Annotated in this window: 50 protein-coding genes and 2 pseudogenes (2 of these 52 cut by a window edge); 18 read left to right on the top strand and 34 right to left on the bottom strand. The window is 68.3% G+C overall.

Annotated elements, in window-relative coordinates; genetic code table 11:
• Positions 1-1869 carry the 3' portion of a ferrous iron transport protein B gene (feoB, locus tag J2X45_RS16765; protein WP_310217009.1) on the top strand. It extends 39 nt beyond the left edge of the window, so 1869 of the gene's 1908 nt are visible here — the last part of the coding sequence; its start codon lies beyond the left edge, outside the window; it ends in the stop codon at positions 1867-1869.
• Between the two features lie 28 nt (positions 1870-1897).
• Here feoB and J2X45_RS16760 read toward each other — a convergent pair whose 3' ends face one another.
• From J2X45_RS16760 to J2X45_RS16745, 4 genes are all read right to left on the bottom strand, one after another.
• A complete protein-coding gene (locus J2X45_RS16760) occupies positions 1898-2926 on the bottom strand; it encodes a helix-turn-helix domain-containing protein (protein ID WP_310217007.1) in 1029 nt (342 codons plus the stop codon).
• Between the two features lie 337 nt (positions 2927-3263).
• Positions 3264-4505 carry a DUF418 domain-containing protein gene (locus tag J2X45_RS16755; RefSeq protein WP_310217005.1) on the bottom strand — a complete coding sequence of 414 codons (1242 nt, stop codon included), beginning with the start codon at positions 4503-4505 and terminating at the stop codon, positions 3264-3266.
• Between the two features lie 33 nt (positions 4506-4538).
• Positions 4539-5417, bottom strand: coding sequence for a 3-hydroxybutyryl-CoA dehydrogenase (locus J2X45_RS16750; protein ID WP_310217002.1), 879 nt, complete (start codon positions 5415-5417; stop codon positions 4539-4541).
• A 138-nt stretch (positions 5418-5555) separates the two neighbouring features.
• A complete protein-coding gene (locus J2X45_RS16745) occupies positions 5556-6593 on the bottom strand; it encodes a lysine-2,3-aminomutase-like protein (RefSeq protein WP_310216999.1) in 1038 nt (345 codons plus the stop codon).
• 142 nt (positions 6594-6735) lie between these two features.
• Between J2X45_RS16745 and J2X45_RS16740 the strand changes: the two genes are divergently transcribed.
• A complete protein-coding gene (locus J2X45_RS16740; RefSeq protein ID WP_310216994.1) occupies positions 6736-7224 on the top strand; it encodes a hypothetical protein in 489 nt (162 codons plus the stop codon).
• On the opposite strand, the gene J2X45_RS16735 is transcribed toward J2X45_RS16740, so the two are convergent.
• From J2X45_RS16735 to epmA, 4 genes are all read right to left on the bottom strand, one after another.
• Entirely contained in the window at positions 7221-7922 is a 702-nt protein-coding gene (locus J2X45_RS16735; RefSeq protein WP_310216991.1) for a VIT family protein, read from the bottom strand. The genes J2X45_RS16740 and J2X45_RS16735 overlap by 4 nt on opposite strands.
• A 77-nt stretch (positions 7923-7999) precedes the next feature.
• A complete protein-coding gene (locus tag J2X45_RS16730) occupies positions 8000-8440 on the bottom strand; it encodes a TerB family tellurite resistance protein (RefSeq protein ID WP_310216989.1) in 441 nt (146 codons plus the stop codon).
• Positions 8398-8676 carry a hypothetical protein gene (locus tag J2X45_RS16725; RefSeq protein WP_310216987.1) on the bottom strand — a complete coding sequence of 93 codons (279 nt, stop codon included), beginning with the start codon at positions 8674-8676 and terminating at the stop codon, positions 8398-8400. The genes J2X45_RS16730 and J2X45_RS16725 overlap by 43 nt, the downstream gene beginning before the upstream one ends.
• A 129-nt stretch (positions 8677-8805) precedes the next feature.
• Positions 8806-9852 (bottom strand): EF-P lysine aminoacylase EpmA, encoded by a 1047-nt coding sequence (gene epmA / locus J2X45_RS16720; protein WP_310216984.1) that lies wholly within the window; start codon positions 9850-9852, stop codon positions 8806-8808.
• Positions 9853-9972: 120 nt separating this feature from the next.
• Between epmA and efp the strand changes: the two genes are divergently transcribed.
• Positions 9973-10539, top strand: a complete 567-nt coding sequence (efp, locus tag J2X45_RS16715) for an elongation factor P (RefSeq protein WP_062094234.1) — start codon at positions 9973-9975, stop codon at positions 10537-10539.
• A gap of 292 nt (positions 10540-10831) precedes the next feature.
• On the opposite strand, the gene J2X45_RS16710 is transcribed toward efp, so the two are convergent.
• Together J2X45_RS16710 and J2X45_RS16705 are read right to left on the bottom strand one after the other, a co-directional pair.
• Complete coding sequence (locus J2X45_RS16710) at positions 10832-11773, bottom strand: electron transfer flavoprotein subunit alpha/FixB family protein (RefSeq protein ID WP_310216980.1); 942 nt, start codon at positions 11771-11773, stop codon at positions 10832-10834.
• On the bottom strand, positions 11773-12519 hold the full coding sequence (locus J2X45_RS16705) for an electron transfer flavoprotein subunit beta/FixA family protein (RefSeq protein WP_310216978.1): 747 nt from the start codon (positions 12517-12519) through the stop codon (positions 11773-11775). Before J2X45_RS16705 ends, J2X45_RS16710 begins: the two co-directional genes overlap by 1 nt.
• A gap of 207 nt (positions 12520-12726) precedes the next feature.
• On the opposite strand from J2X45_RS16705, the gene J2X45_RS16700 reads away from it, so the two are divergent.
• Positions 12727-13035: a hypothetical protein gene (locus J2X45_RS16700; protein WP_310216975.1), complete on the top strand. Its 309-nt coding sequence runs from the start codon at positions 12727-12729 to the stop codon at positions 13033-13035.
• A 164-nt stretch (positions 13036-13199) separates the two neighbouring features.
• On the opposite strand, the gene J2X45_RS16695 is transcribed toward J2X45_RS16700, so the two are convergent.
• Together J2X45_RS16695 and J2X45_RS16690 are read right to left on the bottom strand one after the other, a co-directional pair.
• A complete protein-coding gene (locus J2X45_RS16695; protein ID WP_310216973.1) occupies positions 13200-13778 on the bottom strand; it encodes a cob(I)yrinic acid a,c-diamide adenosyltransferase in 579 nt (192 codons plus the stop codon).
• Between the two features lie 37 nt (positions 13779-13815).
• Positions 13816-14019: a twin transmembrane helix small protein gene (locus J2X45_RS16690; protein ID WP_096053706.1), complete on the bottom strand. Its 204-nt coding sequence runs from the start codon at positions 14017-14019 to the stop codon at positions 13816-13818.
• A gap of 284 nt (positions 14020-14303) precedes the next feature.
• Here J2X45_RS16690 and J2X45_RS16685 point away from each other — a divergent pair.
• The 5 genes and pseudogenes from J2X45_RS16685 (at position 14304) to J2X45_RS16665 (ending at position 16238) form a co-directional block, all read left to right on the top strand.
• Positions 14304-14440 (top strand): annotated as a pseudogene (locus J2X45_RS16685) (hypothetical protein).
• Entirely contained in the window at positions 14376-14600 is a 225-nt protein-coding gene (locus tag J2X45_RS16680) for a hypothetical protein (RefSeq protein WP_010918617.1), read from the top strand. Before J2X45_RS16685 ends, J2X45_RS16680 begins: the two are co-directional and overlap by 65 nt.
• On the top strand, positions 14597-15244 hold the full coding sequence (locus J2X45_RS16675; RefSeq protein WP_310216968.1) for a TetR/AcrR family transcriptional regulator: 648 nt from the start codon (positions 14597-14599) through the stop codon (positions 15242-15244). Before J2X45_RS16680 ends, J2X45_RS16675 begins: the two co-directional genes overlap by 4 nt.
• A gap of 81 nt (positions 15245-15325) precedes the next feature.
• Positions 15326-15934, top strand: a complete 609-nt coding sequence (locus tag J2X45_RS16670) for a TetR/AcrR family transcriptional regulator (protein ID WP_310216965.1) — start codon at positions 15326-15328, stop codon at positions 15932-15934.
• A gap of 76 nt (positions 15935-16010) precedes the next feature.
• Positions 16011-16238, top strand: coding sequence for a CsbD family protein (locus J2X45_RS16665; protein ID WP_310216963.1), 228 nt, complete (start codon positions 16011-16013; stop codon positions 16236-16238).
• 281 nt (positions 16239-16519) lie between these two features.
• Here the strand turns inward: J2X45_RS16665 and J2X45_RS16660 are convergent.
• Positions 16520-16735, bottom strand: a pseudogene (locus J2X45_RS16660) (hypothetical protein); the annotation flags it as partial.
• A 218-nt stretch (positions 16736-16953) separates the two neighbouring features.
• On the opposite strand from J2X45_RS16660, the gene J2X45_RS16655 reads away from it, so the two are divergent.
• From J2X45_RS16655 to J2X45_RS16640, 4 genes are all read left to right on the top strand, one after another.
• A complete protein-coding gene (locus J2X45_RS16655; RefSeq protein WP_310216959.1) occupies positions 16954-18432 on the top strand; it encodes a M20 family peptidase in 1479 nt (492 codons plus the stop codon).
• Positions 18433-18522: 90 nt separating this feature from the next.
• A complete protein-coding gene (locus J2X45_RS16650) occupies positions 18523-19629 on the top strand; it encodes an aromatic ring-hydroxylating dioxygenase subunit alpha (RefSeq protein ID WP_310216956.1) in 1107 nt (368 codons plus the stop codon).
• A 72-nt stretch (positions 19630-19701) separates the two neighbouring features.
• Positions 19702-20118 carry a hypothetical protein gene (locus J2X45_RS16645; protein ID WP_310216954.1) on the top strand — a complete coding sequence of 139 codons (417 nt, stop codon included), beginning with the start codon at positions 19702-19704 and terminating at the stop codon, positions 20116-20118.
• Positions 20115-20660, top strand: coding sequence for a type II CAAX prenyl endopeptidase Rce1 family protein (locus tag J2X45_RS16640; protein ID WP_310217318.1), 546 nt, complete (start codon positions 20115-20117; stop codon positions 20658-20660). The genes J2X45_RS16645 and J2X45_RS16640 overlap by 4 nt, the downstream gene beginning before the upstream one ends.
• A gap of 99 nt (positions 20661-20759) precedes the next feature.
• On the opposite strand, the gene J2X45_RS16635 is transcribed toward J2X45_RS16640, so the two are convergent.
• Both J2X45_RS16635 and secA read right to left on the bottom strand, forming a co-directional pair.
• A complete protein-coding gene (locus tag J2X45_RS16635) occupies positions 20760-21329 on the bottom strand; it encodes an SH3 domain-containing protein (protein ID WP_310216952.1) in 570 nt (189 codons plus the stop codon).
• A 305-nt stretch (positions 21330-21634) separates the two neighbouring features.
• Positions 21635-24406 carry a preprotein translocase subunit SecA gene (secA, locus tag J2X45_RS16630; RefSeq protein WP_310216950.1) on the bottom strand — a complete coding sequence of 924 codons (2772 nt, stop codon included), beginning with the start codon at positions 24404-24406 and terminating at the stop codon, positions 21635-21637.
• Between the two features lie 297 nt (positions 24407-24703).
• Here secA and J2X45_RS16625 point away from each other — a divergent pair, with 297 nt between their 5' ends.
• Both J2X45_RS16625 and argJ read left to right on the top strand, forming a co-directional pair.
• Positions 24704-25669 carry a peptidyl-prolyl cis-trans isomerase gene (locus J2X45_RS16625; protein ID WP_310216948.1) on the top strand — a complete coding sequence of 322 codons (966 nt, stop codon included), beginning with the start codon at positions 24704-24706 and terminating at the stop codon, positions 25667-25669.
• Positions 25670-25684: 15 nt separating this feature from the next.
• On the top strand, positions 25685-27130 hold the full coding sequence (gene argJ, locus J2X45_RS16620) for a bifunctional glutamate N-acetyltransferase/amino-acid acetyltransferase ArgJ (protein ID WP_310216947.1): 1446 nt from the start codon (positions 25685-25687) through the stop codon (positions 27128-27130).
• A 39-nt stretch (positions 27131-27169) separates the two neighbouring features.
• Here the strand turns inward: argJ and J2X45_RS16615 are convergent, their stop codons facing one another.
• A complete protein-coding gene (locus tag J2X45_RS16615; protein ID WP_310216945.1) occupies positions 27170-28225 on the bottom strand; it encodes a LacI family DNA-binding transcriptional regulator in 1056 nt (351 codons plus the stop codon).
• A gap of 88 nt (positions 28226-28313) precedes the next feature.
• Here J2X45_RS16615 and J2X45_RS16610 point away from each other — a divergent pair, with 88 nt between their 5' ends.
• The gene (locus J2X45_RS16610) at positions 28314-28826 is read left to right on the top strand and encodes an NTP transferase domain-containing protein (RefSeq protein ID WP_310216942.1); all 513 of its coding nucleotides are present in this window, start codon (positions 28314-28316) and stop codon (positions 28824-28826) included.
• Between the two features lie 5 nt (positions 28827-28831).
• Here the strand turns inward: J2X45_RS16610 and J2X45_RS16605 are convergent, their stop codons facing one another.
• The 14 genes from J2X45_RS16605 to J2X45_RS16540 form a co-directional block, all read right to left on the bottom strand.
• On the bottom strand, positions 28832-30346 hold the full coding sequence (locus J2X45_RS16605; protein WP_310216939.1) for a sulfite reductase flavoprotein subunit alpha: 1515 nt from the start codon (positions 30344-30346) through the stop codon (positions 28832-28834).
• Positions 30346-31299: an FAD:protein FMN transferase gene (locus J2X45_RS16600; RefSeq protein WP_310217315.1), complete on the bottom strand. Its 954-nt coding sequence runs from the start codon at positions 31297-31299 to the stop codon at positions 30346-30348. Before J2X45_RS16600 ends, J2X45_RS16605 begins: the two co-directional genes overlap by 1 nt.
• Positions 31300-31466: 167 nt before the next feature.
• Entirely contained in the window at positions 31467-32345 is an 879-nt protein-coding gene (locus J2X45_RS16595; protein WP_310216937.1) for a DUF4198 domain-containing protein, read from the bottom strand.
• The gene (locus J2X45_RS16590; protein ID WP_310216935.1) at positions 32342-32869 is read right to left on the bottom strand and encodes a DUF2271 domain-containing protein; all 528 of its coding nucleotides are present in this window, start codon (positions 32867-32869) and stop codon (positions 32342-32344) included. The genes J2X45_RS16595 and J2X45_RS16590 overlap by 4 nt, the downstream gene beginning before the upstream one ends.
• Positions 32870-32879: 10 nt before the next feature.
• Positions 32880-33509 (bottom strand): PepSY-associated TM helix domain-containing protein, encoded by a 630-nt coding sequence (locus J2X45_RS16585; RefSeq protein ID WP_310216932.1) that lies wholly within the window; start codon positions 33507-33509, stop codon positions 32880-32882.
• A gap of 138 nt (positions 33510-33647) precedes the next feature.
• Positions 33648-35129: an HWE histidine kinase domain-containing protein gene (locus J2X45_RS16580; RefSeq protein WP_310216929.1), complete on the bottom strand. Its 1482-nt coding sequence runs from the start codon at positions 35127-35129 to the stop codon at positions 33648-33650.
• Between the two features lie 32 nt (positions 35130-35161).
• Positions 35162-35872, bottom strand: a complete 711-nt coding sequence (locus J2X45_RS16575) for a 2OG-Fe dioxygenase family protein (RefSeq protein WP_310216927.1) — start codon at positions 35870-35872, stop codon at positions 35162-35164.
• Complete coding sequence (locus J2X45_RS16570) at positions 35869-36282, bottom strand: group III truncated hemoglobin (RefSeq protein ID WP_310216924.1); 414 nt, start codon at positions 36280-36282, stop codon at positions 35869-35871. Before J2X45_RS16570 ends, J2X45_RS16575 begins: the two co-directional genes overlap by 4 nt.
• A gap of 89 nt (positions 36283-36371) precedes the next feature.
• Positions 36372-38282: a sialate O-acetylesterase gene (locus J2X45_RS16565; RefSeq protein WP_310216921.1), complete on the bottom strand. Its 1911-nt coding sequence runs from the start codon at positions 38280-38282 to the stop codon at positions 36372-36374.
• Between the two features lie 200 nt (positions 38283-38482).
• Complete coding sequence (locus tag J2X45_RS16560) at positions 38483-40903, bottom strand: glycoside hydrolase family 3 N-terminal domain-containing protein (RefSeq protein ID WP_310216919.1); 2421 nt, start codon at positions 40901-40903, stop codon at positions 38483-38485.
• Between the two features lie 290 nt (positions 40904-41193).
• Entirely contained in the window at positions 41194-42987 is a 1794-nt protein-coding gene (locus J2X45_RS16555; RefSeq protein ID WP_310216916.1) for a DUF885 family protein, read from the bottom strand.
• Between the two features lie 100 nt (positions 42988-43087).
• The gene (locus J2X45_RS16550; RefSeq protein ID WP_310216914.1) at positions 43088-43591 is read right to left on the bottom strand and encodes a hypothetical protein; all 504 of its coding nucleotides are present in this window, start codon (positions 43589-43591) and stop codon (positions 43088-43090) included.
• 209 nt (positions 43592-43800) lie between these two features.
• A complete protein-coding gene (locus tag J2X45_RS16545; RefSeq protein WP_310217312.1) occupies positions 43801-45762 on the bottom strand; it encodes a peptidase M61 in 1962 nt (653 codons plus the stop codon).
• A 1208-nt stretch (positions 45763-46970) separates the two neighbouring features.
• On the bottom strand, positions 46971-47324 hold the full coding sequence (locus tag J2X45_RS16540; protein ID WP_310216911.1) for a hypothetical protein: 354 nt from the start codon (positions 47322-47324) through the stop codon (positions 46971-46973).
• 376 nt (positions 47325-47700) lie between these two features.
• Between J2X45_RS16540 and dnaG the strand changes: the two genes are divergently transcribed.
• Together dnaG and rpoD are read left to right on the top strand one after the other, a co-directional pair.
• The gene (gene dnaG / locus J2X45_RS16535; protein ID WP_310216909.1) at positions 47701-49632 is read left to right on the top strand and encodes a DNA primase; all 1932 of its coding nucleotides are present in this window, start codon (positions 47701-47703) and stop codon (positions 49630-49632) included.
• Positions 49633-50210: 578 nt separating this feature from the next.
• Complete coding sequence (rpoD, locus tag J2X45_RS16530; RefSeq protein WP_310216905.1) at positions 50211-52169, top strand: RNA polymerase sigma factor RpoD; 1959 nt, start codon at positions 50211-50213, stop codon at positions 52167-52169.
• Positions 52170-52375: 206 nt separating this feature from the next.
• Here rpoD and J2X45_RS16525 read toward each other — a convergent pair whose 3' ends face one another.
• The 4 genes from J2X45_RS16525 to J2X45_RS16510 all read right to left on the bottom strand — a co-directional run.
• Positions 52376-53974: a M56 family metallopeptidase gene (locus tag J2X45_RS16525; RefSeq protein ID WP_310216902.1), complete on the bottom strand. Its 1599-nt coding sequence runs from the start codon at positions 53972-53974 to the stop codon at positions 52376-52378.
• Entirely contained in the window at positions 53971-54354 is a 384-nt protein-coding gene (locus J2X45_RS16520) for a BlaI/MecI/CopY family transcriptional regulator (RefSeq protein ID WP_310216899.1), read from the bottom strand. The genes J2X45_RS16525 and J2X45_RS16520 overlap by 4 nt, the downstream gene beginning before the upstream one ends.
• A gap of 119 nt (positions 54355-54473) precedes the next feature.
• Entirely contained in the window at positions 54474-54989 is a 516-nt protein-coding gene (locus tag J2X45_RS16515; RefSeq protein WP_310216896.1) for a glycine cleavage system protein R, read from the bottom strand.
• 52 nt (positions 54990-55041) lie between these two features.
• Positions 55042-55587, bottom strand: the 3' portion of a protein-coding gene (locus tag J2X45_RS16510) for a LysR substrate-binding domain-containing protein (RefSeq protein WP_310216894.1). 345 nt of this gene lie beyond the right edge of the window; 546 of the gene's 891 nt are visible here — the last part of the coding sequence; its start codon lies beyond the right edge, outside the window; its stop codon occupies positions 55042-55044.

The raw sequence follows: 55587 nt of genomic DNA, 5'->3' as shown, positions 1-55587 counted from the left end.
TCCTCGACCGCCGACACCGCCCGGATCGCCCTGGTCGGCAATCCCAATTCCGGCAAGACCGCCCTGTTCAACGCCCTGACCGGCAGCCGCCAGAAGGTGGCCAACTACGCCGGCGTCACGGTCGAGCGGAAGGAGGGCGTGCTGACCGCGCCCAGCGGCCGCCAGATCCGCGTGCTGGACCTGCCGGGCACCTACTCCCTGCGCGCCCGCAGCCCCGACGAGGCGGTGACCCGCGACGCGGTGCTGGGCAAGCTGGCCGGCGAGGACGCGCCCCAGGCCCTGGTCTGCGTGGCCGACGCCACCAACCTGCGCCTCGTGCTGCGCCTGGCGCTTGAGCTCAAGCAGGTGGGCCGCCCGTTCGTGCTGGCGCTCAACATGTTCGACATCGCCCAGCGCCAGGGCCTGCGGATCGACCTTGAGCGCCTGCAGGCCGAGATCGGCGCGCCGATCGTCACCACGGTGGCCACTCGCAAGCGCGGCCTGCCCGAGCTGCTGGACAAGGTCGAGGCGCTGGTCGACCGCCAGGCCCTGACCGCCGCGAACGTCTGGCATGAGCCCAGCCCCGCCGAGATCCGCGCCGCCCACGCCGAGGCCCAGCGCATCTTCAAGGCCTGCGTAAAGCCGCCCGAGCGGCCCGACACCGTCACCGGCAAGATCGACGACGTGCTGCTGCATCCGGTGGCGGGTCTCGTGATCCTGTTGGGCCTCTTGTTCGTCATGTTCCAGGCGGTGTTCACCTGGGCCACGCCCGCCATGGACGGCATCGACGCGGGTTTCGCGGCCCTGATCGAGCTGACCAACGCCAGCCTGCCCCAGGGGCTTCTGACCAGTTTCATCGCCGATGGCCTGATCGCCGGCGTCGGCAGCGTGCTGGTGTTCCTGCCGCAGATCCTGATCCTGTTCTTCTTCATCCTGCTCTTGGAAGACAGCGGCTACATGGCCCGCGCGGCCTTCCTGATGGACAAGATTATGGGCGGCGCTGGCCTTCACGGCCGCGCCTTCATTCCGCTGCTCAGCAGCTTCGCCTGCGCCATTCCCGGCATCATGTCGACGCGGGTGATCGACAACCGGCAGGACCGCCTGACCACGATCCTGGTCGCGCCGCTGATGACCTGCTCGGCGCGGATCCCCGTCTACACCCTGATCATCGGCGCCTTCATCCCGCAGCAGACGGTCTGGGGCGTGCTGTCGCTGCAGGGGCTTGTGATGTTCGGCCTCTACGCCAGCGGCATCGTCAGCGCGCTCCTGGTCTCGTTCGTGATCCGGCGCGTGTTCTGGCGCGGCGCGGTCGAGCCCTTCATGATGGAGCTGCCGACCTATCGCTGGCCCGAGCCGCGCAACGTGCTGATGAACCTGTGGACGCGCGCCCGCATCTTCATGAGCCGCGCGGGTCGGATCATCCTGCCGCTGATGGTGCTGGTCTGGGTGCTGTCGACCTTCCCGTATCCGCCGGACGGCGCGACGGGGCCGGCCATCGACTACTCCATCGCCGGACGCCTGGGCCAGTTCCTGGCGCCCCTGATGGCCCCGATCGGCTTCAACTGGCAGATGACCGTGGCCCTGATCCCGGGCATGGCCGCCCGTGAGGTCGCCGTGGCGGTGCTGGGCACCGTCTACGCCGTCGGCGGCGAGGACGGCGAGACGGGCGCCTTGTCGACCCTGCTGAAGAATCAGTGGTCGCTGGCCAGCGCCCTGTCGTTCCTGGCCTGGTACGTCTTCGCGCCGCAGTGCCTGCCCACCCTGGGCGTGGTCAAGCGCGAGACCAACAGCTGGGTCTGGCCGACCATCATGTTCGTCTACATGGTCGCCCTGGCCTATATCGCGGCCTTCGTGACCTACCATGTCGCCGTGGCGCTGGGGGCGGGATGAATCCCTCTCTCGGGAGAGAGGGATTTACTTAAAGCAAGCTCCCCAGCCAGACGAACACGTCGTCCGGCCGCTCCAGGGCCGACAGGCCCTCCTGCCGCGCCGCGCCGCCCAGGCGGCGCAGGCGGCCGGGGGTGACGCCGAAGCGGGCGCGGAACACGCGGCTGAAGTGGGCGTCCGAGCGGAAGCCCAGGCCATAGCCGATCTCGGCCAGGGTCTTGCGCTCGCTCTGGTCGCGGATGAGCTCATCGAAGGCCTGGTCGAGCCGTCTCGCCTGGATGAAGGCGCTGACCCCGCCGGCCGGCTCGAACACCTTGTAGAGCAGGCTGCGTGAGATCCCCAGGTGCTCACGCACCGCCTCGGGCGACAGGTCCGGGTCGGCCAGACGGCTAACGACGAAGTCACGAGCCGAGGCCAGCAGCATCTTCTCCACCGGCCGGGCGTCGCCGCCGCCGACCTCGCCGTGGGCCAGGATCGCGGCGCTGAACAGGGTCGCCGCCGCCTTGGCCGCCAGCGACGCCTCGGCGGTGGTGATCGTCTGGATGCTGTCCCAGACCGCCCGCATGTGGGCGCCGAGCATCCGGCCCGAGGGCGTGTCTTCGGACACCACGCGGCCGTGGAAGTCTATCTGATCGACCTGCTCGTCCAGCATGGCGCGCGGGATGGCCAGGTTCAGGGTCTCGAAGGCGGCGGTGGTCATGTCGAAGGGGCGCGACATGTCGACAAGACGGATCGAGCCCATCCCGCCGTCGGCCGGGCGGCCGTCATAGATCCCGCTCCAGCCGCCCGAGCTCAGCTCCAGCACCGCCAGCACGGAGTCGGCGGAGTCGGCGATGATGTGGGCGTAGCGGCGATCAAACCGCTGGGGCACGCCCTTGCATCGCGCCAGGACGACGCCGCCCAGATTGTAGCCGTCCATGCGATTGTGGAATTCGGCGTCGGGACCCAGCAGCGTGACCTCGAACAACTGGGCGCAGGCCTGCCGGTATCGCTCGGCGGCGTCCGCCTGCTCCCGAGCGTCCAGAATCCACAAGTCTCTCGGCGGCGTCTCAGCGTGCATGGGTCCTCAGCGATCGAGGAGCCTCTCGCCGATTCCGGACAGCTAGACAATAGAACGTGGACGCCCGGGCAATGACACAGCGGCGCCGCAGCGCGACAAGGAGCGCGCTTTCTCGAGCGCGCCGGTGGGGTAGTTGGCGCGTTCGGGAAAGTGGTCGCTGACTCCTCCGCCGGGGTTCGGCGGTCTAGCCGACGCGATTCCCCTGTCGCGTCGGCCTCGGGGACGAGTTTCCAGACCTTGATCGGGGGATCATCGCGTCTGGATCGGGGGGAAGCGAAGGGCGCGCGCGTGAGGGTGCGCGCGCCTGGATCTCCGGGAAATTCAGGTTCTTAGGGTCTCAGGCGTCACGGGCCAGACCCTTGCCATAGGACAGGCGTCGCCAGATCCATTCCATCGGGCCCATCGAGACGCGCGACAGCCACAGCGGCGACCAGATCAGCTGCAGCGCCCAGATGGCGATCACGCAGCCCCACAGCTCGACCCGGTTGAGCTCGCCAAACAGGCCAAGGCCGCGACCGCTCCAGAACAGCGTCGTCATCAGGATCGACTGGGTCAGGTAGTTGGTGAAGGCCATCTGGCCCAGCCGCGCCACGGGGCTCAGCAGGGCGGCGAACAGACGCGAGCGGATCAGCAGGATGGCCAGGGAGGCATAACCCAGCGTGATCGGCAGGCTGGCGAACTCATAGGCCAGGTTGTAGCGGCCCATGGCCTGCGGCTTGGCGAAGTCGGTGGCCAGCTTCATGCCGTTCTCCCAGCCGGTCCAGGCCAGGCCCGCGCCGCCCAGCGCGACCAGCAGCAGGTAAACCCAGGTCTTGGCCTTGCCGGTCAGGAAGCCGGTCTTGAACAGCGCCATGCCCAGCAGCATCAGGGCGCCGGTGCGCCAGATGAACACGATCAGGCTGGCGGGCTGCAGGACCATCCAGCTCTTGAAGTTCTCGCCCAGGGCCGAAACCAGGCCGCCGCGCATCGCCGCCGTGGCGGCCGCCACGTTCACGCCGGACCCGGGCTGGCTCATCTGGGCGATGATCTTTTGCTGCAGCTCGGCCGGGGCGCTTTCCAGCAGGATCAGCGGCGCGACCGCCAGGGCCGAGCCCAGCAGCAGGATCGTCAGGCTGACGGTGAACAGCCGCCGGGGCGTCCACGACCGCGCCAGCAGGGCGACAAAGCCCGTGCAGGCGTAGAGCAGCAGGATGTCCCCGTACCAGATCAGCAGGCCATGCAGCAGGCCGATCACCAGCAGCCAGCCCAGCCGTCGGCGCAGCAGGGCGCCGCGCGCCTTGTCCGAGCGCTCGCCGCCGACCAGCAGGATCGACACCCCGAACAGGATCGAGAACAGGGTGACGAACTTGTAGTGGAAGAAGGTCTGGACCACCCACCAGGCCATGCCTTCGCTTCCGGCCATCCCGAAGGGCGACAGCTCGGGCGACATGTAGACCGACATCGGCAGGCCGAAGGCCACGGCGTTGACCGCCAGGATGCCCATGACGCCCAGGCCCCGCAGGACGTCCAGGCTGAGGTGGCGGTCAGCCTTGGCGACGGGGCGCAGGGCCTCCGTCGTGGGCGCGGTGGTGTCGGTCATGGCGTCCCCTTTTCGGAGACGCCGCCCGCTCATCTAGCGCGTGGGAACCGGCGTCTCGCCCCGGTAGTCATAGAAGCCGCGTCCGGTCTTTTTGCCAAGCCAGCCGGCCTCGACATATTTCACCAGCAGCGGGCAGGGGCGGTACTTGCTGTCGGCCAGACCTTCGTGGAGCACGTTCATGATGCTCAGCACCGTGTCCAGGCCGATGAAGTCGCCCAGCTCCAGCGGACCCATCGGGTGGTTGGCGCCCAGCTTCATCGCCGTATCGATGGCGTCGACCGTGCCGACCCCTTCGTACAGCGTGTAGATCGCCTCGTTGATCATCGGCACCAGCACGCGGTTGACGATGAAGGCGGGGAAGTCTTCGGCGTTGCTGGTGATCTTGCCCAGCGACTGGGCGAAGTTGACCGCCGTCTCGTAGGTCGGGACGTCCGTGGCGATGCCGCGGATGATCTCGACCAGCTTCATCAGCGGCACGGGGTTCATGAAGTGCAGGCCGATGAAGCGCTCGGGGCGGTCCGTGGCCGAGGCCAGGCGCGTGATCGAGATCGACGAGGTGTTCGAGGCCAGCAGCGTCTCGGGCTTGAGGTGCGGCTGCAGGCTGCGGAAGATCGACTTCTTGACCTCCTCGTTCTCGGTCGCCGCCTCGATGGCGAGGTCCGTGGCGCCGACGGCTTCCAGACCCTCGGCGGGCTGGATGCGGGCGAGAGCCGCCTTCATCGCCGCGTCGTCGATGATCCCACGGCCAACCTGGCGGGCCATGTTCTTCTCGATGACGGCGATACCGGCCTCGATCCGCTCGCGCGAGATGTCGTGAAGCCGTACGTCATAGCCGCCCAGGGCGACGACATGCGCGATGCCTGACCCCATCTGGCCGGCGCCGATCACGCCGACCGTCTTGATTTCACTCATAAAAGCCAAGCCTTCGCTTGAATTTGCGCCGGACGCAGCAGCCCGGGCCATCTGTTGTGACGACTTTTCTAGCACGAGAAGCCCCGCGCCCGCCAAGGCTTTGCTGCGTCGCAACGCGGGCCTTCTCTCAGGCGGCCTTCAGGCCGTGGGCGGATAGGGGCGCACGGCGCCGTCCGGGTCCTCGACGCCGCCGTCCTCGAGGTAGGTCGGGCCGACCGGAACCTTGCCGTGGCCGCCCGGGATGTCGAGCACGTAGGTGGGCTGTGCCAGGCCCGACAGAGTCCCGCGCAGGGCCCGCATGATCGCCTGACCCTCGGCCACCGTGGTCCGCAGGTGCGCCGTGCCGGGCGCCAGATCGCCGTGGTGCAGATAGTAGGGCTTGATCCGCGTCTCGACGAAGGCGCGCATCAGCGCGGCCAGGCTCGCAGGGTCGTCATTGACGCCTCGCAACAGCACCGTCTGGCTGACCATCGGGATCCCTGCGTCGATGATCCGCGCGCAGGCGGCGCGGGCGGCGGGCGTCAGTTCGCGGGCGTGGTTGGCGTGCAGCGCGACATAGACGGCCTTCGACGAGCGTTTCAGCGCCGCCGCCAGTTCATCCGTCACCGCCTCGGGATCGACCGCCGGGACGCGGGTGTGGAAGCGCACGATCTTGACGTGCGCGATCGCCTCGAGCCGGTCCATCAGGTCGCGGAGGCGCCGGGGCGACAGCACCAGCGGATCGCCGCCGGTGACGATCACCTCCCAGATCTGCGGGCGCTGCGCGATATAGGCGAAGGCCGCGTCCAGCTGGTCCGGCGTCAGGTTGGACAGCCCCTCGGGCCCGACCATCTCGCGCCGGAAGCAGAACCGGCAATAGACCGCGCAGGTGTGGGTCGGCTTCAACAGCACCCGGTCGGGATAGCGGTGGACGATCCCCTCGACCGGGCTGTGGGCGGCGTCGCCGATCGGGTCGCCGTCTTCGCCCGGACTGGCGACCAGCTCCTCGGGCGAGGGGACGAACTGCCGTGCGATCGGGTCGTACTCGTCGCTGATCTCGATCAGCTCAGCCATGGCCGGCGTGATCGCCACCGCATAGCGCGCCGCAACCGCCTCCAGCGCCGGCAGGCGCTCGGACGGGACCAGACCGGCCTCGGCCAGGGACCGGGCGTCGCGAAGGGTCTTGGCGGGGGACATGAGGCGCGGGGATATGCGGGATTTTCCGCCGCGAGGCAAATTCGCCGGCGTTACAGGCCACAACCCTCTCCGGCCTGACAACAGCAAGGCGGGTTGACGGTCCCTGCCGCCCCGTTTCCTCTTCGAGAAAATGGGGGCTGGAATGACCATTCAAAATCTTGGCGGGCTGGGGGACTTCGTCGGCGGCGTGGGTGTGCTCGTCACCTTGGTCTACGCCTTTTTTGAGTACCGTCGAAACCGCACTGAACGCGAGATGCAGGCTGCGTTCGAGGGCGAGATCGCATGGTCCGACTTCAACCTGGCTGTGGCGGAGGACGCCGGCCTGGCGGAGCTGTCGGTGCGCAGCTTTGCGCCGGACGCCAAACCTGAGGACTTCACGCCCGCCGAGCAGGCCCAGCTGAACTTCATCTCGCGGGCGTTCCTGCACCGGTTAGAGGCGCAGTGGTTCGTGTCGCACCGACGTGGCCTGCCGCCTGACATCTGGCGCAAACGACGCCAGTGGGGGCGCGCCTATATCGAAAGCGGCATGGGGCGCCTGGCCTGGGAGCGGGAAAAGGCCAGCGGCAACCTGACGCCCGCCTTCGTCAAGGAGATCGAAAGCGCGCCGTTGATCACGACGCTGCCGGCCTAAACCACGGCCCCGAACAGCTTGCCGATCATGGCGGTGACTCCCAGCGCCAGGGCGCCCCAGAAGGTCACGCGCAGCATGGGCTTCCAGGGGCTGGCGCCGCCCGCCCACGCGCCCAGCCAGCCCAGCACCGCAAGGAACACGAGGGTGGCGACCGAGATGGTCGGGATGATCACCGGCAGCGGCGCCAGCATCGACACCAGCAGCGGCATGGCCGCGCCGACCGCGAAGGTGGCAGCCGAGGTCAGGGCCGCCTGCACCGGACGCGCCGTGACGTGTTCCGAAATGCCCAGCTCGTCGCGGGCGTGGGCGGCCAGGGCGTCGCCGGCGTTCAGCTGTTCGGCGACCTGCCGCGCCAGGTCGGGGGTGAGACCGCGCGAGACATAGATCGCGGTCATTTCCGCCAGCTCTTCCTCGGGCTGGGTCTCCAGCTCCTTGCGTTCGCGGGCCAGGTCGGCGGCCTCGCTGTCGGCCTGGGAGGCGACGGAGACATATTCCCCGGCCGCCATCGACATGGCGCCGGCCACCAGGCCTGCGCTCGCCGCCAGCAGGATCGGGCCACGCGTCGCTTCGGCGGCCGCCACGCCGACCACCAGCGAGGCGGTCGAGACGATGCCGTCATTGGCGCCCAGCACCGCTGCGCGGAGCCAGCCGATCCGCGACACCGCGTGGCGTTCGACATGGGCTTTCAAGCGGGTCATCGGCGGCTCCTGGTTCCCCGGCACTGTGGGTTACAGCAGGACGCGCAGCCTTGATCCGCGTCAAGCGCGCGGGGCGGTCAAGGCAGAACCCGCACGGGGCTGACGTCGAGCCAGGCGCAGATGTCGAGCACCGCCGAGCGCTCTTCGGCTTCCAGCCCGCCGTCGATCGACACCGCCACGGCGGCGGCGGCGACGCCCTCCGCCTCCGCGCGGCCCTTCAGGCGGCGGATCATCAACTCGGCCTCGACCCAGGCCTCTTCGGGGCGGGTGTCGAACCGCGCGTCCAGCGTCTCGAAGGTCTGCAAGGCGGCCTCGAGATCGGCGCCCTCGAGGCCAACATGCCGCTTCAGGCCCTCGACCATGCGCCCGCGCTCGTCGGGCGTCACGGCGCCGTCGACCTGGGCGATCAGCACGCAGGCGGCGACCAGGGCGTTCAGCGGTTCACGGTGGGGATCCTCGAGCGCGTCCGGCGCGATCACCGCCACCGCGCGGCCGTGGCGTTCATCTCCTGGGACCAAAGCTGCTCTTTCAGCCGCTCGCGGCGCAGGTCCCAAAGCCTCATCAGGCCCCGGTCGGGGTTGGGCTTGCGGGCTTCCTCATGCAGGGCGGTCGTCAGCCGCGCGATCTCGGCGCGCAGTTGTCGGGCGTTCAACAGGGTCAATAGGCGCTCCTCTGGTATCGAGGGGCGCGCCCGACGCCGGGCGAGGGGTTTGGCGAGAGGGGGTAAACCGCCAGGACCCAACATCGAGCGCACCCGATGCGGTCCGACATCACGTTCGACCTGAGGGGATCGACTACGTCAGAGGGGCCCGGCCCGCAGACTTCATCTTGTGCGAACGCGTAGAATTCTCAAGAGGGGTATGGAAAAATTTTCAGCCGGCGCTCACCCCGCCACCGGCGTCCAGACCACGTCCTCGATCCGACGCGCGCCGATGGCCAGCAGCACCAGGCGGTCAAAGCCCAGCGCCGAGCCCGAGGCTGGCGGCATGTGCGCCAGGGCCTCCAGGAAGTCCTCGTCGATCGGATAGCGCTCGCCGTAGATCCGCGCCTTCTCGTCCATCTCGATCAGGAACCGGCGGCGCTGCTCGACCGGGTCGGTGAGTTCGCCAAACGCATTGGCCAGCTCCACCCCGCAGGCATAGAGCTCGAAGCGCTCGGCCACGCGCGGGTCAGCGTCCTTGGGACGGGCCAGGGCCGCCTCGCTGATCGGGTATTCGCAGAGGATGGTGGCCCGGCCTTCGCCCAGGCGCGGCTCGACCTTCTCGACGATGATGCGGCTGAAGATGTCGGCCCAGCCGTCGTCCTCGGCCACCCGGATCCCGGCGGCGCGGGCCTGCGCGGCCAGGGCCTCGCGGTCGGTCGATCCGTCCGCCGCCACGCTGGCCAGGAGGTCGACGCCCGCATGGCGCGCGAAGGCCTCGGCCACCGACAGGCGCTCGGGCGCGGCGAAGGGATCACAGGTCATACCCCGGAAGTCGAAGCGCTGGGTCCCCGCCGTTTCCGCGGCCAGGGCCAGCAGGGTCGCGCAGTCGTCCATCAGGGTCTGGTAGGGCGCGGCGGTCCGGTACCATTCCAGCATGGTGAACTCCGGATGATGCAGCGGCCCGCGCTCGCGATTGCGCCACACCTTGGAGAGGCTGAAGATCTTCTCCTCGCCGGCGGCCAAGAGCTTCTTGCAGGCGAACTCGGGCGAGGTGTGCAGATAGAGCGGGCTGGCCTCGCCCGCGATGGTCAGGGCCTGCGTGGCGAAGGCGTGCAGGTGGGCCTCGTTGCCGGGCGAGACCTGCAGGGCCGCCGCCTCGACCTCCTCGAAGCCCTGACCCTCGAACCAGGCGCGGAAGGCCTTGGTGATCCGGTTGCGCGCCAGCAGGAACGGCCGGCGGTCGGCGTGGACGCCGGCGCGCCACCAGGTCGAGGAAGCTAGGGACAAGGCTGTAAAACCGAAGAGGCTGGAGATTTCGCCCCTTTCGCTATACGAGGGCGCTCACGGATCAATAGCACGAACGCGCCCGCGGCCTCGCGCGCGCTTTCATCCAAGGAACGTAACTACGTGAAGGTCGCAGCCAGCTCGCTCCGCAAAGGCTCTGTCGTCGACATGGACGGCAAGCTCTATGTCGTCCTGAGCGCCGAAAACATCCACCCCGGCAAGGGCACCCCGGTGACCCAGCTGAACATGCGCCGCATCTCGGACGGCGTGAAGGTGTCGGAGCGCTACCGCACGACCGAGCAGGTCGAGCGCGCCTTCGTGGACGATCGCAACCACACCTTCCTGTACAGCGACGGTGACGGCTATCACTTCATGAACCCGGAAACCTACGACCAGCTCGTGGCCACCGAGGAAGTGATCGGCGACGCCGCCCCCTATCTGCAGGAAGGCATGACCGTCATCCTGTCGACCCACAACGACGTGCCGATCGCCATTGACCTGCCGCGCACCGTGGTGCTCGAGATCGTCGACACCGAACCGTCGGTGAAGGGCCAGACCGCCAGCTCGTCCTACAAGCCGGCCGTGCTCAGCAATGGCGTGAAGACCACCGTGCCGCCGTATATCACCGCGGGCACCAAGGTCGTCATCCTGACCGAAGACGGCTCGTACGTGGAACGCGCCAAGGACTAAGGTTTCGACCTTTCCGAACAGACAAAGGCCCGGCGGATCGCTCCGCCGGGCTTTTTCTATTGGGCGTCAGCTTTCCCACCCCCGCCCCCAAAGCCCCGACCTTCCCGGCGAGCGCCGGGGTCCAGATTCATCAGCAAAGTTTGGAGTGCTCGCGCCCACGACCTGCGCCAACCCAGCCAAGCCAACGGGTTCGATCTGGGCCCCGGCGTTCGCCGGGGAGGTCGGGAGGGGGCAGCAAAAAGGCCCGGAGTCGCCTCCGGGCCTTTCGCATTTTGATCTGTCGTCCGGCGGCTTACTTGCCGGCGGCGGCCAGGGCGTCCATCAGCTCCGGCACGGCCGACTTGTAGTCGGCGACCAGGCCGAAGTCGGCGACCTGGAAGATCGGCGCGTCGGCGTCCTTGTTGATCGCGACGATCACCTTGGAGTCCTTCATGCCGGCCAGGTGCTGGATCGCGCCCGAGATGCCGATGGCGACGTAGAGTTGCGGCGCCACGACCTTGCCCGTCTGGCCGACCTGGTAGTCGTTCGGGGCGTAGCCGGCGTCGACGGCCGCGCGCGAGGCGCCGACGGCGGCGCCCAGCTTGTCGGCCAGCGGCTCGATGACGCGCTGGAACTCTTCGGCCGAACCCATGGCGCGACCGCCCGAGACGACGATCTTGGCCGCGGCCAGTTCCGGACGGTCGGACTTGACCATCTCTTCGCTGACGAAGCGGGTCTTGCCAGCGTCGGCGCCGCCGACGGTCTCGACCGAGGCCGAGCCGCCTTCAGCGGCGGCGGCGAAGGCGGTCGGACGCACGGTGATCACCTTCTTGGAGTCGCTCGACTGAACGGTCTCCAGGGCGTTGCCGGCGTAGATCGGACGCGTGAAGGTGTCGGCGGCGACCACTTCGACGATGTCCGAGATCGGGGCGACGTCCAGCTTGGCGGCGACGCGCGGGGCGAAGTTCTTGCCGCCCGAGGTGGCCGGAACCAGGATCGCGTCGTAATTGCCGGCCAGGGCCAGCACGGCGTCGGCCTGAGCCTCGGCCACGCCGTGGCCCAGGGCGTCGGACTCGGCCAGCAGCACCTTGCGGACGCCGGCGATCTTGGCGGCGGCGTCGGCCACGGCCTTGGCGCCCTTGCCCAGCACCAGCACGTCCACGTCGCCCGAGATCTTCAGGGCGGCGGTGACGGTCTTGTGGGTGGCGTCGCGCAGCAGCGCGTTGTCGTTATCAGCGACGACGAGAACAGCCATTACAGCACCCCCGCAGTGTTCAGCTTGGAAACCAGGTCAGCGGCCGTCTCGACCTTGATGCCGGCCGAGCGCTTGGCGGGCTCGGTGACCTTCAGGACCTTCAGGCGCGGCGCGATGTCGACGCCGTAGTCGGCGACCGTCTTGGAGACGATCTCCTTCTTCTTGGCCTTCATGATGTTAGGCAAGCTGGCATAGCGCGGCTCGTTCAGGCGCAGGTCGGCGGTGACCACGGCCGGCAGATCGACGTCGATCGTCTGCAGGCCGCCGTCGACTTCGCGGGTGACCTTGGCGCTGGCGGCCGACACGTCGAGCGCCGAGGCGTAGGTGGCCTGCGGCCAGCCCAGCAGGGCCGACAGCATCTGGCCCACGGCGTTGTTGTCGCCGTCGATCGCCTGCTTGCCCATCAGGACGAGGTTGGGGTTCTCCTCAGCCACCACGGCGGCCAGCAGCTTGGCCACGGCCAGCGGCTCGGGATCGGCGTCGGTGGTGATCAGCACCCCACGGTCGCCGCCCATGGCCAGCGCCGTCCGGATGGTTTCCTGGGCCTGGGCCGGGCCGATGCTGACGATGACGACCTCGTTCGCCACGCCCTTTTCCTTGAGACGAACGGCTTCTTCGACCGCGATCTCGCAGAAAGGATTCATCGACATCTTGACGTTCGCCAGGTCGACACCCGTCTGGTCCGCTTTCACGCGGGCCTTCACGTTATAATCGATCACCCGTTTAACCGGGACTAGGACCTTCATCGGTTTCCACCGCCTCCAGGCTTGCGTTTCTCCTGCTCGGGCACCGACTTAGCGCTTGTGCGCCGCAATGCAAGTTTCCCTTGGCGTAAGCGTAAGGCAGAAAGCGCGCTCAGGTTCAAACAGTTGTACGATTTCCGCGATCGCTTGTCGCGGTCGGGGTCCCCCACGACAATTCCCTAAGGGGCCGAAAAGCGATAAGGGGCGGCCATGAACAAGACCATCAACCGTCTGAAGTACATCTTCATCGGCATCTTCCTGTTGGCCAGCGCCAGCGTGCTGGCCTACCACGCCATGTGGGTGTGGCCGAAGGATCGCTGCGAAAAGAGCGGCGGCGCCTGGGCCGGCAAGTGGATGAAGTGCGCCACGGTCTATCCGATCGAGACCTGGACTCGCCGTCCGCGCGGCACCCCGCCGCTCAACGGCCAGAGCGCCGATGCGCCCACCGCCGACGCGCCGACCAAGGCCGCTCCGGCGGCTGCGGCGGCGGCGGCTCCGGCTGCGACCGAGAAGAAGTAAGGCCACCAATCTTCGTCATCCCGCGCTTCATGCGCGGGACCCATCCGTCAGCCGCAGGTGCGGGGCGAGGTGGAACGCTCACGTGCAAGCTGAACCATGGGTCCCGTGCCTAAAGCACGGGATGACGGTTGGAGTTGAGCGCTGATCCGGGCGAGGACGGCCGTCTACCGCGTCGCGCCCGGCTTCCACAGCACGTCGGCCTTGCCCTTGTCGTTGGCCCAGCGGGCGGCGACGAACAGAAGGTCTGACAGGCGGTTCAGGTACTTGATCGCCGGCGTCCCGACGATCTCGCCGTCCATGTCCGACAGGGCCACGACGCCCCGCTCGGCGCGACGGCACACCGTGCGCGCCACGTGCAGGGCGGCGGCGGCCGGCGAGCCGGCGGGCAATACGAACGAGGTCAGGGCCGACATCTCGCCGTTCAGCTGGTCGATCTCCCGCTCCAGCCGCTCGACCTGGCTTTCCAGGACGCGCAGCGGCTCCCATTCGGGCTTGCCGTGCTGCTCAGGGGTGGCGAGGTCGGCGCCCAGGTCGAAGAGGTCGTTCTGGATCCGCTCCAGGATCGCGTCCAGCACCGGATCGCCGGCCGTGTGCTGCCGGGCCTGGCCGATGGCGGCGTTGGTCTCGTCGACTCCGCCATAGGCGTCGACGCGCGGGGAGGCCTTGCTGACCGGCTCGCCGGTGGCCAGGCGGGTCGAGCCGCCGTCGCCGGTGCGCGTATAGATGCGGTTGAGCGTGACCATCGGTCGCGGACTCCGGTTCGGCGAACAAGGCTAAGGATTATGCGCCCTTCCGCCACCAGAAGGCGGCGGCGACCAGGACGATGACGGCGATGAACTGCAAAAGCACGCGCAGCCGCATCAGCTTGTTCGACCAGGATCGGCCAAAGTCGCCCCCGCGGAACAGGGCGTAGAGGCCGGCCCCCAGGGCGATCAGAACCGCCAGAAGCGCGGCCGGGACGAGAAAGTCGAACAGCTGTGACATGCCCGGAAGAATAGGGCGTGGTCGGCGCTGGCGCCATAGACACCCTAGCCGTAAGGGCTCGGTCCTGTGGCGGCCCCGGATGGTTTATCGGCGACCCTTGTCCGTTGAGCAAATTCGCCGAACCTGTTCGGTGAGGGCTTTTGTCGCAGTGACAGCGTGACAGCGGTGGCATAGCTACACCACACGTCGTCGTTCGGCGATTTCTGTTCCATTTCGCGGTTGCGCTGGCGCCCCCTTGGCGCTAGAGCCCCCGCTCCCTATTTTCCAGTGCGCGTTCGTTGAACATGATCAATCTCCCCCACCGTGATCTGTTCAGCGCTTTTTTCTCACCCAAACGGGGGACAGGAGACCCCCGCATGAGCGCTCGCCTAGCGACCGCCGCCGCGCTCTCCGCGTCCGATCGCGAAGAAGCCATGGCTGAAGTTCGTCAACTGATCACCGACCTGCGCGACGCCGCGCAGGATGGTCGCCAGTTGGCCCGCCGTTACGCCGACGTCCTTCAGAACGTCGTCGATGAGTACTGTGTTGAGTTTGAAAAGCGCGCCGAAGCCGCGCTCGCCCGTCTGGAGGCCGCCGCATGAGCTTTGTGTCCGTCAATATCGAACAGGGCGCCGAGACTCCGGTGAAGCTGACCCGTCGCGCGCTGGCCAAGCAGCGCACCCGCGAACGCGTGCTGGCCGCCGCCCGCCGCCTGTTCAGCGAGCGCGGCTACGAGGGCGCCACGATCCGTGACATCGCCCAGGCCGCTGGCATGTCGACCGGCGCGGTGTTCGCCAGCTTCGCCGACAAGTCGGAGCTGTTCGAGGAAATCCTCACCGCCGACTACGAAGTCATCTACGCCCAGATGACCCAGGCCGCCCGCGCCGCCAAGACGGTGGACGAGGCGCTGCTGGGCCTGTTCGGCGTGGCCTACAGCTTCCACCTGGAGCAACTGCCGCTGCTGCGCGCCAGCATCGCGGAGTCGTGGACCCGTTCGGAAGCCGCCGAGCGCCGCGCCCGCAACGACCTGAAGCACATCTTCAAGCTCATCGGCGCCGCCCTGCAGCGCGCGATCGATGAGGGCCAGCTCAAGAAAGATATCGACGCCAAGCTCTTGGCCGAAATCACTTGGGACGTGTATGTCGCCAACTACCGCCGCGCCGTCTACGACGGCTGGTCGGTCGAGGCGCTGCTGGCGCGCCTTTCGGATCAGCTGAAGGTTATCTTCGCGGGCGCCCGCGCTTAAAACCATCAGGGCGCTTCCTTCGGGGGAGGGAAGCGCCTTCGATTTCAAGATTGACGCTGGCGTGTTCGGGAGGGGGCGGGCTTGGGCGTAAGGGACGAGCAGAAGGCGGCGACGCGCGAGAAGGTTCTCGAGGCCGCCCGGGACCTGTTCAACGATGTCGGCTATGAAGAGACGACCATCCGCGCCATCGCGGAGCGGGCGGGGGTCTCGGTCGGCAGCGTCTTCACCACCTTCGCCTCCAAGGCGGAGGTGCTTAGCCATGTCATGACCCATCGCCTGGACGAGCTCTACGCCGAGTTCGACCGGGTGATCCCGATCCTGCGGGGCAGCACCGTGGATCGGCTGTGCTCGATCTTCGCGATCCACTATGCGTTCGAGACCCGGCGGGTGAAGCTGTTCCTCGCCCACATCGCGGCCTCCTACAATCCCAGCAACGAAGCCGGCGTCACGCCGTACGGCCGCAATCCGCGGCTGAGCCAGATGCTGATTGACGTCCTGGCGGACGGCGTGCGCAAGGGCGAGGTGCGGGCGGATCTCGACCTCAACCTGGTGGTCGAAACCCTGAAGGCCGCCTACGCCTGGAACTACCGCATGGCCGCCGCCGCCGGCGGAAACCTGGCCGCGACGGACATGTCGGCCGCCATGGACCGCCAGATCGCCATGATCGCCGAGGGCTGGAAGCCGCGGTAACGGCGCTGTTTCACCGCCCTCTCGGATCGCTTACGGCCACGTTTGCGTTCAAGCCGGACAATCCATGGAGAGTCCGATGAAACGCACCCTGTCCCTGTCCCTCGCCGCCCTGTTCGTGACCGCCGGCCTCGCCGCCTGCGACAAGGAGGCTGGCCGCAAGCAGGAGACGATCGGCAAGGTCGAGTCCGGCGTCGGCGAGATCGTCGGCGACAAGGACCTGAAGAAGGAAGGCCAGAAGGACCAGGTGGCCGGCAACCTCAAGCAGGGCGAGCTCAAGGACGCCATCAAAGAGGCCAAGAAGTAGGGGTCTGGTTCTTGGCTGAGCTTCGAGGGGGTGTCTCCCTTGAGGGCGGGCTTGGAAGCGCGGAATCCCTCTCTCCATGAGAGAGGGATTTTGGTCGGCGTCCGCAAAGGGTCGAGACCCAACTCAAACCTCCCGCCACAAACCCAGCCTTCGCCGTGGCCCGTGCCCTACAATCGCCCGCGTCCGCCCCCCTTCAGGCGGTCCAGCCTCCGTTCCGGCGGCGAATCCGACGCGGGCGTAGCCGTCGCGACAGCGGCGAGCGCGGCGTCCAGCGCCGATCCGCCCGCCGCGCGTGGCGCGGGCCGCCTCTGGCCCGCCATCGCTGCGATCTTGCGAACGTTTGAGGCCATCTCCCCGCACGCCTTCACGCGGTCGCGGGCCTTGCGGAGCACGGCGGGGTCGTCGCTGGCCTCGATCATGGCCCAGGCGGCGTCAATCGCCGCCATCAGCTTGGCCTGCATCCGGGCGCACCAGGTTTCGGAGGTCGTCTGGGTCATGGCTCCAGCATGAGGCCATGTCGAAGGGCGGGGATAAGAAACCTGCGTTTTCCTGTAAGGCCTTGAATTTCCTGAGCCTGGATCGGAAAAGTACGGGGATTGAGCCGATTTTGCCTGCGCCCCTGTGGATAACTTTCGCCGCTTCACCGCCCCAAGGGCAGGATTGCCAGGGCCGCTCGCCGGTCGCACAGTCGCCTCAAAGCTAAGGGGAGAGCGTCATGGGTGTCGGGGGTAAGGTCGCGCTGACGGCCGTGGGTCTGGTGCTGGCCGTATCGGCCGTGGTTGCGGTGCGGACCGCGACGTTCGAGGCGCCGGCCCAGGCCGATGCGGCCGCCGCCAGGCTGGCGCCCGCCCGGCCGGTCGATGTGGCCAAGGCCGCCGATCACCTGGCCCAGGCCATCCGCTTCCAGACCATCAGCCACCAGGACCGCGCCGAAGACCAGCCGGCCGAGTGGGACAAGCTTCACGCCTGGCTGCAGACCACCTATCCGCTGGCCCACCAGGCCATGACCCGCGAGGTCGTGGCCGGCCATGGCCTCGTCTACACCTGGACGGGCTCGAACCCGGCCCTGCCGCCGATCGTGCTGATGGCCCACCAGGACGTGGTGCCGGTCACGCCGGGCAGCGAGGGCCAGTGGACCCATCCGCCGTTCGCCGGCGTGGTCGCTGACGGCAAGGTCTGGGGCCGGGGGGCGATCGATGACAAGGGCTCGCTGGTCACCATCTTCGAGGCGCTGGAGAGCGTGGCGGCCAGCGGCTTCAAGCCGGTGCGCACCGTGATCATCGTCAGCGGCCATGACGAGGAGGTGCGCGGCGAGGGCGCCAAGGCCGCCGCCGCCCTTCTGAAGTCGCGCAACGTCAAGGCGCAGTTCGTGCTGGACGAGGGCATGGCGGTGGTCGCCGACCATCCGGTCACCAGCAAGCCCGCCGCCATCATCGGCGTGGCCGAAAAGGGCTATGCGACCCTGAAGGTCACCGCGCCCGCCGTCGGCGGCCACTCCTCGGCCCCGCCCAAGGACGGCGGCGGCGTGGTCACGCTGTCCAAGGCCGTGCAGGCCATCCACGACAACCCCTTCCCGATGAAGTTCCAGGGGCCGGGCGCGGACATGCTGAAGGCGATCTCGCCCCACGCCTCGCCGGTGGTGAAGATCTTCGCGGCCAACACCTGGCTGTTCTCGTCGCTCTTGGTAAAGGTCACGGCCAAGAGCCCGGCCGGGGCGGCCATGCTGCACACGACGATCGCGCCGACCATGCTGAAGGGCTCGCCGAAGGAAAACGTTCTGCCGCAGGACGCTACGGCCTGGATCAACTATCGCATCGCGCCGGGCGACAGCTCCGACAAGGTGATGGCCAAGGCCAAGGACGCCGTCGGCGACCTGCCCGTGGAGCTGGCCTTCCAGGGGAATCGGAACGAGCCCTCGGCGGTGTCGTCCACCGAGTCGGAGGCCTGGAAGACCCTGGCGGGGCTGGCCGCCGACGAGAGCAAGGCCCCGGTCGTGCCGGGCCTGGTCACCGCGGGCACCGACAGCCGCTACATGGGCGGGGTGTCGAGCGACGTCTACCGCTTCCAGCCGCTGGTGCTCACCGTCGACGGCACCAAGGTGATCCACGGCACTGACGAGCACATCAGCCTCGACAATGTCGAGCGCATGGTCCGCTTCTATCAGCGTCTGGTGGAGACGGCGGGGTCGCGGTGACGTCTAAGGCTTGAGCTTGACAGTCGCCGACGACCGGTGACGCTGCGTTTCGCATGACGATGTTCACAAAACTGCACTAGAAGCCGTTTCATGCCGCCCGCCGACGACGCTTCGCACCCCGCCAGACCCGCCGCCGACAAGTTCGGCGAGGGTTTCGTCTGGGACGCCTGGTACGTGGCGGCCCTGTCGCCGGACCTGAAGCCGGGCACGAAGTCCAAGCGCGAGTATCTGGGCGAGCCGGTGCTGCTGGGCCGCACGCGCGGCGGCGAGGTCTATGCGATCCGTGACATCTGTCCGCACCGCGCCGCTGCTCTGTCGGCCGGCCGGCTGGTTCGCGAGGCCGACGGGACCGACAGCGTCGAGTGCCCTTATCACGGCTGGCGTTTCGGGCCCGACGGCGCCTGCACCGCCATCCCGTCCCTGACCGCCGACAGCGACTTCGACATCTCCAAGGTGCGGGTGCGCCGCTATCCGACGGTCGAGAGCCAGGGCCTGGTGTGGATCTGGATGTCGTCCGACCCGCGCTTTGACGGCGCGCCGCCCGAGCCGCCGCCGGTGATCCCGGGCGTGGTGGGCGGCAAGCCCAAGCTCGTCGACCATCTGGACTACGACATCCATATCGACCACGCCGTGCTGGGCCTGATCGACCCGGCCCACGGGCCTTACGTCCACCAACAATGGTGGTGGCGCACCAAGACCAGCCAGCACGAGAAGAAGAAGTGCTTCGCCCCCAGCGAGGCCGGCTTCACCATGGTGCGGCACGAGCCGTCCAAGAACTCCAAGGCCTACGCCATCCTGGGCGGCGAGCCCCTGACCGAGATCACCTTCCGCCTGCCGGGCCTGCGCTGGGAGCATGTGACGGTGGGAACAAAGCAGGTGCTGGCCCTGTCGGCCATGACCCCGATCAACGCCCACAAGACCCGGATGAACCAGATCATGTGGTCGGATCACTGGGCGTTCACGGCGCTCTATCCGCTCATCCGCATCGCCGCCCGCGCCTTCCTGCGCCAGGACGGCAAGATCGTCGAGAACCAGACCCCGGGCCTCAAGTGTAACCCGCCCCTGATGTGGGTGGGCGACGCCGACCAGCAGGCCCGCTGGTACCACCAGTGCAAGCGCGAATGGAACGCGAGCCGCCGCGAGGGCCGGCCGTTCGTCAATCCGGTCAAGGACCAGACGCTGCGTTGGCGGACGTGAGGGCGGGTGCTTGCGGCGAGGTCGACGCAGGCTATTTTCCTTGGTCGAAGCGTAACCGCGACTGGCGAGGCGATGACCGACGAACTCCCGACTCTGAAGAACACCGCGCCGCTCGCTGAGGCAGGGGATAAATCATCGCGTACCGGATTGGCGGAGCCGGCGCTTGCCTATGACTACTTCAAGAGCATGACGTCGCTTAGCGTCGCGGCCCTGGGCGGCATGCTGACGCTCGGGGGAACCGTATTCGGCGCGCGGCTGGCTTCCTGGCAAATGGGGGCTGCGGCGCTGGCCCTGGCGGTTTCTGGCATGCTCGCCCTGCAGGCGCAGACTGACATCGTGCAGCAATCCCAGGGCGTCAAGCCGCCGCTGAACAGTTCGCGCGCGGCGCTTCGACTGGTTCCGGCGTTTTTTGGCGTGGGGCTTGGACTGTTCCTGACGTTCCTGCTGCTCTCCTACGTCGCGCCGAACCTCGCCTCGAAGCTGCGCTGAGGACGCTCTCTCGGCGAGAGAGGGCCCATAGGAGGCTCCCGATCTACCGCCACCGCCTCCTGTCCAGCCTGAGCACCCTGCCGACCGCGCGGCAGTGGGTGTTCTGTCTCGCCGTCTCCGTCGTCACCCTGGCGACCATGGCGGTGATCGGCTTTGCGACCGGCCTCTATCACCTGACCCCGACCCAGCCGGGTCTGGCGCTGCGGATGCTGACGGTGATCCTGATCCCGGCGCTGGGCGAAGAGATCCCGTTCCGCGCCATCCTGACGCCCGGCCCCGGCGAGGGGCGGCGGCCGGGGGTCGAGATCGGGGTGGCCACCGGCCTCTATGTGCTGTGGCACGTGATCGAGGCCCTGACCTTCCTGCCGAACGCCGCGCCGGTGTTCCTGCGACCTGACTTCCTGCTGTGCTGCGCGGTGCTGGGGCTGGGCTGCGCGGTGACCAAGCGCGTGACGGGCTCGGTCTGGCCGGCGGTGCTGTTGCACTGGGCGCTGGTGGTGGTCTGGCAGACCTGGCTGGGCGGGGTCAGCGCGCTGGGGTGACGCCCACGAAAAAGCCCGCCCGGTCATGGGGGGACCGGACGGGCTCTCTTCAAAGGCGCGGCCTGAGGGACGGAGCGGACGCGCCCCGAAACTCAAACCTTAGGCGCGGTAGACGTAGGCGCTGGAGACGAAGCCGACGCCGACGCCGTCCTGGCCGACCAGGATCCACTTGCCGTCATGGGTGCGGCCCAGGGCCTGGAAGGTCGTGCCCGAGTCCACCGCGCCCAGACGTTCGCCCCGGGTGGAGGCGGCGGCCCGCAGGTTGACGGTCGAGCGGGTGACCATCTTCTTCTCGATCTTCACCAGCGGCGCGGCCTGGACGGTCTGGGCGTAGCGGTAGCCGCCCGACTTGTAGACCCCGCCAACGGCTTGCGCCGCGTCGGTCTTCTGCATCTTGCAGCCGACCAGCGAGCCGGCGCCCGCGCCGACCACGGCGCCGATGGCCGTGCCCGTGCCGCGATCGTTCTTGGCCAGGTTCGAACCGGCGACCGCGCCCAGCAGGCCGCCGATCACAGCGCCGACTTCCTGCTTCGAGCCCGAGGCCTTGCAGCCGACGACGCCGCCCAGCTTCTGGTCCATGGCGTAGGCGCCCGGAGCGGCGGCCAGCGACAGCGCGGTGGCGGCGGCGCCCAGGGTCAGGGTGATGGTCTTGGTCTTCTTGCCGAACATGAGAGAACTCCTTCGTCCCTTTTGAAAGTCTCCGGGGTCATCAACCCCGTGAGACAGACCATGACAGGGTGAAGCTGAACGGCGTCGGCGACCGCTCTGGCAGATTTCGTTCATGTTCGATTTTTTTTGGGCGGGGCGGTTCAAAGAAACCGACCTCCCCGGCGAACGCCGGGGCCCAGATGCATCCGCAGCGTCAGCCGTGAACGCGAAAGGGCGCCGAGCGAAGCCGCCCAGCGCCCTTTGGTTCGATCTGGACCCCGGCGTTCGCGGGGGAGGTCGGGATCGTCAGTTACGACGCGCTCAGCTCACTTCACCAGCGAGCCGTGGCACTGCTTGAACTTCTTGCCCGAGCCGCAGGGGCAGGGGGCGTTGCGGTTGGTGCGCTCCCACTCTTCCGGCAGGGCCGCGACCGGCAGGGCCTCGCGCTGCTGGGGGGACAGGCCGTCCGGGATCGCGCCGGCGACGGCGACGTTCTCGCCGGTCAGCGGATCCAGGTGGACTTCCTGCAGGCCTTCCAGCGACTGGTACGGGACTTCCGGCTCGGCGTAGGCGATCTCCACCGTCATCAGCCAGCGGGTGGTGTTGGTGCGCAGGTCGCCCAGGAGCTTCTCGAACAGCGAGAAGGCTTCGGTCTTGTACTCGTTCAGCGGATCGCGCTGGCCATAGCCGCGCAGGCCGATGACGTTGCGCAGGTGATCCAGGTGCATCAGGTGCTCGCGCCACTGCAGATCGATCATCTGCAGCAGGAAGTTCTTCTCGACCGAGCGCATCTGCTCGGGCGTGATGATCTCCTCGCGCTGAGCCGCATAGGCGTCGGCCGCCTTGGTGATGCGCTCCTTCATCTCCTCGTCGGCGATGCCTTCCTCGGCGGCCCACTCGGCGATCGGGAGGTCCAGACCCAGGATCGACTTGACGCGCTCGGTCAGGCCCTCGACGTCCCACTGCTCGGCATAGGCCTTGGGCGGCAGGTGGCGGGCGACCAGATCGTCGATCGTGTCGTGGCGCATCTCGGTGATGATTTCCGAGAGGTCGCTGGACTCCATGAACTCCTGGCGCTGCTCGAACACGGCCTTGCGCTGGTCGTTGACGACGTCGTCGTACTTCAGGAGGTTCTTGCGGATCTCGTAGTTGCGCTGCTCGACGCGCTTTTGCGCCGTGGCAATGGCGTTGTTCAGCCACTTGTGGGTGATCGCCTCGCCTTCCTGGACGCCGAAGGTGCGCATGATCGCGTCCAGGCGCTCGCCGGCGAAGATGCGCAGCAGGTCGTCCTCGCACGACAGGAAGAACTTGCTGCGGCCCGGGTCGCCCTGACGGCCGGTGCGGCCGCGCAGCTGGTTGTCGATACGGCGGCTTTCGTGACGCTCGGTGCCCAGCACGAACAGGCCGCCGGCGGCCAGGGCCTGGGCCTTCTTGTCGGCGATCTCGGTTTCGAGGCGGGCGCGCTCCTCGGCCTCGTCCTCGACGGTGATCTCAAGGCCCATGCCGCGCTGCTGCTGGCGCCAGTTGAACAGGCGCATGTCGATGCTGCCGCCCAGCTGGATGTCGGTGCCGCGGCCGGCCATGTTGGTGGCGATGGTCACCGCGCCGGGCACGCCCGCGTCGGCGACGATCACGGCTTCCTGCTCGTGGAAGCGGGCGTTCAGCACCTGGTGCGGAATGCCCTTCACCTTCTTGCCGTCCTTCTCGTAGCTGAAGGTCGAGAGCAGCTTCGACAGCTCTTCGGACTTCTCGATCGAGACGGTGCCGACCAGGATCGGCTGGCCGCGCACGTGGCAGTCGGCGATCTGCTTGAGGATCGCTTCGTTCTTCTCGCGCTCGGTGCGATAGACCTCGTCGTCGTCGTCGATGCGCTGGATGGTGCGGTTGGTCGGAATTTCCGAGACGCTCATCTTGTAGATGTCGTCGAATTCCTGGGCCTCGGTCGACGCGGTGCCGGTCATGCCCGACAGCTTCTTGTAGAGGCGGAAATAGTTCTGGATGGTCACCGAGGCCAGGGTCTGGTTCTCGGGCTGGATGTCGGCGCCTTCCTTGGCCTCGATGGCCTGGTGCAGGCCTTCCGACAGGCGGCGGCCGGTCATCATGCGGCCGGTGAACTCGTCGATCAGGATCACCTCGCCGCCCTTGACGATGTAGTCCTTGTCGCGCGTGTACAGGATGTTGGCCCGCAGGGCCTGGTTGACGTGGTGCACCACCGAGACGTTGGCCGCGTCGTAGAGGCCCGCTGAGTCCTCAGCCAGGTGGCCGCCGGCCATCAGGATCTCTTCGATCTTCTCCTGGCCTTCTTCGGTCAGGATGACCTGCTTCTGCTTCTCGTCGTGGTCGTACATCGACTTGTCGAGGATCAGCTCCTTCACCAGCACGTCGATGGTCTTGTAGAAGCTGCTGCGGTCCTCGGTCGGGCCCGAGATGATCAGCGGGGTGCGGGCTTCGTCGATCAGGATCGAGTCGACCTCGTCGACGATCGCGAAGTTGTGGCCGCGCTGGACCATCTCGTCGACGCTGTAGACGAGGTTGTCGCGCAGATAGTCGAAGCCGAACTCGTTGTTGGTGCCGTAGGTGATGTCGCTGCGATAGGCGCGCTGACGCTCGCCCTGGCTCAGACCGTTGACGATCACGCCGTACGACAGGCCCAGGAAGTTGTAGACCTGACCCATCCAGTCGGCGTCGCGGCGGGCGAGGTAGTCGTTGACGGTGATGACGTGGACGCCCTTGCCTTCCAGGGCGTTGAGGTACGTCGGCAGGGTCGCGACCAGCGTCTTGCCTTCGCCGGTGCGCATCTCCGAGATGCCCGAGAAGTGCAGCACCATGCCGCCCACCATCTGGACATCGAAGTGGCGCATGCCCAGCACGCGCTTGGAGGCCTCGCGCACGGTGGCGAAGGCTTCGTTCAGGATGTCGTCGAGGGTCTCGCCCTTTTCCAGGCGCGCCTTGAACTCGGCGGTCTTGCCCTTCAGGGCCTCGTCGGAGAGGGCCGCATACTCGGCTTCATAGGCGTTGATCTTGGCCACGCGCGCGGTCAGCGTCTTGACCTTGCGCTCGTTGGAAGAGCCGAAGAGCTTTTTGGCGAAACCAAGCATTCAGGGGGAATCCGGAGGGCGGTTTGGACGAGGAGGCCGGCGCTAAGGCTGGAAGGCCTCGACTACGGAGATGAAAATCAGCCGCAACAACGCGTAAACACGCCGTTCCGGTGCGGCCGGAGACTTAAGCACCGCCCCCTCTGGTGTCAACGCGAAGACCCTAGAACAGAGAGGGTTTAAGGGGGCGAAACCCCCGTCACCGGGGCGGTTTTCGCAGGCCAGAACGCTTTCAGCGGCGAAGCCGTTTCCCCTTGGGGAAAAACCGCGCTAGAGCCCATCTCAGCAAAGCCGGAGATCTTGGCCTTGAAGACCTCTTTCCGCCTGATGGGCGCGCTGGGCGCTGTGGCCTGCGCGTTGTTGATCGCCTCCTGCGGCCAGAACAAGGTCGCCGACAAGCCGCCTGAGCCCGGCGACACCGCCGTGGCGCGCGTCAACGGCCAGGTGATCTGGGCCAGCGACGTCAAGCGCGAGGCCGTGGCGCAAGGCCTGATCAGCGAGGGCGAGCCGCTGGACATCTCCAGCGAAGTGTTCCGCCAGCGCCTCGACGAGGTGATCGACCAGAAGCTGCTGGCCGCCGAGGCCACCAAGCGCAAGCTCGACAAGGACCCGATGGCCCAGCGCCGTCTGGCCGCCGCCCGCGAGCGCATCCTGGGCGACATGCTGGTCGAGGGCGTGGTCGAGAAGGCCGTGACCGAGGACGCCATCCGCAAGCTCTACGCCGAGCAGCAGAAGCTCTCCAAGCGCTCGGAAGAGATCCGCGCCCGCCAGATCCTGGTCGGCAGCCAGGCCGAGGCCGAGAGCATCAAGAAGCTGCTGGCCACCGGCGCCTCGTTCGACGCCCTGGCCATGGAGCGCTCGACCGACCAGGCCACCCGCTTCAACGGCGGCGATCTTGGCTATTTCACCCTGGATGTGATGCCCGAAGCCTATGGCGTGGCCCTGAAGGACGCCCAGAAGGGCGCGCTGGTCGGCCCGTTCGCGGCCGAGGGCGGCTGGGTCCTGGTCAAGGTCGAGGACAAGCGCGTCGAGGAGCCGATCACGCTGGAGGCCGCGCGCCCGCAGATCATCCGCTTCCTGACCTATGACCAGGTCCGCGACATCCTCGAGAAGCTGCGCGGCTCGGCCAAGGTCGAGATGATGATCGGCAAGTCGCAGGACCTGCCCGCCGGCAGCGCCCAGGAACCCGCCTCGGCCCCGCCGGAGCTGCAGGGCGCCGCGCCGGCCTCGGCTCCGCCGGCTCCCGCCCAACCCGCGAAGAAGTAGTCAGTAGAGCGGTCCATGCCCAAGACGACGAAGACGCCCGCCGATACCGCCGCCGAACCTGTCGCCGGACCGGTGGAACGCGCCCATGGAGTCATCGACGCGATCGTCGATCCGCTGACCTCGGCCCTGAAGCGCGCGGGCCTGCGTCGCGCCCAGAAGTCGGCCGGCGAGTCCGAACCGGCCGCAGCAGCCCCGGCCAAGGCCGCGACGGGCGCGGGCAAGCCGGGCCTGGCGATCTCGCCGCTGGCCGTGCCGTTCCCGACCATCCCGCCGATCGCCGGTGTCGAGATCGCGACGGGACGCGCGGGCTTCTACAAGCATGAGCGCGAAGACCTGCTCTTGATGCGCTTCGCCGAGGGCACCTCGGCGGCGGGGGTCTTCACCCGTCACGGCGTGGGCTCCGCGCCCGTCGACTGGTGCAAGCGCCAGCTGACGGCGACAGGCGGCGCCGACGTGCGGGCCCTGGTGGTCAACGCCGGCTGCGCCAACAGCTTCACCGGCAAGCCCGGCGCCGACGCGGTGCGCCGCGTGGCCACGGCCGTGGGCAAGCGCCTGGACTGCCGCCAGCGCGACGTGATGATGGCCTCGACCGGCGTCATCGGCGTCATCCTGGACGACAGCAAGATCACCGCCCGCCTGCCCGAGGTGGAAAGCCGTCTGAAGGCCGACGCCTGGGCCGAGGCCGGCCGGGCGATCATGACCACCGACACCTTCCCGAAGGGCGCCTACGCCACGGCGATGATCGACGGGGTCGAGGTCAAGATCGCCGGCATCGCCAAGGGCTCGGGCATGATCGCGCCGGACATGGCCACCATGCTGGCCTTCGTGGCCACCGACGCGGCCATCGCCCCGGCGGCCCTGCAGACCCTGGTCAGCCTGTATACCCGCACCACCTTCAACTGCGTGACGGTGGACGGCGACCGCTCGACCAACGACACGCTTCTGCTGTTCGCCACCGGCCAGTCGGGCGCGCCCAAGATCAGCCGTCCGGGCGACAAGCGTCTGGCCGACTTCCGCGAAAAGCTGGAAGGCGTGCTGCTGGACCTGGCCCTGCAACTGGTCAAGGACGGCGAGGGGGCGACCAAGTTCGTCAAGATCACCGTCAACGGCGCCGAAAGCCCGGCCAGCGCCCGCAAGATCGCCCGCACCATCGCCGAGAGCCCGCTGGTCAAGACCGCCTTCGCCGGCGAGGACGCCAACTGGGGTCGCATCGTCATGGCCGTGGGCCGGGCCGACGAGCCGGTGGCCCGCGAGAAGATCAGCGTCAAGTTCGGCGACCTCTACGCCGCCCGCGACGGCCTGATCTCGGCCGAATACGACGAGGCCAAGATGAGCGCCTACGTCAAGAACCAGGCCTTCGAGGTCTCGGTGGACGTCGGGGTGGGCCGCGGCTCGGCCACGGTCTGGACCTGCGACCTGACCAAGCAGTACGTAGCGATCAACGGGGACTACCGGAGCTAGGGAAATCAGAATCCCTCTCTCCGTGAGAGAGGGATTCTATCACGCCCCCGCCGGTCCGCTCGAATCCCGCACGATCAGCGTATGCGGGTGCATGAGCTGGCGCGGTTCGCCGCCGCCGTCGCGGTGGCGGCGGATTTCTTCCAGCACCAGGTCGACGGCCGCGCGGGCCATGGCCGCGATCGGCTGATGCACGGTGGTCAGCGGCGGCCAGATGTTGTCAGCGATCGAGGTGTCGTCAAAGCCGACGATTGAGACGTCGCCCGGCACGTCCAAGCCCAGACGATGGGCGACGCCCGCCGCAGCGGCGGCCATGTCGTCATTGGCCGCGAAGATCGCGGTCGGACGGGGCTCGGCGGCCAGCAGCCGCTCGGCCGCCTCCAGGCCCGAGCGATAGGTGAAGTAGCCCTGCTCGACCCGGATGGCCTCCTGCGGGATGCCAGCGGCCTTCAGGGCGGTCATGAAGCCGTCCAGGCGCTGCTGGCTGACCGTCTGGTTCGGGTGACCCTTGATGAAGCCGAAGCGCTTGTGTCCCAGACCGATCAGATGCTGGGTCAGCTCGAAGGCTGCGGCCTCGTTGTCGATGCGGATGGTGGCCATGTCGGTGCTGGCCGTCCCCGGCGCCACGGCGACAGCGGCGGCCCCGGCGGCGCGGACCTCGGCCAACACTTCGGCCGACTCGCACAGCGGCGGGGGCAGGATCAGGCCGTCGACGCCGGTCTTCAGCAGGCGGGCCAGGGTGGCGCGGGCCAGCTCCGGCTCGGCGCACTTCTCGATGACGATCTGGGCGCCGGTGCGGCTGCTCTCGTCCAGCGCCCCGACCAGGAACTCCGACAGGTAGCCGGTCGAGGGGTTGTCATAGAGCAGGCCGATGCGGAACGGCGCGCTGCCGGCCAGGCTGCGGGCGGCGGGGTTGGGCGCGTAGTTGAGGTCAGCGATGGCCTTCTCGACCAGCTGGCGGGTCTCTTCCTTGACCGTGCTCTCGCGGTTGATGACCCGCGACACCGTCATCGGCGAGACCCCGGCGCGGGCCGCCACGTCGCGGATCGTGGCGCTCTGGGTCGTCCGGCGACGCTGGCGCTCGACAGGCTGGTTCATTCTTAAGTCCGTCCCTCTTCGGCGCGGACACTAGACCGCTTCGGGTAGGGCTTGGAAGAGCGGCGGGTTTTCCTGCTAAACCGGGCTCATGACCTCTCTGGGCGCGATCATCCTGTGCGGCGGCGGCTCACGACGCATGGGCCGGGACAAGGCCGCGCTGGACTGGGGTGGCCGCCGCGCCGTGGACCGCGTGGCGGACCTGGCGCGGGCCGTGGGCGCGGAGGCGCTGGTGACCGCAGGTGCGGATCTCGGCCTGCCGTGGGTCGCCGACGATGCGGCGGGGGCGGGGCCCGTCGGCGGGGTGCTGGCGGGCGCGCGGGCGCTGGGGACCGCTCGGCTGCTGGTGCTTGCGGTCGACGCGCCGACGATCACGCCGGGCGACCTGGGGCCCCTGCTGGCGACGGGCGGCTGCTATGAGGGCCTGCCGCTGCCGATGGTGCTGGACGCCGCTGCTCTGCCCCCCGACGCCGAGGCCGGCTGGCCGCTGCGGCGACTGGTGGATCGCGCGGGCCTGCGGGCCCTGCCGGTTCCCAATGGCGCCTTGGCGCGTCTGCGCGGAGCCAATACGCCGGAGGAGCGGGACGGGCTTCTACGGGGCTAAGCGCCTCAGTAGACGTCCCGCCGATACCGCCCCTCGTCGGTCAGGCGCTCCAGACCCTCTGCGCCCAGGATCTCGACCAGCGCGCTGTGAACCTCGCGGGACATGCCCTCCAGCGCGCCGCAGACATAGATCGCCGCGCCATTGGCCACCCAGCGGCGCAGGACGTCCGAGTTTTCCCGCAGGCGGTGCTGGACATAGACCCGCTCGGCCTGATCGCGGGAGAAGGCCAGGTCCAGCCGGTCCAGCAGGCCCGAGGCCTGCCAGGCTTCCAGCTCGGCGCGGTGGAAATAGTCGTGGGCGGCGGTGCGCTCGCCGAAGACCAGCCAGTTCCAGCGGACGCCGGCGGCGGCGCGGGCCTTCAGGTGCGCGCGCAGGCCCGCCAGGCCCGTGCCCGACCCGATCAGGATCAGGGGCCGCGTGGTCTCGGGCGCGTGGAAGCTGCGATTGACCCGCACCCGGGCCTTGATCGCGGCGCCGATCGGCGCATGGCGACACAGCCAGCCTGAGCCCAGGCCCAGAGCGCCGTCAGGGCCCGACATCAGCCGGACGATCAGCTCGACCCCGCCGTCGGCGGGAAGGGAGGCGATCGAGTACTCGCGGTGGGGCAGGGGCGTCAGGCGCTGGGCCAGGGCTTCGAGCGACAGGCCGCGCAGGGGGGCAAGGTCGCCATCGTGCGGAGGCAGGCGAAGACCCGCCAGGGTGTCGGCGGCCTCTGTTGGCAGGCCCAGCGCCGCGACCAGGGCGGCGACCTGGGCGGGGTCGTTGCGCGGACCGATCTCGAGGATGTCGCCGGCCTGCCAGGTCGCGCCCTTGGGCGGGGTGAGGCGCACATGCCAGGCCTCGCCGCCGGGGCTGCCGGGGTTCAGCAGTGTCCGCTCGGCCAGGGTCCAGGGGTCATAGGTGGGCTGCGTCCAGTGGCGCGCGTCGGTGACGCCGGTCAGGGTCGCCAGCTGTCCCTGCCAGTGGCGCAGGGCGGCCGGGTCGGCGTCGTCCACCTCGACGCGGTCGAACAAGGCTTGAGCGCCTCGGCCCGCCAGCCAGGCGTCCAGCGACCGGCCAAAGGCGCAGTAGTGGGCGTAGCTGGAATCCCCGAGAGCCAGCACGCCGTAGCGCAGGGCCGAAAGGTCGAGGTCGGCCTTCATCACGTCGCGGATGAAGGCGCGGGCCGGATCGGGAGCGTCGCCCTCGCCGGTGGTGCTGACCACGAACAGGGCGCGACCCGTCAGGTCGTTCGGGGTGACCGCCGAGAGGTCCTTCAGGGTGACCGGCGCGCCGGCGTCCGACAGGGCCTTGGCTGTGGCCGTGGCCAGTTCCTCGGCGAAGCCCGTCTGGCTGGCGTAGGCGACCAGCACCGGTTCGCCGACGCCCTGCGACAGGGCCTCGGCGGCTCGCCGCGCCCGCTGGCCGCGCCAGGCTTCGCGCAGGGCGATGACGAGGCAGAAGAGGGCGTAAAGCGCCACGACGACACCGGCCCAGAACCAGCGACGGGCCTCGGGGGAGAGGGCGGAAAGGTCGGGCATCAGTCCAGCATCGCCTGCAGGGCGGGCGACAGGCGCTCTTCCAGACCGGCCGGGCCTCGGCTAACGATCAGGGCGGCCAGGTCATGGGCGGCGGCGAAGGCCAGGGCGCGCTCGGGCGGCATGACGGTCAGGGCCGTGGCCCAGGCGTCGGCGCTCATGCCGTCCTTGGCCAGCACCGTGACGCTGACGGTGGCGTGGACGATCGGCGCGCCGGTGGCCGGGTCCAGCGTATGGGCGTAGCGGCGGCCGCCGTGGTCGAAGAACCGGCGGTAGTCGCCCGAGGTGGCCACGGCCAGGTCATGCAACGCGACCAGGGTCTTCTGGGTGTCATTGGCGGCGGGCTCGAAGGGCGGGGGACGCTCCAGCTCGACCCACCACGGCTGGCCGTCGGGCTTGGCGCCGATCCCGCGCAACTCACCGCCGACCTCGACGAGGTAGCTCTTCACCCCGGCGCGATCCAGGGCGGCGGCGGCTTGGTCGACGCCAAAGCCCTTGGCGACGCCGTTCAGGTCAAGCTTCAGCCCGCCCGGCTGGAACAGGGCGTCGCCGTCCAGGACGACGCGCTTCCAGCCGCAAGCCTCGCGGCGGGGAGCGATGTCCTCGGCCTGCGGCGGCTGGCCGGCGAACGGACGCGGGCCAAACCCCCAGAGGTCGGTCAGAGCGCCCAGAGTCGGATCGAACGCGCCCTCGCTCTGCTCGGCGACCGCCAGCGCGCAGCGCAGCACCGTCAGGGCGTCCTGTGGCAGCGCCGTCCAGCTTCCCGGTGCGGCGCGGTTGTAGCGGGAGAGGTCCGACAGCGGCTCCCACGGACTCATCTGGGCGACCACAGCGTCGAGGGCGCGCTGGACGCTCGCCTGCAGGGCGGCGAGGTCGGTGGTGGCCGGCAGCACCGCCTTGACTGACCAGGTCGTGCCCATGGTGTCGCCCCCGAACGCGCGGACAAGCCCGCCCACGGGTCGGGCGGGCGGCGTGGCGATGGCGGGGACGAGGACGCGGGGCATTCTTTGAAAACTGTCATCCCGGCCAAGCGCGGAGCGCGCCGAGCCGGGACCTCGGCAAGCGTTGAGCCTGCGGCGGTCCTGGCTCTCCGCTGCGCTGCGGCCGGGATGACAGGTCCTTGTTAAGGCCGCTGGGCTTCGATGACGGCGGTGTAGCTGGCGCTCATGCCGTCGCCGGCCAGCGGGGTGGCCGGCGCGGGGGCTGCGCCCGGAGGGCCGCCCATGCCGCCGCGCGCGTCGGCGCCGGAGCGGACCGTGGCGTTGACCCAGTACATGCCGGCTTCCGGCAGGGTGACCTTCACCGCGCCGTCGGGACCCGACTTGACCTTGATCTCGCCGGGGCTGGCGCGCCAGCGCGCGCCGCCGGGTACGAAGGTGACCTCCAGGTTGGCCGCGGGCTTGCCGTCGATCACGAACTTGAAGGTGGCCGCCTCGGTGGCGATCACGTCGGTCGGATGGGTGACCGGGACCAGCTCCAGGCCCTGGCCGGTGGGCTTGAGGGCCTCGAGCGTCGGCTTGTCGCGGGTGACGAAGGTCTCGTTGCGGCTGCTGGACTTGATGGTCTTCAGGTCGGCGGCGCCGGCCGGCACCTGCTTGGCGAAGTCCTCGGGCGAACCGCGGAAGCGCTTGACCTCGCCGTTCTCGGTCCAGCTGGCCATGACGCTGTTGCTGGCCGTGTAGATCTTGTAGGTGCCCGGTTTGGTCAGCTGGACATCGAAGGTCGAGCGATACTGGCCGGTCGCGGCGTTCTGGATCTTGTCCGCCGCGCCGTCGGGCGCGATCACCTTGACGCCGTCGGTGCGCATGGCCCGGTGGTCGGGATAGAACAGCTCATTGGAGATGGCCGCGTCGACCGTCACCCAGGCGCCGTCGCCCGACAGGGTGGTGAAGGCCGGCACCATCCAGCCCCGGTGGGCGGAGGCCGACATCGGCAGGGCCAGGGCGACGCTGACAGCGGCGACGGCGAGCAGGCGCGTCTTGAAGGTCATGGCTTTTCTCACTTCACGGAAACGGTGACGGCGCCCAGCTCGGCCGAGCCCTTGGCCGAAGCGGGCTTGCCGGGCTTGCCCCCCATTTGGCCCCAGGTGAACGGCACGCGAACGGCCTCGTGGCCGCCGACCTCGCGGGCGGCCTCGACGACCAGGTTGTACTGGCCGGGCTTGAGGGTCTTCAGCGCGCCCTTGGCGCCGGAGAAGACCAGCTTCTGGGGACCCGGCGCGCGGGTGGCGCCGCTGACGCCGTCGGCGGGGAAGCTCATTTCGCGGCCGGCCTTGCGCCACCACTGACGCATGTCCTTCAGCCACTTGGCGCCGTTGTCCTCGCGGTTCTTGGCGTCGTACCAGACGGCCAGGGTGCCGGCGGCGGTGGAGTCGGCCGGGTTCTCGATCCAGATGGCCACATAGGGCTTGTGGTACTCGGCCACATTCAGCTTGGGCAGCTCGACCGTGACATTGAGGTCGGCGGCCATCGCCGGGGCGCCGACAGCGGCGCCGGCGAAGGTGAGCAGGGAAATCGAACGCTTCACGGTGTCTGCCTCAGAGGTGGACGAACAGGATGACAAGAAGGACGGGCGCGACCAGACCCAGCCCGACCAGCGGCCAGGTCAGGGGGCGCGCGCGGGCGTGGAACTGCAGCAGGATCAGGCCGGTCACCGTGAAGATCACGCAGGCGACCGCGAAGATGTCGATGAACCAGCTCCAGGCCTTGCCGGTGTTGCGGCCCTTGTGCAGGTCATTGAGCAGGCTGATCGCGCCGCGCGTGGTCTTCTCATGCTCGACGGCGCCGGTCTCGCGGTCGATCGAGACCCAGGCGTCGCCGCCGGGGCGGGCGAGCGCCACATAGACCTCGTCGGCCGACCATTCGCCCTCGCGCCCGGCCACGTCGGCGCCGACGGCCTCGTCGAGGAACGGCTCCAGCTTGACGGGCAGGGGGCGCTTGCCCTCTTCCGGACCCTTGGCCAGCACCGCCAGCAGGTCGGGCGGCAGGGTCGCCTTGCGGCTGACCACCTGGGGCTCGGCCTCGATCTGGCCGGCGTGGTTCAGGGTGATCCCGGTGATCGCGAACAGCAGCATGCCGATCAGCGACAGCGCCGCGCTGATCCAGTGCCACTGGTGCAGCTGCTTCAGCCAGAACGAGCGGCGATGTTGGGCGGCGGCGGATTTCACAGGCGGACGCGACAGGGGCTGAGCAACAGGATGCCTGTCCTTACTTGAGAACGAATTGCAATTTCAAGAGCCAAGGCGAGGCTTCGGACAAGATCGTCCGGATCACGTCCATCATAGGCGTGTCGGAAGCAAGGCGACCTACTGCGCCGTCAGCGGGGCGCCGCGGGCCAGGGCGCCGACCAGGACGTTGGCGGGCACGGGCTTGCGCAGGATGGGACCATCGTCGACCTCCGGCTCCTGGTAGCCGGTCAGATAGACGAACGGGACGCCGCGGCGGTTCAGCGCCTTGGCCACGGGCGTGATCAGGCGGCCGCCCAGGTTGACGTCCAGCAGCGCACGGTCGACGGGGTGGGCGTCCAGCAGCGCCATCGCCTCCTCGATTGTGCCAGCCGGACCCACCACCTTGGCGCCGGCGGCGGTGAGCACGCGCGTCAGCTCCATGGCCACCACCGCCTCGTCCTCGACGACGAGCACATGCTGATCGTTGAGGCTGGGCCCGACTTCGGCGGGAGAGCCCGCCCGATAGACCGGCGCGCTCTCGGCCGGACGGGCCTGGGCCCCCTGCAGCAGATCGAGACGCACCTTCAGGCCCTGCGGGCGCCAGGTGTGTTCGATCCGCGCACCCAGCTGCTTGGCGGCGCTCTCGATCAGGGTGGAGCCGAAGCCACGTTGCGTCGGCGCGGCGATCGCCACCCCGGCGTCCTCTCGCCAGGCCAGGCGAAGCACGCCGGTCTCGTCGAAGCTCCAGCTGACGTTCAGGCGGCCCAGCGGGCGCGACAGGGCGCCGTACTTACTTGCGTTGGTGGCCAGTTCGTGGATCACCAGGGCCAGGGACTGGGCGGCCTGGGCGTCGATCAGGGCCGGCGGACCCAGGATCGCCACCTGCTCGCTGGCCTCCCCGCCATAGGGATCCAGCTCCAGCCGCAGCAGGTCGTGCAGGTCCACGCCGCTCCAGCGTGTCGCCGACAACAGGCTGTGAGCGCGGGCCAGCGAGCCGATCCGGCCCGACAGCGCATGGACGTACTGGTCCTTGGTCTCGAACGGCGTCAGTTGGGCCAGCGACTGGACGACGGTCAGCACGTTCTTGGCCCGATGGTCCACCTCGCGGATCAGCAGGCGTTCGGTCTCCTCGGCGCGCTTGCGTTCGGTGATGTCGGTGATCAGGACGTAGTAGCCGGGGATTTCGCCGTTCGGCGCGATGTCGGGCACGTATCGCGCCTCGATAAAGCGGGCGCCGGCGCCCTGGTATTCGACCTCGCCCTCGAAGGTGAGGGTCTCGCCCGCCAGCGCCCGGCGTACAAAGCCTTGCAAGCGCCCATAGGCGACGTCGCCGATCACTTCGCTGAGACGGCGACCTTCGATATCGGCGCGATCCACGCCGAACCAGTGCTCATAGGCGCGGTTGACGAAGCGATAGCGCTCCTCGCGGTCGACATAGCTGATCAGGATCGGGACGGCGTCGGCCATCGCGCCGGACAGCACGTCGCGGCGCTGAGCGGAGGCGGTGTGCGGCAGGGCGCAATCGTCTCGAGACATGGAAATGGACGCCCGATCCCGAGAAGCCGGAAAGCCACCGTTACATGGGTGGACACCGGTCCAAAGAGTTAACGCGTGAGGCAAACGGTCGCAGCTACCCCCGCGCGAGCTGGACTCTACGCCGCTTCCGGGCGCCGAAATGTGACGACCAGCACATCGCGGATCGCTGGGGCCTGAGACTCGCGCGGCCGGATGGGTGTCACGCCATGCAGGACGCGGTGGTCGTCGAGGAAAACCGCGTCGCCCGGCGCGGTCAGGGTGAACGCGCCCAGGCTTGTCCCGTCCGGCGCAAAGATGTCGGTGACGCCGCTGTCGACGTTCTGGCGATCGACCAGCATGACGATCACCCAGTCGACGCCGTCGCGGTGCGCGCCCTCAGGGGTCGGCAGGCCTTGCTCGCCCGCCCGCGCCTCGATGCGGAACTGGTGGGCCTCGACGTGCCAGGGCGTATCCGAGGGGGGCGACAGCGGATCAAACTGCTCAAGCCCGGCGGCGATGACGCCTCGCATCACCGGATGGTCGGCGATCGCGTCAGTGACCGGCTCGAACCAGCGCTGAACGCCGCCGTTCAATGGGTTGTAGTCGCGGCTCTGCCAGTGCGGCTGATGCGGCTTGCGCTCCAGGAGCCCCGGCGCGACCGCGAAGGCGGCGAACCGCCGACGCCGATAGCGCCCGCCGTCCGCCATGAAGGTGTCAAGGCCAAGGTCGTTCCAGCTGTCGGCGAAGGTGCTCCACCCCGCCATCGCCTCCGGGCCGAGAAGGGCCGAGGTTTCGTTGGCTTCGAAGCGGACGAAACCCTGGTCGGCCAGGCCCGCGCGCGGGCTCAAGCCACCGCTCCGGAGCGGTGAAACAGCCCCAGCTTCAGGGTGGCTGCGATCCGCTCGGCTCTCTGGCCGATGAAGGCCGCACGGGGCGCGTCGAAAAGCTCGGCGCAGGTCATGTGGAAGAGGCCCAGCCATGGCGTGAACAGGCCCTCGGTGATCCCCTCGACGCCCTGGTGGCCCGCCACCGGCTGGCCCTTGTAGCGGCCCGAGGTGTTCAGCACCGACGACCAGAAGTCCTTCAGCTTGGCCAGGTGCTCGGGCCAGCCGTCGGGGCCGATCGCGGTCTCGAAGATCGGGCCCAGGCGATGGTGCTGGCGGATCCGCGCGTAGAAGGTCTCGACCAGCCGGTCGATCTCCTCATCGGTGAACGGAGCGGCGTCGGCGCGGGCCTGGGAGCGCGGAGAAACGGACATGGCCGCGATATGGACCCTCGTGTCCCCCGACAGAACCCCGGTGCGATCACACTTAGCTTCGGATTCTTACTTAAGGGGCGCTCGGGCGGTTAGTGAACGTCAACCTCGAACGGCCCGGCCGGAAGGCCCTCGGCGTCGAACAGGTTGAAGGTCGGGCTATCGGCCCAGGCGAAACGGACCTTGGAGCCCGTCCCGCTCAGCACCACCGAGGTCCCGTCGATGCGACCGTCGACCCAGCGGCAAGCGGTGTCGCACAGCTCAAAGCCGATCACCCGGTCCGAGCCGTACGAGACCAGACGCCCGCCGCCCACCTGGGCGAAGCTGACCACCACGGTGTCGGCGGTCCGCTTGGCGGAGACGACCTCGGGGCCGGTGGTCACCGGCTCGCCATAGAGGCGGCGAGCGGCCAGGGCCAGGCGCCGGCCGACCTCCTGCTTGTTGGCCGGGTGGATGTCATAGGGGTCGCCGATGTCGTGGATGACGACGAGGCCGGCGCGCGGATCGGCGGCGACGGCCCGGCGCTGGGCGTCGCGCAGGGCGGCGGTTCCTGCGGGCAGGCCGGGCGCGGTGGCGAAGCCGCCATAGTCGGCCAGTTGCACGACCAGCGCCGGCATGTCGGGCGACTGTCCCTGACGCCGCTCGGCCATGAAGGCGCCCAGCAGGTTCACATAGGCCTTGTCGCGGCCGACATTGGTCTCGCCCTGGTACCAGGCCAGGCCTGCATAGGCGTAGGGGCCCATCGGGGCGATCATGCCGTTGTAGAGCGTCGAGACCCCCGACAGGGTGTCCCAGGGCGCGCGGGGCGGATCGCCGCCGGCGCGGGGCTCGATCCGGTACGTCCAGTTGGTCAGCGGCAGCGACGTCCCATCGGCCAGGGTCAGCACACGCTTGGCTGGATCGCCATACATGCCGCCGTTGGCGTAGGTGTCGTAGGCCGAGACGACGAGCGTGTTCTTGCCGGCCTTCAGCGCGCCGGCGGGCAGGGCGTAGCGGCGGTCCAGCCACGCCCCGGAGGTCGCGCCGACGCCCACGCCGTTGAGATAGGTGGTGTCCATCTCGTCGATCTGGGCCAGGCCCAAGGTGGCCGCCTGCGCGGCCTGTGCGGCGGTCAGCTCGATCTCGGTCTTGAACCAGACGACGCCGTTGAACTGCGCCAGGGCCGGGACGCCCCAGCGTTCCCAGATCCCGAGGCCCTGCGGCGCGGCCGTCCAGGTTCCCGCGCCGGTCCACGGCGCCAGCGCCGCCTGGCCAGGGTTCTTGGCGCTCCACCAGCCCTTGATCACCTCGCCCCAGCGGCGGCTGGCGGCGTCCTGGTCCTTGATCGACAGGTTCAGGACCTCGATGGCGTCGTCATAGCCGCCGACCTTGCGCAGCGCTGTCGGCGTCATCCAGGCCTCGATGCCCGAGCCGCCCCACGAGGCGTGGATCAGGCCCAGCGGGACGTTGCGCGTCTTCTGCAGCTCGCGGGCGAAGTAGAAGCAGCTGGCCGAAAAGGCGCCGACAGTTTCCTTGTTCGTCGGCTTCCAGGCGGGCGGCTTCTTGAAGTACTTGGCGGGCGAGCGGGCGTCGGCCTTCTCGATCGTGGCCATTCGGATCGTGTCGTTGGCCGCGCCGTTGTTGATCTGGTTCCAGGCGTCGCCCGAGGCGGAGACCTGCATCTCCATGTTCGACTGGCCCGAGCACAGCCAGACATCGCCAACCAGCACGTCGGACGCCGTGGCCTTGGCCGAGGCGGTGGCGGCGGTCAGGGTGTAGGGGCCGCCAGCGGGCGTGGCCGGGAAGTCCACGCGCCAGGCGCCGTCAGGACCGGCCTTGGCGGTCAGGGTCTGGCCCGCGAAGGACGCGGTGACCGTCTCGCCCGGCTTGGCGGTCCCGAACACCGGCAGGGGCCGGTCGCGCTGGACGACGGCGTGGTCGGCGAACAGGCCGTTCAGCAGGGACTGTGCGTTGGCGGGCCCGACGAGGGCGACGGCCAGCAGAATCGGCGCGAGACGGCGCATGGTTTGCTCCCGTGTATGCCGCCTTGCTGGCGGTCTTAGATTTCTCCGACTTCCCCGGCGAATGCCGGGGCCCCGATTCATCCTGAGCGCTTTTGGGGTTGACTTGCCAACGATCTCGGCAAGGCCCGCAGCCCTCATGGGTTCGATCTGGGCCCCGGCATTCGCCGGGGAAACCGGATTTTTGAACGCATCGACGGCGCTTAAGCGACCGTCAACGTCGTCTTCTTCAGGTCCACGGAGTTCGGACCCACCAGGATCGAGAAGTCGCCGGGCTCGACGACGCGCTGCATGTCCAGGTTCCACATCCAGAGGTCCGAGGGCTTGATCTCGAAGGTGACCGTGGTCTTGGCGCCGGGGGCCAGGGTGACGCGCTTGAAGTGCTTCAGCTCCAGCACCGGACGGGTGACCGTGGCCGCCTCGTCATGGACGTAGAGCTGGACCACCTCGTCGCCGGCCACCTTGCCGGTGTTGGTGACGTCAACCTCGACCTTGACGGTCTCGCCCTGGCCGATCCTGGCCTTGGCCAGGCGCGGGGCCGAGATGTCGAAGGTGGTGTACGACAGGCCAAAGCCGAACGGGTAGAGCGGGGTGGTCTCGCCGTCCAGATAGCCGCGGCGGGCTGTGGGCTTGCGGTTGTAGTAGACCGGCAGCTGGCCGACATCGCGGGCGATGCTGACCGGCAGCTTGCCGCCCGGATTGGCGCGGCCGAACAGCACGTCGGCGGCGGCGTTGCCGGTCTCCTGGCCCAGGTACCAGCCTTCGATGATGGCGTCAGCGCGTTGCTGCAGCAGGTTGATCGACAGCGGGCGGCCGTTCAGCAGGAACACGACCGTGGGCTTGCCGAGGTCGAAGATCGCCTTGGCCAGGTCGTTCTGCTGGCCCATCAGGTCCAGGCTGTCACGGTCGCCCAGGTGGTTGTCGGCCCAGGCTTCGCGGCTGGTCTGCTCGTTGTCGCCCAGCACCATGACCACGACATCGGCCTTCTTGGCGACCTCGACGGCTTCGGCGATCAGCTTGGCGTTGACGGCCGGGTCGGTGAAGTTGACCGCGTCCTGCGCCCAGACCCGCTGTTCGGTGATCCGGACGGCCTCGGCGTAGTCGAGCGCGAAGCCTTGGGCCTTGGCCTCGGCGGTCAGGCCTTCGAGGATCGAGACCACGTGGCGCGGCACGTCGGAGTAGCCGCCGATCGGCGTGTCCTTGGCGTGCGTGCCAAGCAGCGCCATGCGCTTGATCTTCTTGCCGTCCAGCGGCAGCACGCCCTTGTCGTTCTTGAGCAGGACCACGGCCTTGCGGGCGGCCTCGCGGGCCAGGGCGACGGCGTCCGGCGTGGCGGTCTTGGCGTCGGCGGTCTTCTCGTCGCAGTAGGGGTTCTCGAAGAGGCCCGCCTGGAACTTCATCTCCAGCACCCGGGCGACGGCGGCGTCGACCTCGAACTGCGGGATGCGCCCGGCCTTCACCAGCTCGGGGATCAGGGCGTAGGCCTCGCCGTCGGGCAGCTCGACATCGACGCCCGCGTGCAGGGCGCGCACGGCCGTCTCGCCCAGGTCATTGGTCAGCTTGTGGCGGCTGATCATTTCCTTGATGGCGAAGTAGTCGCTCTGGACCGAGCCCTTGTAGCCCCACTCCTCACGCAGGATCTTGGTCAGCAGCCAGCGGTTGGCGTGCGAGGGCACGCCGTCGATCTCGTTGTACGACGGCATCACCGACCGCACCGGCAGTTCCTTCACCGCGCGTTCGAACGGCGGGAAGAAGTTCTCGCGCAGGGTGCGCTCGGCGATCTGAGCGGGGCCGACATTGGTGCCGTTCTCGGGCTGGCCATGGCCGGTCATGTGCTTGAGGGTGACGAACACCTTGTCCTTGGCCAGCGGCAGGGTCGCGCCCTGGAAGCCGCGGATGGCGGCCAGGCCGATCTCGGCGCACAGGTGCGGGTCTTCGCCGTAGGTCTCCTCGATCCGGCCCCAGCGCGGGTCGCGGGCCACGTCGACCACCGGCGCCAGCGCCATGTTCGCGCCGCGGGCGCGCATCTCGCGGGCGGCGACCGAGAAGATCTTCTCGGTCAGCTCCGGATCGAAGGTCGAGGCCAGGGCGATCGACTGCGGGAAGCTGGTGGCGTCACGCGCGACATAGCCGTGCAGCGCTTCGTCGTGCATCAGCATCGGGATGCCCAGGCGCGTCTTTTCCATCGCCCACTTCTGGGCGGCGTTGACATACTTGGCGGTTTCCTTGGCGTTGCGGCCGATGGAGCCGTCCTCGGCGCCGGCGGCGGCGCCCACCACGGTGGCGGGCTTCAGGCCCCGGCGGTCGGTCGGGCGCGACACCTGGCCCAGGCCGTGCGGGAAGTTCTTGCTGGCTTCCTCGGGCGAGAACTCGCCTTCGGGCGTCTGGATCTTGGCCTTGGTCAGCCAGATGCCGATCAGCTGGGCGGCCTTCTCCTCGATCGTCATGCGCGACAGCAGATCCTGCACACGCGCGTCGACCGGCTGGGCCGGATCCTTGTAGAGCGGCTTGCCGCCCGAGGTCTTGGAGGCTTGGCCGGCGGCTTGCGCCAGGCCGGGCAGGGCGGCGGCCGACAGGGCCGCGAGGCTCGCGCCGAACAGGCGGCGGGTGAGGGTGGTGGTCATCCGGTCGTTTCCCCGAGGCTGAGCAAGACGCTAACGGCTCTCAATCGCCGTTGTTGGCGCGCACTATGGGGGCACTTGTCAGACCACTCAAGCCAGAAATGGTACCGGTCTCATTTCTTATCGCCAGACTGCCCCCTCCGTTACGGCGCTGCGAGACGGAGGAGGCGTTCCTGCGTCCTTCGAGGCGCGCTCAAGAGCGCGCACCTCGGGATAAGGGCTTCAGCACAGGCCTTCCTCATCCCGAGGTGCGAGCCGAAGGCGAGCCTCGAAGGACGCGCCTGGGCGCAGCTTCACCCCTGCCAGCGGTCCATGACGCCCTCCAGCACCGTCAGCGGCGCCGGGCCGACCAGAAGCGCCGTGTCGTGGAAGCGCTTGATGTCGAACTTGCTCCCCAGGCGCGCTTTGGTGCGCTCGCGCAGGGCCGCCCAGACCGTGTGGCCGACCTTGTACGAGCAGGCCTGGCCGGGATTGGCGCAGTAGCGTTCGACCTCGCGAGAGACCCGCACCTCCGGGTCGCCGCCGGTCTCGATCATGTAGGCGATGGCCTTTTCGCGGCTCCAGCCCTTGGCGTGGATGCCGGTGTCGACCACGCAGCGCGAGGCGCGGAACAGGCGGGCCTGGTACATGCCCAGAAGGCCCAGATCGTCGCCATCGTCATAGATTCCCATCTCCATGGCGACCTGTTCCGCGTAGAGCGCCCAACCCTCGGTATTGGCCGAGAAGTTCATGTTCTGACGCAGCTTGGGCAGGTTGCTCTCGGCGACCAGCGCGAGCTGGAAGTGGTGTCCGGGCGCGCCCTCGTGGTGCATCAGCGTGGCCAGCGACCAGCGCGGGCGCTCGGCCGTGTCGCGCAGATTGATATAGACCGCGCCCGGCCGCGAGCCGTCCAGCGCCGGCCGCTCATAGTAGGCGCCCGACGAGCCGGCCTCGGTGTAAGACGGTACGCGGCGCACCACGACCGGGGTCTTGGGCATCACGCCGAACCACTGCGGCAACAGCGGCTGCAGCTTGGCCAGTCGCTCGGTGCAGTAGGCCAGCAGTTCGGCCCGGCCCTCGTCGGTGTTGGCGAAGACCTGTCCCGGCATGGTGTTCAGGCTGGCCATCCGCTGGCCCACCGTGCCTTGGGTGAGGCCGCGCTTCTTGAGGATCTCGTCCATCCGCGCCTGGATCTCGGCGCCTTCCTCCAGGCCCAGGCGATGGACCTCCTCGGCGGTCTTGTTGGTGGTGGTGTAGATCTTGAGCAGCGCGGCGTAGAAGGCGTCGCCGTCCTTCAGGCGACCGATCCCGGCGTCGTGCACCGCCTTGGCGCGCATCGCCTGCAGGGCGGCGATCTGGCGGTCCAGGGCCGGGTGGATCTCGCTGCTCAGGATGGCGGCGGCCTTGGCGTCATAGTCACCATAGGCCCTGGCGCGGCGAGCGGCGGAGGCGACCAGCACGTTCTTCTCAGGCGGCAGGGCGCGGAACTGCTGCAGCTGGGCGATGGCCTTGTCGACCATGAAGTCGGCCGGGATGACGCCCTTGGCCGCGTCGGCGCGGGCGCGCTCGGTCTCCTGGTCCAGCACGACGGCGAAAGCCTTCATGCGGGCCAGATAGGCGTCGGCGTCGGCGGCCGACTCGATCTTGTGGCGGCCGTCCAGGAAGCTCGGCGTCGAGATGTAGGACCCATAGTACTGGGTCAGCACGAAGGGACGCGCGCCGTCGCCGAACTCGAAGGGCGCGGTTCCGTTGCGGGCCTCGTAGTTGAAGAGGGCGGTGTCGTAGTTGATCGCGTCGTCGCCGGTCAGCGCCTTGCGGTCGATCGTCTTCAGGCGGGCGATCCGCTCCGCGGGTTCGGCGCGGTCGCGCTTCCAGGCGGCGACCGAGCGGTCCGAGAGCCTGCTACGCGCGTCGGCGCGCCCGCCGGTGTCGAGGCCCAGGCTGGTGGCCTGTTCGGGGCTCTGGCTCAGGTCCTCGTCGAAGAAGGCGTCGAACAGCGCATAGAGCTGGTCCTTCGGCGTCGCGGCCTGGGCGGCGGAGGCGAGCCCGGCGGTCAGGGCGGTCGCGGCCGCTCCCATCAGGATCTGGCGACGGTCAGGTTGGGACATGGCGATCCTTGGAACTCAACAAGCTGGGACGATCCAGGGCGTAAACCTATCGTTCCCTTGCGCTCCGTCCAGGGTCAACGCGGTGGCCGGGAGGCGCGCGTCAGTGGAGGGGCGTCGTAGCCGGTCCCGTCGCGGGATGGGCGGCGTCCTCCATCCAGTCCGGCCAGACGCGGTCGGTCCAGCTCGCCGCCTGATACTGCCGGCGCAGGATGCCCAGCCATTGGCGGAGGGGCTCGGTGGCCAGCGTCAGGCGCGCCGCAAGCCCCTCATCCGAGCGGAAGGTCAGGGCCACGCCGTCCGGACCGGACAGGATGTCCACCGAGTCTACACGCCAGCTGGCGGCGGGCGCGGTGGCCTCTACGGCCGGTTGCGGCGACAGCGACGCTTCAGCCGCCTGCTGGGCGAAGCCTTGCAGCAAGGCGTCGCTGGCCGAGTCCGGACGCTCCAGGCCGCCGGTCAGGCGCGGCGCCAGCAGGTTGAGCAGGCGCTGGGTGAGCCACAGGACGATGGTCGCGCCGTCGGCGGCTTCGCCGCTGATGCGGATGCGGTCCTCGACCGCGACATACTCGGTGGTTACGCGCTGGAGTTCGGGAATGTCCGTCATGTCGTCTCGGGCCGAGCCTGGACAGGCCTTGTAACCCCAGTCGATCGCCCGCGAAGTCTGGAAAGTAAAAAAGGACCCGCCTGGGAGGAGGCGGGCCCTTTCTTGGTACGCGTTCAGAGGGATCGAACAGGCGGAAAGATGACGCAAATGCCGCCCTTCCGCCCTTCTGCAAATCGTCGCAGCCCGCGAACGAGTCGCAGTTCAGCGCCCTACTTGCGGGGCGCCAGGATGTCGCCCAGGCGATCCGGCGCCCCGGCGATCCGCTCCAGGCGCGGGTAACGCAGCCCACCCCGGTAGTCGATCGTGACCATCCGATAGCGCGAGCCGTCCTTGATCAGCAGCTCGACCAGCGGGTTCTCGGGCTTGGCGGCCGCCTTGACCGCGGCCTTGAGCTTGTCGCCGTCCAGCTGCTCGCCATTCACCGCCAAGACCGTCAGGCCCTGGGTCAGGCCGGCCTTGAACGCCGGGCCGCCCCACTGGACGTCGGAGATCACGCCGTCAGAACCCAGGCTCAGACCCAGAGAATAGGTCAGGGCCGTGCCGCGCGAGCGGGTCTCGGCGGCCTTCATGAACTCGGTCGGGGTCTCGGCGTAGACCAGCTTGTAGCCGCCGCGCGCCAGACCATCGAGCGGCGCCTCTGGCTGGACCTCTTCGATGCGCGACTTCAGGAACGTCGCCCAGTCATGAGCCACGACGCCGTTCAGGGCCGCGACCACGTCCTCGAACACATAGGTGCGCGGCACGTACGAGCCGTTGTCGACGCCGAAGAAGGCCTTGGCGAAGTCGTCCAGCGACTTCTTGCCGCCGGTCTTCTCGCGGATGAGGGTGTCGGCGTCGAGCCAGACCAGCTGGCCTTCGGAATAGTAGTCCTCGCTGCGCTGCCAAGACAGCCACGACAGCGGACGGCGCTGGGCGATGATCGGGTCGTTGGTGGTGTCCTGCACCGGGCGCCAGTCGCGGCCGCGACGGTTGTCATAGGTCGCGGCGGTGGCGGCGATTGCGTCCAGGGTCTGCTGCTTGGTCAGGAAGCCCGCGCGCGCCGACAGGACATAGCCCCAGTACTGGGTCTGGCCCTCATAGACCCACATCAGGCTGTCGCGCATCGGCACGTTCAGATTGGGGGTCCAGATGTCGGCGGCGCGGCGGAACTTGCCGTTCCACGAGTGGGTGAACTCGTGGGGCAGCAGGTCGCGGCCGACGAAGCTCTTGTCCCAGTCGGTGAAGTACTTGGGCGTCACCCGGTTTTCGGAGCTGCGGTGGTGCTCCAGGCCGATGCCGCCCAGGCGGTCCGACAGGGCGACCAGGAAGTCATAGTGATCGTAGTGATGCGAGCCGAACAGCTTGTAGGCCTGCTGCACGAGGTCCTTGTGAACCTGGATGTGCTCGGGCTTGGCCTCCAGCAGCTCGGGGCTGTCGGCCACCAGGTTCAGGCGCACGGGGGCCGGGCCGGTGGGATCCAGGTCGATCGACTTGAAGTACTTCCCGGCGAAGATGGGCGAGTCGACCAGGGTCTCGACCGTGGTCGGCTTGAAGGTGGTGACCTGACCCTCGACCTTTGCGGTCTCCAGGGCGGTGGCCAGTTTCCAGCCTTCGGGCAGCTTGACGCTGGCCTCGACCGGAATCTGGCGGGTGTAGTAGCCGGCCGGATAGAGCGCGACCTGCAGCCACTGCAGGTTCAGCATCTCGCGAGTGACCTCGATGCGGCCGATCCGGCCCTCGACGGCGGTCAGGAACTGGTAGCTGACCTCGATCTCGGTCGCGTCGGCGGGCCCGTCGACATGGAAGGCGTGGACGCTGACGACGTCGCGCTTCCAGGGGATGCGCTTGCCATTGGCGGTGACCACCAGGCCGGCCAGCTTGTCCAGATCGTTGCGCGGCGAGTGGCCGCCCGGAACCCACTGCGGATAGAGGAAGGTGAAGGCTCCGGCCTTGCTGACCGGGATGGTCGTGGTGACGGTCCAGATCTTGCGATCGAGGTCGGTGGCGTCGACCGCCAGCTTCAGCGTGCCGGCGTAGGGAATGTCCTGCGGGGCGGGGATTGGCGCCGTCGGCGCGGCCGACTCCGGCATCGGCTGCGATGGGGCCGGCGTCGGCGTCTGGGCCAGAGCGGCCGTGGCGGCCAGAGACAGGACGGAGACCGAGAAGAACAGCGCTTTCACGAAACACCCCAGGACGGCGCGCGGGCATGCTCCCCGCGATAAGAAGCCGGGATGTTTGTGGCCTTATCCGCGGCTTGTCGAGGCCGAGTTGGCCTCCGAGCACGGAATATCCGCCGTTCGTTTCGGGGGCGAAACGAAGCGTCTTTGGCGTAACTGGAATAATCTGCTCCCCCGCGATGCGAAGGAGCTGTCGCGAAGCGACTGGGAGTCTCGATGCTAGAAACTCGGTGACAGCGTGTTCAATTCCGAGGCTGAAAAATCAGCGTACCATCACCGTAATTCCCCGCATTAATTCGCGTAATTCCGTCACCTTACTTCCACCGTAATCAACCTTAGTTCAGCGCGTGCTTTTCGACGGGCTCGACTACGTCAAGTCCCACGCTGAGGAGATGCATGCGGTGCGGCATTCGAGCTTCGCTTAGGCGAGGATCAGAAAACCCCGAAGCGTCCGCCCGACCAGAAGACATTCTGCAAAGTCCGTTTGTCACCGGGATCCCGTGGGATCCCGGTGATGCGGACGAGCTCGTTTTGCCCGTCTTGGCAAAGGAATTCCAAGCCCGTCATCGAACTGAAGCGGACGAGGGCCTGGTTCCATTGCTTAAGCTGGCCTGCAGTCGCTGTCCCTGCACTTCCCTTATAGGAAACGACCTGAACTGAGCCGTTCTGCGCGCGGATTTGGATCGAAACACGCTTCGATGCACACATGTACGAACCGTGCACAGATGCCGTTTCTGGGGGCGCGTACTCGATGAGAGGCGGAGCCAGCTTAGGCACAATTGTCGAAGACGCCAGGAGCAGGCTCGATGCGACCGCAGAAATCATCGAAAAATCTCACCTATTCTTCAGTTTTTTGCAAGTGTCGACTGTACAGAGCGATCAACGTTGCTCAGTGAGCGGTTACTATTATTCTAACAATCGTACTCATAGACGTTTCCATCATACGAAATATATTGACGAAAGTCAGTCGCGTTTGCGCCGTTGTCAATGAGGAAGTCGGGAAGCAGCCAGTCACCACTGTTCGTGGAGCCGGCAAGGCCAGGGCTCGGGCGTTCATAGTGCGACTCCGGTGTGACCCTGATGAAGCCGTTCGGGGTGTCGGCATAAGTCGGGTGGCTGTGAACCATGCCGACGACCTGGCTCCAGCTTGAGAAGCCAAAATCACTCGGGCTACCCGACATCCCTGTGACACCGAAATTGGTCCCTCGGATCAGTTGCGATTGTTAAATGTTACCTTGTGCGTCGAGGTAAATATACGCGCCATACTCATAGTATTCCTTGTCGGGTTTAGATTGTATGTCTGTATTGATCTTCTTCGCCAACGCGTCGATTTTCTGGTCGAGCGCGAAGTTCCAGTTGATGGGGTGCCCGGAACCACTCGATCCGCCGCCACCATCGCCGCCAGTACCGCCGCCGCCGCCGCCGTTGCCAGGAGGCGGATCCGGATGCTCATAGCCGCCACCACCGGGCGTGATCACAATGGGGTCAACTTCATTGTCCCCAGTTGTCGAGTTCGTAGTCACCGGGATCACGCCAGTTTGGTCGAAGGGCAGCGGGAGGATCGGCTCGAAAGGCATTTTGGGCATCCAGCGATTGACAATTACCTATGATTGCACAATCTGGGATTTATTTTAGCCGCTGAAATCGCCAAAGTTTTAGCTGGGCGAGGAGCGCCAGGAAGGCTGTTGCACTCCGGCGCAACGGACTACGCCGGATAACGGTGTGAGGGCACTAAACGCCGCGCCGCAACCTTCCCCTTCACCGGCGTTCGCCGGTCTTCCTCCCCGCTGGGGGGGGGAGGATTGATGCACGCTGGGTTCTGGGCGGGTTAATCTGTGAGTAACCTGTGGGGGACTCGCGCTATGGGCTGGACGGCCGCCCACGTCCGGTTCTGGCGAGACGGCTCGCCAGATAAGGTGCCGGGTTCAAGTCCGCGAAGTTTCGCCCACCGCAATGCGTTTCGACGACCGCTTCCTCGAAGAACTGAAGTCCCGCCTTCGCCCGTCCGACGTCGTCGGCAAGACGGTGAAGCTGCGGCGGCAAGGGCGCGAATATGCGGGGCTGTCGCCGTTCACCAAGGAAAAGAGCCCGTCGTTCTTCGTCAACGACGAGAAGGGCTTCTACCACTGCTTCTCCAGCGGCAAGCACGGCGACATCATCAGCTTCCTGCAGGAAACCGAGCGGCTGACCTTCGCCGAGGCCGTCGAGCGGCTGGCGGCCGAGGCGGGCATGAGCCTGCCCGAGGTCGACCCCCGCGTCGCGCGCGAGGAGCAGAAGCGTTCGTCGCTAGGCGACTGGATGGAGCTGGCCGCCGCCTGGTTCGAGAGCGAGCTGCGTCGCCCCGTCGGCCAAGCCGCTCGCGCCTATCTGGAAAAGCGCGGCCTGCCCGAGAGCGAGTGGAGCCGCTTCCGCATCGGCTTTGCGCCCAACAACCGCACGGGCCTGAAGGACTATCTGATCGCCAAGGGCGCCAAGCCGGGCGATCTGGTGGACGCCGGCGTACTGATCTCGCCCGAGGACGGCGGTCAGCCCTATGACCGCTTCCGCGACCGGATCATCTTCCCGATCACCGACAGCCGGGGAAAGGTCGTCTCGTTCGGCGGCCGGGCGATGGATCCGCAGGCGCGGGCCAAGTATCTGAACGGCCCGGAGACCAGCCTCTTCCACAAGGGGCGGGTGCTGTACGGCCTGTTCGAGGCCCGCAAGATCCTCCACGCCGGCCAGAGCGGCGGCGAGAAACCGCCGATGGTGGTGGTTGAGGGCTATATGGACGTCATCGCCTGCCAGCGCGCGGGCGTGCCGGCTGTGGCGGCGATGGGCACGGCCCTGACCGAGGAGCAGATGGAGGGGCTGTGGCGCCTGCATCCGACCCCGACCCTGTGCTTCGACGGCGACAAGGCCGGCAAGCGCGCCGCCGACCGAGCGATTGACCGCGCCCTGCCGCTGCTGAAGCCCGGCCGCTCGTTCCTGTTCTCGATGCCGGTGGGCGGCAAGGACCCCGACGACGTGCTGCGCGAGCAGGGGCCGGCGGCGCTGAAGGCCCAGCTGTCGGACACCAAGCCCTTCGTCGAGGCCCTGTTCGAGCGCGAGCGCGATCTTGAGCCCTTCGACACGCCCGAGCAGCGCACCAACCTCAAGGTCCGCCTGCGCACCCTGGCGGCGACCATCGCCGACAAGGACCTGGCCCACGCCTATAAGGAAGAGCTGCTCGACCGGCTGGACGAGATGCGCGCCGCGCGCCGCGTCAAGGCCGACGCCAGCGACGCGGGCCGTACCATGGCCAGGGCGCGGTGGGACAACGCCCCGCGTCGTCCCTGGGGCAAGCCGCGCCTGGAGGGCGCCACCGCCGAAGGCCGTCAGGCCGCCGCCGCCCTGCACCAGGCGCCGCGTCCGTTCTCGGCGGCCCTGCTGATCGCCGCGATCCGCGATCCCAAGGTGGTCGACGACCGCATCGAGGTGCTGATGAACCAGGGCTTCGGCGACGAGCGGCTGGACGCCATCGCCCATGAGCTGGTCAACCTGCGGCTGGAGGCCGACCATGTCGAGACCGGCCTGCTCAAGGGGCGGCTGGCCTCGGCGGGCTATGACGAGGGCGTGCTGGCGGCCCTGGAGCGCGCGGCGGCCCATGTGAAGGCCCTCGATGTCGCCCAGAGCGCGGCCCAGAGCCCGCAAGAGGCGATCCGGGGGCTTTGGTCCCAGGCCTTCGACCTGCTGCTACGGCTCACAGCCCTGGAGCGGGCCGTCGACGACGCCAAGACCGACCTCGCCGACGAGAGCGACTTCCAGACCCTGCTGCGGCTCAAGACCGAGCGCGATGCGGTCAAGCGCCTGATCGAAAGCGGCGGCTGGACCGACCCGGCGCTGGTCTCCCAGGTGCTGCATTAAGAAGTCCGACCTCCCCGGCGAATGCCGGGGTCCAGATCGAGATCGCTGACTTCAACAGGTTGGCTGAGGCCGCAGGCGCATCCACCCCAACCGCTCCGGATGAATCTGGGCCCCGGCATTCGCCGGGGAGGTCGGGTTTTGGGGGAGTTCTTGGAGCCTTCCCCAACCTTCGCCAACAAGCCCACAAAATCAAAACCGTCCATGTCCCATCTTGACTCCGGCGTCACCCACAGCCACATGCCGACTCAAGGATTTGCCACGCAGCTGACTGACATCACTCGGGCCGCCGGAGCGCGCGCCCTTATCGAAACAGGATGTCACCCTCGCCGCCGCCTCAGGTCCCCAGCGGTCGCCGACCCGTTCAGGGAAAAGCTCGCCGTGCTCATCGCCTGAACCTCCGCCGGTTTCCCGCGGAGCGCTTCTACATGGCGGACCAGAGCGCAGGTGAGCCGTCTGACGGGAACGTGATCCTTGGGTAAGCGCTGATCAAGGCGCGGATCAGGCAGGCAAGCCATTTCGACAAGGATTTTTTCGATGCGAGCCTCGCGGGGGGCGGCGCGTCGACTGCGGAGAGCTTAATGAGCAACAATTCCTCGGCCGAGACGGAAGCGCCCGAAACCACCGGTGGTGACGGCCCCCTGCTCGATCTGACCGACGCCGGCGTCAAAAAGTTCATCAAGCAGGCGAAAGCCCGCGGCTACGTCACGATGGACGAGCTGAACAAGGTGCTGCCGTCCGAGGAAGTCAGCCCCGACGCCATCGAAGACACGCTGGCCATGCTCAGCGAGATGGGCGTCAACGTGGTCGAGGCCGAGGAGGACGCCGAGAACGCCGAGGGCGGCGAGGTCGCCACCCGTGACGAGAACACGACCGTCATCGCCAGCGACAAGCCGGCGGCCTATGACCGCACCGACGACCCGGTCCGCATGTACCTGCGCGAAATGGGCTCGGTGGAGCTCTTGTCGCGTGAGGGCGAAATCGCCATCGCCAAGCGCATCGAGGCCGGCCGCGACACGATGATCCGCGGCCTGTGCGAGTCGGCCCTGACCTTCGAAGCCATCATGGTGTGGCGCGAGGAACTGGGCACCGGCCGCATCCTGCTGCGCGAAGTGATCGACCTGGAAGGCACCTACGCCGCCATCAACGGCGTCGCCGCCCAGCCGGCCGCCGAGGACGATGACGGTCCGGCCGAGCCGGTCGACGACGAAGCCGGCGAAGCCAAGGCCGAGGGCGCCGAGGGCGAGGACGAGGACGACTTCGACGACGGCGCCGGTCCGACCGTCAGCGCCATGGAAGGCGAGCTGCGCGAAGGCGTGATGGCCATCCTGGACGCCATCGCCAGCGAGTTTGAAGCCTTCCGCAAGCTGCAGGACAAGCTGGTCGGCAGCCGCCTGAAGGGCGAGGACCTGTCGGAAGCCGACCGCAAGGCCTACGAGCAGCTGTCGGCGACGATCATCCAGCACCTGAAGACGCTGAAGCTGAACAACAACCGCATCGAGGCGCTGGTCGAGCAGCTCTATGCGATCAACAAGCGCCTGATCGGCCTGGAAGGCCGCCTGCTGCGCCTGGCCGACAGCTACGGCATCAGCCGCGCCGAGTTCCTCAAGGCCTATTTCGGCGCCGAGCTGAACCCGACCTGGACCGAGCAGGTCAAGGCCATGGGCGTGCGCTGGACCAAGTTCGTCGAGAACGACAGCCAGTCGGTGCAGGACATCCGCCAGGAGATCGCCGCCCTGGCCACCGAGACCGGCGTGCCGATCGACGACTATCGCCGTATCGTCCAGACCGTTCAGAAGGGCGAGCGCGAAGCCCGTCAGGCCAAGAAGGAAATGGTCGAGGCGAACCTGCGCCTCGTGATCTCGATCGCCAAGAAGTACACCAACCGCGGCCTGCAGTTCCTGGACCTGATCCAGGAGGGCAACATCGGCCTCATGAAGGCGGTGGACAAGTTCGAGTACCGCCGCGGCTACAAGTTCTCGACCTACGCCACCTGGTGGATCCGTCAGGCGATCACCCGCTCGATCGCCGACCAGGCCCGCACGATCCGTATCCCGGTGCACATGATCGAGACGATCAACAAGATCGTCCGCACCAGCCGCCAGATGCTGCACGAGATCGGCCGCGAGCCGACCCCGGAAGAGCTGGCCGAAAAGCTGGCCATGCCGCTGGAAAAGGTCCGCAAGGTCCTGAAGATCGCCAAGGAGCCGATCAGCCTCGAAACCCCGATCGGCGACGAGGAAGACAGCCACCTGGGCGACTTCATCGAGGACAAGAACGCCGTCCTGCCGATCGACGCGGCCATCCAGTCCAACCTGCGCGAAACCACCACCCGCGTGCTGGCCTCGCTGACCCCGCGTGAAGAGCGCGTGCTGCGCATGCGCTTTGGCATCGGCATGAACACCGACCACACGCTGGAAGAAGTCGGCCAGCAGTTCTCGGTGACCCGCGAGCGTATCCGTCAGATCGAGGCGAAAGCCCTGCGCAAGCTCAAGCACCCCTCGCGGTCGCGCAAGCTGCGCAGCTTCCTGGACTCGTAAGGGTTCGGGCTCAGTTCAAAAGGAAACGCCCCGGTCGCAGGACCGGGGCGTTTTCGGTTTTGCGGTCTCCAAATCCCTCTCCCCTTGCGGGAGAGGGTGGCCCGAAGGGCCGGGTGAGGGGTTGCGTTGCGCTATCCGGAAAGGCCTTTCGACCCCTCATCCGTCAGCTTTGCTGACACCTTCTCCCGCAAGGGGAGAAGGATCATTCACGACACCTCCCGCGCCCGTTGCGCCAGCCGGTCGGCCTCGCGATCCAAGTTGTCGGCTTCTCCAGGCAGGCGACGGCACAGCGCCTTCAGCTCCTCGTCGGTCACGGTCTGGCCGCGCGCGCGGTTCTCGGCGATCTGCTGGGCGCGGTAGGCCGGGTCGCGCAGGCGTTGGGCCTCCTCGCGCATCTGGCGGGCTCCGGCGCGCATCTGGTCGGCGCCCCTCGCCATGTCGATGCGGGCTTGCTTCATGGCCGCGACGCGGGCGATTTCGCCGGCCTTGCGCGCCTCCTCGCCGATCCGGCGAGCCTCCTCGGCCGAGAGCCGGGCTTGCTGGGCGTACACACGGGCCTGGGCTCGGGCCTCGCGCGCGGCGGCCTCGATCTCGTCCCGATGAGCCTCGACCTGGCGGCGGATTTCCTCGGCGTTGACGCGCACCGCGTCGGCCTGGGCCCTGGCCCATTCGGCCTGCGCCCGCGCCTGGATCAGGTCATAGCCGTCGGCGTCCGGGGCCGGCGGCGCGGGGGGCGAGGGCGGTGCGGCCGGTGCGACCGACGCGAGCGGCGCGACCAAGGCGGGCGGCGCGGGAGGCGCAGGCGACAGCGGGGCGCTCGCGACCGGAGCCGGCGGAACGGGCGGGACCGGCGGCGCGATCTGGCGGGTGACGGCGAAGGCGGCCAGCGGCGCGGCGACCAGCGCCAGCGCGCCGATGCTAAGGGCGACGGTCAGGGGGCGGCGGCGAGCGGGTGTGTCGGTCATGATGCAGGCGATCCTCGATTTCAGGGTCCGGCTGTCAGCCGCCATGGGCAGCGAGGCGACCGGCATGAGCAGCGGCGTGGGATGGGAAGCCAGGCGCACCAGGGTGCGGGCGTAGAGGGCGCGGTCGACGAAACCCAGAGCGGCGGCGTCTGCGGCTTCCTCCGAACGCTGGCGCAGCGCCGCATGCAGGCGCCAGATCAGCGGGTTGAACCAGAAGATCGCCAGCACGACGCGGGAGATCAGCAGGAAGATCCAGTCGTGGCGGCGCAGATGCGCCAGCTCGTGGGCCATGATCGCCGGAGCGGTGTGGCGCTCAGCCAGGGTGGCCGGGTCGATCAGGATCGCGCCCGGCGCAACGCCCCAGCTCAAGGGACCAGCCACGCGCTCGGAGCAGGCGAGGTTGGGCCGGTCGGCCGGCGGCAGATCTTCGATCGGCGCCAGCCAAGCCGGGCAGCTCACGGGATCAGCCTTCCGGGTCCAACGGGTCAGGGTGCGAAGGCCCAGCGCCAGCCGCCCGCCGATTAGCGCCGCCCCCAGCAGCCAGACCCCGCCCAGGATCGCGCCCGGCGTCGCCCATGCGGCGTTCGAAGGCGGCGGGGCGAGGGGAGCGATCGCTGGTGCGGCGAGGGCGGCCGTCTGCGTCAGCGGCGGCAGCAGGGCCAGCTCGATCGGCGGCAGGGCGTTCATGATCACCGGCAGGGCCAGCAGCAGGCAGACGGTTCCGCGCAGGATATCCACCCGTTCGATGGGGCGCTGCGTCAGATGGCGCGAAGCGGCCAGGCCCACGCCGGCGATCAGGCTGGACTTGATCAGCAGCGAAATCAGCAGCGTCCAGGTCATCGCTTGTCCTCCCCGTCCTGGGTGGCCTTGTCGATCATCGCCTCAAGGGCGGCGGCTTCTTCCGGCGTCAGCTTCTGGCCAAGGCCCAGAAGCGCGCTGGCGGCGCTGGCGGCCGAGCCGGCGAAGAACGTGTCGATCAGGCGCCTCAGGGCTCCGACCGCGACGGTCTCGGGAGCCTGGGCGGGGCGGTAGACGACGCCGTGGGCGCCGGACGAGCGCTCGACCAAGCCCTTGCTCTCCAAGCGAGCAAGCAGGGTGCGGACGGCGGAGTCGCTCAAGGGGTCGGTAAGGGCGGCGCGGACGTCGGCGGTGGCGCCGCTTTCCAGGCGGCAGAGGGTCTCGAAGACCTCGCGTTCGCGTCGGGGCAGGGCGTCGATCAAGGGGCGGCCTCCGCAGCCTAGGTTCGCTACATCTGTAGCGCTACATTTGTAGCGACGAAAGTGAACTCGTCGTAATGCGGAGGCCTGTGCTGAGGTCTATCGGCTTGATAGGAGCGCGTTCAGGCCCCGCCGACCGTGACATCGACCATGATCTCGCCCGAGATATCCTCCAGCGCCGTCTGCACGGCGGCGGCTGAGAGCGTCGGCGGCAGGCGCAGGCGGGCGTCCAGATGGAACAGCGGCGCGCCGGAGTGCGGTTCGACGCTGAGGCGGGTCTCGAAGGTCTCGATATTGGCGTGCAGGCCGCTCAGGACGGTGGTCACCTGGGCGACGATGCCGGGGCGGTCCTGACCGACCACGCTGAAGGCGACGGTCTCGCCCGCCGCAGGAGCGGTCTCCAGGGCCGGCGCGATGCGGACCTCCAGCCCCTGGGCGTCGACCTCGGCGACGGCGGCGCGCAGGGAGTCCACCGAGCCGGCGTCCAGCGCGACCAGCACCGAGCCGACATAGAGGCCGCCCAGCTGGCTGAGATGGCTCTCCAGCCAGTTGCCGCCGGCCGCCAGCACGGCCTTGGCCAGGGCCTCGGTGAGGCCCGGCCGATCGCTGCCGACGACGCTGAGGATCAGATTGGCCATGGACGCTCCCTAAGCTTGTTTTGCCCGAGCCAGCCACGCGCCTTGGCCCGCGTCAATCCAGGGCGGACCCGTCGACCTCAGTCAGTCGCAGCAGGCCGTGCAGCGTCGGGGCGGCCTCGTCGCGCCGCCAGACGAGGCCGGTCTCCAGGATCGGGGGATCGACGAGGTCGACATAGCGAACCCCCGTGCGGGCCAGTTTTCGTAGCGAGGCCGGCGCCAGCGCCATGCCAAGGCCCGCCGAGACCAGGCTGATGATGGTCTGCATCTGGATCGCTTCCTGGACGATCCGCACCGGCTGCCCGCGCGCGGCCACATAGCCGGTGACGAGGTCGTGGAAGGCCGGGGCCACGTTTCGGGGAAACAGCACCAGTGGAACCTCCGCCAGGGCGGCCAGGTCCAGCGGCCCCTCGGCGGCCCACGCCTCGGGCGTGACGGCCACCAGCGGCTCGGAGACCAGCCGCCGATAGGCCAGGGCTGCGGGCAGGGCGCGGTTGGGCGGTGGGATGATGATCCCGGCGTGGCGCTCGCCAGCCAGCACCGCCGGCACCTGCACGTCGCTGGTGGCCTCGATCAGCTGGATCTCGACCCCCGGAAACGC

This window comes from Caulobacter sp. BE264, assembly GCF_031457805.1.
GTDB lineage: Bacteria > Pseudomonadota > Alphaproteobacteria > Caulobacterales > Caulobacteraceae > Caulobacter.
This window is presented reverse-complemented; position numbering and strand designations above follow the sequence as displayed.

What these genes read in the sequence shown, in the direction of transcription:
- J2X45_RS16760 (WP_310217007.1), bottom strand. Translation starts at nt 2,926, where the DNA reads ATGCACGCTGAGACGCCGCCGAGAGACTTGTGGATTCTGGACGCTCGG.
- J2X45_RS16755 (WP_310217005.1), bottom strand. Translation starts at nt 4,505, where the DNA reads ATGACCGACACCACCGCGCCCACGACGGAGGCCCTGCGCCCCGTCGCC.
- J2X45_RS16750 (WP_310217002.1), bottom strand. Translation starts at nt 5,417, where the DNA reads ATGAGTGAAATCAAGACGGTCGGCGTGATCGGCGCCGGCCAGATGGGG.
- J2X45_RS16745 (WP_310216999.1), bottom strand. Translation starts at nt 6,593, where the DNA reads ATGTCCCCCGCCAAGACCCTTCGCGACGCCCGGTCCCTGGCCGAGGCC.
- J2X45_RS16740 (WP_310216994.1), top strand. Translation starts at nt 6,736, where the DNA reads ATGACCATTCAAAATCTTGGCGGGCTGGGGGACTTCGTCGGCGGCGTG.
- J2X45_RS16735 (WP_310216991.1), bottom strand. Translation starts at nt 7,922, where the DNA reads ATGACCCGCTTGAAAGCCCATGTCGAACGCCACGCGGTGTCGCGGATC.
- J2X45_RS16710 (WP_310216980.1), bottom strand. Translation starts at nt 11,773, where the DNA reads ATGGCTGTTCTCGTCGTCGCTGATAACGACAACGCGCTGCTGCGCGAC.
- J2X45_RS16705 (WP_310216978.1), bottom strand. Translation starts at nt 12,519, where the DNA reads ATGAAGGTCCTAGTCCCGGTTAAACGGGTGATCGATTATAACGTGAAG.
- J2X45_RS16700 (WP_310216975.1), top strand. Translation starts at nt 12,727, where the DNA reads ATGAACAAGACCATCAACCGTCTGAAGTACATCTTCATCGGCATCTTC.
- J2X45_RS16695 (WP_310216973.1), bottom strand. Translation starts at nt 13,778, where the DNA reads ATGGTCACGCTCAACCGCATCTATACGCGCACCGGCGACGGCGGCTCG.
- J2X45_RS16690 (WP_096053706.1), bottom strand. Translation starts at nt 14,019, where the DNA reads ATGTCACAGCTGTTCGACTTTCTCGTCCCGGCCGCGCTTCTGGCGGTT.
- J2X45_RS16680 (WP_010918617.1), top strand. Translation starts at nt 14,376, where the DNA reads ATGAGCGCTCGCCTAGCGACCGCCGCCGCGCTCTCCGCGTCCGATCGC.
- J2X45_RS16675 (WP_310216968.1), top strand. Translation starts at nt 14,597, where the DNA reads ATGAGCTTTGTGTCCGTCAATATCGAACAGGGCGCCGAGACTCCGGTG.
- J2X45_RS16665 (WP_310216963.1), top strand. Translation starts at nt 16,011, where the DNA reads ATGAAACGCACCCTGTCCCTGTCCCTCGCCGCCCTGTTCGTGACCGCC.
- J2X45_RS16655 (WP_310216959.1), top strand. Translation starts at nt 16,954, where the DNA reads ATGGGTGTCGGGGGTAAGGTCGCGCTGACGGCCGTGGGTCTGGTGCTG.
- J2X45_RS16650 (WP_310216956.1), top strand. Translation starts at nt 18,523, where the DNA reads ATGCCGCCCGCCGACGACGCTTCGCACCCCGCCAGACCCGCCGCCGAC.
- J2X45_RS16645 (WP_310216954.1), top strand. Translation starts at nt 19,702, where the DNA reads ATGACCGACGAACTCCCGACTCTGAAGAACACCGCGCCGCTCGCTGAG.
- J2X45_RS16635 (WP_310216952.1), bottom strand. Translation starts at nt 21,329, where the DNA reads ATGTTCGGCAAGAAGACCAAGACCATCACCCTGACCCTGGGCGCCGCC.
- secA (WP_310216950.1), bottom strand. Translation starts at nt 24,406, where the DNA reads ATGCTTGGTTTCGCCAAAAAGCTCTTCGGCTCTTCCAACGAGCGCAAG.
- argJ (WP_310216947.1), top strand. Translation starts at nt 25,685, where the DNA reads ATGCCCAAGACGACGAAGACGCCCGCCGATACCGCCGCCGAACCTGTC.
- J2X45_RS16615 (WP_310216945.1), bottom strand. Translation starts at nt 28,225, where the DNA reads ATGAACCAGCCTGTCGAGCGCCAGCGTCGCCGGACGACCCAGAGCGCC.
- J2X45_RS16610 (WP_310216942.1), top strand. Translation starts at nt 28,314, where the DNA reads ATGACCTCTCTGGGCGCGATCATCCTGTGCGGCGGCGGCTCACGACGC.
- J2X45_RS16605 (WP_310216939.1), bottom strand. Translation starts at nt 30,346, where the DNA reads ATGCCCGACCTTTCCGCCCTCTCCCCCGAGGCCCGTCGCTGGTTCTGG.
- J2X45_RS16570 (WP_310216924.1), bottom strand. Translation starts at nt 36,282, where the DNA reads ATGTCCGTTTCTCCGCGCTCCCAGGCCCGCGCCGACGCCGCTCCGTTC.
- J2X45_RS16565 (WP_310216921.1), bottom strand. Translation starts at nt 38,282, where the DNA reads ATGCGCCGTCTCGCGCCGATTCTGCTGGCCGTCGCCCTCGTCGGGCCC.
- J2X45_RS16560 (WP_310216919.1), bottom strand. Translation starts at nt 40,903, where the DNA reads ATGACCACCACCCTCACCCGCCGCCTGTTCGGCGCGAGCCTCGCGGCC.
- J2X45_RS16555 (WP_310216916.1), bottom strand. Translation starts at nt 42,987, where the DNA reads ATGTCCCAACCTGACCGTCGCCAGATCCTGATGGGAGCGGCCGCGACC.
- J2X45_RS16550 (WP_310216914.1), bottom strand. Translation starts at nt 43,591, where the DNA reads ATGACGGACATTCCCGAACTCCAGCGCGTAACCACCGAGTATGTCGCG.
- J2X45_RS16540 (WP_310216911.1), bottom strand. Translation starts at nt 47,324, where the DNA reads ATGCCTTTCGAGCCGATCCTCCCGCTGCCCTTCGACCAAACTGGCGTG.
- dnaG (WP_310216909.1), top strand. Translation starts at nt 47,701, where the DNA reads ATGCGTTTCGACGACCGCTTCCTCGAAGAACTGAAGTCCCGCCTTCGC.
- rpoD (WP_310216905.1), top strand. Translation starts at nt 50,211, where the DNA reads ATGAGCAACAATTCCTCGGCCGAGACGGAAGCGCCCGAAACCACCGGT.
- J2X45_RS16525 (WP_310216902.1), bottom strand. Translation starts at nt 53,974, where the DNA reads ATGACCTGGACGCTGCTGATTTCGCTGCTGATCAAGTCCAGCCTGATC.
- J2X45_RS16515 (WP_310216896.1), bottom strand. Translation starts at nt 54,989, where the DNA reads ATGGCCAATCTGATCCTCAGCGTCGTCGGCAGCGATCGGCCGGGCCTC.